This is a genomic window from Ruthenibacterium intestinale (assembly GCF_040096265.1).
Lineage (GTDB): Bacteria > Bacillota > Clostridia > Oscillospirales > Ruminococcaceae > Ruthenibacterium > Ruthenibacterium komagatae.
Genome location: NZ_JBBMFA010000096.1, coordinates 1 through 56,839 on the forward strand (window position 1 = coordinate 1; position 56,839 = coordinate 56,839).

The 56,839-nt window shown below is 54.9% G+C and carries 55 protein-coding genes, 3 tRNA genes, 2 pseudogenes and 1 riboswitch (1 of these 61 cut by a window edge); of the genes and pseudogenes, 47 read left to right on the top strand and 13 right to left on the bottom strand.

From position 1 onward, the window contains the following. The 14 genes and pseudogenes from WMO24_RS15845 to WMO24_RS10115 all read left to right on the top strand — a co-directional run. A pseudogene (locus WMO24_RS15845) lies at positions 1-153 on the top strand (dihydropyrimidine dehydrogenase); the annotation flags it as partial. 126 nt (positions 154-279) lie between these two features. Then, complete coding sequence (locus WMO24_RS10055; protein WP_349216311.1) at positions 280-1,689, top strand: MATE family efflux transporter; 1,410 nt, start codon at positions 280-282, stop codon at positions 1,687-1,689. Positions 1,690-1,713: 24 nt separating this feature from the next. Then, positions 1,714-2,262, top strand: a complete 549-nt coding sequence (gene yfcE / locus WMO24_RS10060) for a phosphodiesterase (protein WP_349216312.1) — start codon at positions 1,714-1,716, stop codon at positions 2,260-2,262. Positions 2,263-2,265: 3 nt separating this feature from the next. Then, a complete protein-coding gene (locus WMO24_RS10065) occupies positions 2,266-3,093 on the top strand; it encodes a tRNA 2-thiocytidine biosynthesis TtcA family protein (protein WP_349216313.1) in 828 nt (275 codons plus the stop codon). 108 nt (positions 3,094-3,201) lie between these two features. Then, a complete protein-coding gene (locus tag WMO24_RS10070) occupies positions 3,202-4,296 on the top strand; it encodes an ATP phosphoribosyltransferase regulatory subunit (RefSeq protein ID WP_349216314.1) in 1,095 nt (364 codons plus the stop codon). 4 nt (positions 4,297-4,300) lie between these two features. Further along, entirely contained in the window at positions 4,301-4,948 is a 648-nt protein-coding gene (hisG, locus tag WMO24_RS10075; protein WP_349216315.1) for an ATP phosphoribosyltransferase, read from the top strand. Further along, positions 4,945-6,222 carry a histidinol dehydrogenase gene (hisD, locus tag WMO24_RS10080; RefSeq protein ID WP_349216316.1) on the top strand — a complete coding sequence of 426 codons (1,278 nt, stop codon included), beginning with the start codon at positions 4,945-4,947 and terminating at the stop codon, positions 6,220-6,222. Before hisG ends, hisD begins: the two co-directional genes overlap by 4 nt. A gap of 13 nt (positions 6,223-6,235) precedes the next feature. Next, positions 6,236-7,300 (top strand): histidinol-phosphate transaminase, encoded by a 1,065-nt coding sequence (hisC, locus tag WMO24_RS10085; RefSeq protein ID WP_349216317.1) that lies wholly within the window; start codon positions 6,236-6,238, stop codon positions 7,298-7,300. A 3-nt stretch (positions 7,301-7,303) separates the two neighbouring features. Continuing rightward, positions 7,304-7,891: an imidazoleglycerol-phosphate dehydratase HisB gene (gene hisB / locus WMO24_RS10090; protein WP_349216318.1), complete on the top strand. Its 588-nt coding sequence runs from the start codon at positions 7,304-7,306 to the stop codon at positions 7,889-7,891. 1 nt (position 7,892) lies between these two features. Then, the gene (gene hisH / locus WMO24_RS10095) at positions 7,893-8,513 is read left to right on the top strand and encodes an imidazole glycerol phosphate synthase subunit HisH (RefSeq protein WP_349216319.1); all 621 of its coding nucleotides are present in this window, start codon (positions 7,893-7,895) and stop codon (positions 8,511-8,513) included. A gap of 5 nt (positions 8,514-8,518) precedes the next feature. After that, positions 8,519-9,238 (top strand): 1-(5-phosphoribosyl)-5-[(5-phosphoribosylamino)methylideneamino]imidazole-4-carboxamide isomerase, encoded by a 720-nt coding sequence (hisA, locus tag WMO24_RS10100; RefSeq protein WP_349216320.1) that lies wholly within the window; start codon positions 8,519-8,521, stop codon positions 9,236-9,238. After that, on the top strand, positions 9,235-9,999 hold the full coding sequence (gene hisF / locus WMO24_RS10105; RefSeq protein ID WP_349216321.1) for an imidazole glycerol phosphate synthase subunit HisF: 765 nt from the start codon (positions 9,235-9,237) through the stop codon (positions 9,997-9,999). Before hisA ends, hisF begins: the two co-directional genes overlap by 4 nt. Positions 10,000-10,013: 14 nt before the next feature. Continuing rightward, entirely contained in the window at positions 10,014-10,661 is a 648-nt protein-coding gene (hisIE, locus tag WMO24_RS10110) for a bifunctional phosphoribosyl-AMP cyclohydrolase/phosphoribosyl-ATP diphosphatase HisIE (protein ID WP_407881840.1), read from the top strand. Then, entirely contained in the window at positions 10,658-11,473 is an 816-nt protein-coding gene (locus WMO24_RS10115; protein ID WP_349216322.1) for a histidinol-phosphatase, read from the top strand. Before hisIE ends, WMO24_RS10115 begins: the two co-directional genes overlap by 4 nt. 39 nt (positions 11,474-11,512) lie before the next feature. Here WMO24_RS10115 and WMO24_RS10120 read toward each other — a convergent pair whose 3' ends face one another. Then, complete coding sequence (locus WMO24_RS10120) at positions 11,513-12,412, bottom strand: PLP-dependent cysteine synthase family protein (RefSeq protein WP_349216323.1); 900 nt, start codon at positions 12,410-12,412, stop codon at positions 11,513-11,515. Positions 12,413-12,640: 228 nt separating this feature from the next. Here WMO24_RS10120 and ylxM point away from each other — a divergent pair, with 228 nt between their 5' ends. The 7 genes from ylxM (at position 12,641) to WMO24_RS10155 (ending at position 17,677) form a co-directional block, all read left to right on the top strand. Beyond that, the gene (gene ylxM / locus WMO24_RS10125) at positions 12,641-13,012 is read left to right on the top strand and encodes a YlxM family DNA-binding protein (RefSeq protein ID WP_349216324.1); all 372 of its coding nucleotides are present in this window, start codon (positions 12,641-12,643) and stop codon (positions 13,010-13,012) included. 20 nt (positions 13,013-13,032) lie between these two features. After that, the gene (ffh, locus tag WMO24_RS10130; protein ID WP_349216325.1) at positions 13,033-14,373 is read left to right on the top strand and encodes a signal recognition particle protein; all 1,341 of its coding nucleotides are present in this window, start codon (positions 13,033-13,035) and stop codon (positions 14,371-14,373) included. An 84-nt stretch (positions 14,374-14,457) separates the two neighbouring features. Next, the gene (gene rpsP, locus WMO24_RS10135; RefSeq protein WP_349216326.1) at positions 14,458-14,700 is read left to right on the top strand and encodes a 30S ribosomal protein S16; all 243 of its coding nucleotides are present in this window, start codon (positions 14,458-14,460) and stop codon (positions 14,698-14,700) included. A 15-nt stretch (positions 14,701-14,715) separates the two neighbouring features. Next, complete coding sequence (locus tag WMO24_RS10140) at positions 14,716-14,949, top strand: KH domain-containing protein (RefSeq protein ID WP_349216327.1); 234 nt, start codon at positions 14,716-14,718, stop codon at positions 14,947-14,949. A 145-nt stretch (positions 14,950-15,094) separates the two neighbouring features. Beyond that, entirely contained in the window at positions 15,095-15,763 is a 669-nt protein-coding gene (locus WMO24_RS10145) for an aspartate/glutamate racemase family protein (protein WP_349216328.1), read from the top strand. Beyond that, the gene (locus tag WMO24_RS10150; protein ID WP_349216329.1) at positions 15,760-17,049 is read left to right on the top strand and encodes a four-carbon acid sugar kinase family protein; all 1,290 of its coding nucleotides are present in this window, start codon (positions 15,760-15,762) and stop codon (positions 17,047-17,049) included. The genes WMO24_RS10145 and WMO24_RS10150 overlap by 4 nt, the downstream gene beginning before the upstream one ends. After that, positions 17,039-17,677 (top strand): class II aldolase/adducin family protein, encoded by a 639-nt coding sequence (locus WMO24_RS10155; protein ID WP_349216330.1) that lies wholly within the window; start codon positions 17,039-17,041, stop codon positions 17,675-17,677. Before WMO24_RS10150 ends, WMO24_RS10155 begins: the two co-directional genes overlap by 11 nt. A 39-nt stretch (positions 17,678-17,716) precedes the next feature. On the opposite strand, the gene WMO24_RS10160 is transcribed toward WMO24_RS10155, so the two are convergent. From WMO24_RS10160 to WMO24_RS10185, 6 genes are all read right to left on the bottom strand, one after another. After that, the gene (locus tag WMO24_RS10160; RefSeq protein ID WP_349216331.1) at positions 17,717-18,397 is read right to left on the bottom strand and encodes an LrgB family protein; all 681 of its coding nucleotides are present in this window, start codon (positions 18,395-18,397) and stop codon (positions 17,717-17,719) included. After that, positions 18,394-18,762 (bottom strand): CidA/LrgA family protein, encoded by a 369-nt coding sequence (locus tag WMO24_RS10165; protein ID WP_349216332.1) that lies wholly within the window; start codon positions 18,760-18,762, stop codon positions 18,394-18,396. Before WMO24_RS10165 ends, WMO24_RS10160 begins: the two co-directional genes overlap by 4 nt. Before the next feature lie 117 nt (positions 18,763-18,879). Next, a complete protein-coding gene (leuB, locus tag WMO24_RS10170) occupies positions 18,880-19,962 on the bottom strand; it encodes a 3-isopropylmalate dehydrogenase (RefSeq protein ID WP_349216333.1) in 1,083 nt (360 codons plus the stop codon). A 21-nt stretch (positions 19,963-19,983) separates the two neighbouring features. After that, positions 19,984-20,460, bottom strand: a complete 477-nt coding sequence (gene leuD, locus WMO24_RS10175) for a 3-isopropylmalate dehydratase small subunit (protein ID WP_349216334.1) — start codon at positions 20,458-20,460, stop codon at positions 19,984-19,986. Beyond that, entirely contained in the window at positions 20,460-21,728 is a 1,269-nt protein-coding gene (leuC, locus tag WMO24_RS10180; RefSeq protein WP_349216335.1) for a 3-isopropylmalate dehydratase large subunit, read from the bottom strand. Before leuC ends, leuD begins: the two co-directional genes overlap by 1 nt. Positions 21,729-21,731: 3 nt before the next feature. After that, the gene (locus tag WMO24_RS10185) at positions 21,732-23,393 is read right to left on the bottom strand and encodes a 2-isopropylmalate synthase (RefSeq protein ID WP_349216387.1); all 1,662 of its coding nucleotides are present in this window, start codon (positions 23,391-23,393) and stop codon (positions 21,732-21,734) included. A gap of 440 nt (positions 23,394-23,833) precedes the next feature. Between WMO24_RS10185 and WMO24_RS10190 the strand changes: the two genes are divergently transcribed. Continuing rightward, positions 23,834-23,910: transfer RNA gene (locus WMO24_RS10190), tRNA-Arg, on the top strand. A gap of 123 nt (positions 23,911-24,033) precedes the next feature. On the opposite strand, the gene WMO24_RS10195 is transcribed toward WMO24_RS10190, so the two are convergent. Together WMO24_RS10195 and WMO24_RS10200 are read right to left on the bottom strand one after the other, a co-directional pair. After that, positions 24,034-24,834 (bottom strand): alpha/beta hydrolase, encoded by an 801-nt coding sequence (locus tag WMO24_RS10195; RefSeq protein WP_349216336.1) that lies wholly within the window; start codon positions 24,832-24,834, stop codon positions 24,034-24,036. 82 nt (positions 24,835-24,916) lie between these two features. Next, a complete protein-coding gene (locus tag WMO24_RS10200; RefSeq protein ID WP_349216337.1) occupies positions 24,917-26,275 on the bottom strand; it encodes an amino acid permease in 1,359 nt (452 codons plus the stop codon). Between the two features lie 241 nt (positions 26,276-26,516). On the opposite strand from WMO24_RS10200, the gene WMO24_RS10205 reads away from it, so the two are divergent. From WMO24_RS10205 to WMO24_RS10220, 5 genes and pseudogenes are all read left to right on the top strand, one after another. Further along, positions 26,517-26,720, top strand: a complete 204-nt coding sequence (locus tag WMO24_RS10205; protein ID WP_349216338.1) for a hypothetical protein — start codon at positions 26,517-26,519, stop codon at positions 26,718-26,720. Positions 26,721-26,858: 138 nt separating this feature from the next. Beyond that, on the top strand, positions 26,859-28,409 hold the full coding sequence (locus WMO24_RS10210) for an amidohydrolase (RefSeq protein WP_349216339.1): 1,551 nt from the start codon (positions 26,859-26,861) through the stop codon (positions 28,407-28,409). Positions 28,410-28,512: 103 nt separating this feature from the next. Next, complete coding sequence (locus WMO24_RS10215) at positions 28,513-30,048, top strand: RecQ family ATP-dependent DNA helicase (RefSeq protein ID WP_349216340.1); 1,536 nt, start codon at positions 28,513-28,515, stop codon at positions 30,046-30,048. Positions 30,049-31,172: 1,124 nt separating this feature from the next. Further along, positions 31,173-31,409 (top strand): annotated as a pseudogene (locus WMO24_RS15805) (LPD23 domain-containing protein); the annotation flags it as partial. Between the two features lie 631 nt (positions 31,410-32,040). Beyond that, positions 32,041-32,214 carry a hypothetical protein gene (locus WMO24_RS10220; RefSeq protein ID WP_349216341.1) on the top strand — a complete coding sequence of 58 codons (174 nt, stop codon included), beginning with the start codon at positions 32,041-32,043 and terminating at the stop codon, positions 32,212-32,214. Positions 32,215-33,048: 834 nt separating this feature from the next. On the opposite strand, the gene WMO24_RS10225 is transcribed toward WMO24_RS10220, so the two are convergent. From WMO24_RS10225 to WMO24_RS10235, 3 genes are all read right to left on the bottom strand, one after another. Beyond that, positions 33,049-33,124, bottom strand: a tRNA-Val gene (locus WMO24_RS10225). A 114-nt stretch (positions 33,125-33,238) separates the two neighbouring features. After that, entirely contained in the window at positions 33,239-33,976 is a 738-nt protein-coding gene (locus tag WMO24_RS10230) for a BtpA/SgcQ family protein (protein WP_349216342.1), read from the bottom strand. Between the two features lie 33 nt (positions 33,977-34,009). Further along, positions 34,010-34,729, bottom strand: coding sequence for a GntR family transcriptional regulator (locus WMO24_RS10235; protein WP_349216343.1), 720 nt, complete (start codon positions 34,727-34,729; stop codon positions 34,010-34,012). 200 nt (positions 34,730-34,929) lie between these two features. On the opposite strand from WMO24_RS10235, the gene WMO24_RS10240 reads away from it, so the two are divergent. The 20 genes from WMO24_RS10240 (at position 34,930) to WMO24_RS10335 (ending at position 55,660) form a co-directional block, all read left to right on the top strand. Then, entirely contained in the window at positions 34,930-36,090 is a 1,161-nt protein-coding gene (locus tag WMO24_RS10240) for a hypothetical protein (protein ID WP_349216344.1), read from the top strand. Position 36,091: 1 nt separating this feature from the next. Then, the gene (locus WMO24_RS10245) at positions 36,092-36,997 is read left to right on the top strand and encodes a carbohydrate kinase family protein (protein ID WP_349216345.1); all 906 of its coding nucleotides are present in this window, start codon (positions 36,092-36,094) and stop codon (positions 36,995-36,997) included. Positions 36,998-37,116: 119 nt separating this feature from the next. After that, positions 37,117-37,638: a crossover junction endodeoxyribonuclease RuvC gene (gene ruvC / locus WMO24_RS10250; protein WP_349216346.1), complete on the top strand. Its 522-nt coding sequence runs from the start codon at positions 37,117-37,119 to the stop codon at positions 37,636-37,638. Between the two features lie 38 nt (positions 37,639-37,676). After that, on the top strand, positions 37,677-38,279 hold the full coding sequence (gene ruvA / locus WMO24_RS10255; RefSeq protein ID WP_349216347.1) for a Holliday junction branch migration protein RuvA: 603 nt from the start codon (positions 37,677-37,679) through the stop codon (positions 38,277-38,279). A gap of 3 nt (positions 38,280-38,282) precedes the next feature. Then, positions 38,283-39,350 (top strand): Holliday junction branch migration DNA helicase RuvB, encoded by a 1,068-nt coding sequence (gene ruvB / locus WMO24_RS10260; protein ID WP_349216348.1) that lies wholly within the window; start codon positions 38,283-38,285, stop codon positions 39,348-39,350. Positions 39,351-39,450: 100 nt separating this feature from the next. After that, positions 39,451-40,809 (top strand): phosphoglucosamine mutase, encoded by a 1,359-nt coding sequence (gene glmM, locus WMO24_RS10265; RefSeq protein WP_349216349.1) that lies wholly within the window; start codon positions 39,451-39,453, stop codon positions 40,807-40,809. 56 nt (positions 40,810-40,865) lie between these two features. Continuing rightward, entirely contained in the window at positions 40,866-41,732 is an 867-nt protein-coding gene (locus tag WMO24_RS10270) for a class I SAM-dependent methyltransferase (RefSeq protein WP_349216350.1), read from the top strand. A gap of 27 nt (positions 41,733-41,759) precedes the next feature. Beyond that, positions 41,760-42,629: an energy-coupling factor transporter ATPase gene (locus tag WMO24_RS10275; protein WP_349216351.1), complete on the top strand. Its 870-nt coding sequence runs from the start codon at positions 41,760-41,762 to the stop codon at positions 42,627-42,629. Further along, positions 42,622-43,479 carry an energy-coupling factor transporter ATPase gene (locus WMO24_RS10280; protein ID WP_349216352.1) on the top strand — a complete coding sequence of 286 codons (858 nt, stop codon included), beginning with the start codon at positions 42,622-42,624 and terminating at the stop codon, positions 43,477-43,479. Before WMO24_RS10275 ends, WMO24_RS10280 begins: the two co-directional genes overlap by 8 nt. Beyond that, complete coding sequence (locus WMO24_RS10285; RefSeq protein WP_349216353.1) at positions 43,480-44,289, top strand: energy-coupling factor transporter transmembrane component T family protein; 810 nt, start codon at positions 43,480-43,482, stop codon at positions 44,287-44,289. It abuts the gene before it with no gap. A gap of 8 nt (positions 44,290-44,297) precedes the next feature. Beyond that, positions 44,298-45,056, top strand: a complete 759-nt coding sequence (gene truA / locus WMO24_RS10290; protein WP_349216354.1) for a tRNA pseudouridine(38-40) synthase TruA — start codon at positions 44,298-44,300, stop codon at positions 45,054-45,056. Continuing rightward, positions 45,053-46,387: a DUF5711 family protein gene (locus tag WMO24_RS10295; RefSeq protein ID WP_349216355.1), complete on the top strand. Its 1,335-nt coding sequence runs from the start codon at positions 45,053-45,055 to the stop codon at positions 46,385-46,387. Before truA ends, WMO24_RS10295 begins: the two co-directional genes overlap by 4 nt. 20 nt (positions 46,388-46,407) lie before the next feature. Further along, positions 46,408-47,094, top strand: coding sequence for a CvpA family protein (locus tag WMO24_RS10300; RefSeq protein ID WP_349216356.1), 687 nt, complete (start codon positions 46,408-46,410; stop codon positions 47,092-47,094). Between the two features lie 25 nt (positions 47,095-47,119). Continuing rightward, a complete protein-coding gene (locus WMO24_RS10305) occupies positions 47,120-49,441 on the top strand; it encodes an ATP-dependent Clp protease ATP-binding subunit (protein ID WP_349216357.1) in 2,322 nt (773 codons plus the stop codon). Positions 49,442-49,496: 55 nt separating this feature from the next. Beyond that, positions 49,497-49,570: transfer RNA gene (locus WMO24_RS10310), tRNA-Gly, on the top strand. A gap of 266 nt (positions 49,571-49,836) precedes the next feature. Continuing rightward, entirely contained in the window at positions 49,837-51,933 is a 2,097-nt protein-coding gene (locus WMO24_RS10315) for a sodium-translocating pyrophosphatase (RefSeq protein ID WP_349216358.1), read from the top strand. Positions 51,934-52,070: 137 nt separating this feature from the next. Then, a complete protein-coding gene (locus WMO24_RS10320; protein ID WP_349216359.1) occupies positions 52,071-52,640 on the top strand; it encodes an SOS response-associated peptidase in 570 nt (189 codons plus the stop codon). 136 nt (positions 52,641-52,776) lie between these two features. Next, positions 52,777-52,947, top strand: a riboswitch (Lysine riboswitch). Positions 52,948-53,084: 137 nt separating this feature from the next. Continuing rightward, a complete protein-coding gene (locus tag WMO24_RS10325; protein ID WP_349216360.1) occupies positions 53,085-53,996 on the top strand; it encodes a transporter substrate-binding domain-containing protein in 912 nt (303 codons plus the stop codon). Positions 53,997-54,017: 21 nt separating this feature from the next. Next, on the top strand, positions 54,018-54,923 hold the full coding sequence (locus tag WMO24_RS10330) for an amino acid ABC transporter permease (protein ID WP_349216361.1): 906 nt from the start codon (positions 54,018-54,020) through the stop codon (positions 54,921-54,923). Continuing rightward, positions 54,920-55,660, top strand: coding sequence for an amino acid ABC transporter ATP-binding protein (locus tag WMO24_RS10335; protein WP_349216362.1), 741 nt, complete (start codon positions 54,920-54,922; stop codon positions 55,658-55,660). Before WMO24_RS10330 ends, WMO24_RS10335 begins: the two co-directional genes overlap by 4 nt. A 72-nt stretch (positions 55,661-55,732) precedes the next feature. Here the strand turns inward: WMO24_RS10335 and WMO24_RS10340 are convergent, their stop codons facing one another. After that, positions 55,733-56,839, bottom strand: partial view of a glycosyltransferase family 2 protein gene (locus WMO24_RS10340; RefSeq protein ID WP_349216363.1) — the 3' portion only. It continues 159 nt past the right edge of the window; the window shows 1,107 of its 1,266 coding nt (coding positions 160-1,266); its start codon lies beyond the right edge, outside the window; it ends in the stop codon at positions 55,733-55,735.

A 56,839-nucleotide genomic window follows, 5' to 3' on the forward strand; every position in this document is an offset into this window, starting at 1 on the left:
ATCATCACCAACGGCGAGGACGGCCTGACCACGCGCAACGCAGTGTATGCGGGCGGTGACGCGGTCACGGGCGCAGCCACGGTGATTCTGGCCATGGGCGCGGGCAAAAGCGCTGCCAAGGCCATTGATGAGTACATCAAGAGCAAAGAATAATATGGATTCCCGGCGCAGGGCCCAAACCGGTTGAATGGTTTGGGTCCTGCGCCATTTTGTGACCGATTGCGCCACCGCAGAAACCGTGTTAAAATAAAAACGTATGACGGGTGAGGAGGCGGCGCAATGAACGCCTTTTTGGCAAAAATTTTTTGTGCACAGCATATCTTGAAGAACACCGCTCCACAGGGGGAACTACCGGATGACGCATCGCTGCTGCGTCGTACGATTCGGGTGGCATGGCCCTCTACACTTGAGTCGCTTTTGGTGGCGCTGGTGGGCATGGTGGACACCATCATGGTATCCCGTTTGGGTGCGTATGCCATTGCGGCAGTCGGATTGACGACCCAGCCCAAATTTATTTGTCTGGCTCTTTTCATGTCTCTGAATATTGCAGTGTCTGCTTTGGTGGCACGCCGCAAGGGCGAGGGAGACCGGGAAGGTGCCAACCGCGTATTGACGCAGGCGATTGTTCTTACGCTGCTGTTCACTGTGGTCATTACCGCGTTGGCTTTTGTGCTTGCCGATCCGATTTTGCGCCTTGCGGGCACCAATGAGGATACCCACGAAAGCGCGGCGATTTATTTCCGCATTATCTCGGCGGGAATGGTGTTCAATGTGGTGAGTATGGTCATCAATGCAGCGCAGCGCGGCGCGGGAAATACCAAAATCGCCATGCGCACCAATCTGGTTTCCAATGGCGTGAACATTGTGTTCAATTACCTGCTCATTGAGGGACGTTTCGGTTTTCCACGCTTGGGCGTGGCCGGAGCGGCGGTGGCTACGGTGATCGGAACAATGGTGGCTCTGGGAATGAGCGTTCTGTCTGTGATGCATCCGGAGGGCTTTTTGCATCTTCAGTTTCAGCGCGCGCGTTTCCGCCTGGAAAAAAGCACACTGGCGACCATTGCCAACATCGGTTCTTCTTCCCTGGCAGAGCAACTGTTTCTTCGTTTTGGATTCCTGACGTATACCATGATCGTCGCGCGGCTGGGGACCACTGCGTTCGCGGCGCATCAGGTGGGCATGAATGTGATCACGATTTCCTTTGCGATCGGCGACGGCCTTTCGGTGGCCTCGGTTGCACTGGTGGGGCAGAGCCTGGGCGAAAGGCGCGGCGATCTGGCGCGGGTGTATCTGGCCTTCTGCCAGCGGGCAGGCTTGTTTTGTTCGCTTTCGGTGGCGCTTTTGTACTCCACGGTAGGGCGCAACATTTTCCGCCTTTTTTCTTCAGAGGAGGAAATTCTGGTCCATGGCGATATGATCATGCGCATGGTTGCCCTAATCGTTGTGATGCAGGTGGCGCAGGTCATTTCCAGCGGCTGCCTGCGCGGCGCGGGCGACACGCGATATGTGGCGGTGGTCTCTCTTGTGAGCGTGGCGTGCATCCGTCCGCTCTCCGGTTATCTGTTCACTTACACCGCCGGGCTGGGGTTGTTTGGCGCATGGCTGGGTCTGGTGCTGGATCAGTTTATGCGTCTGTTCCTCACCACGCTGCGTGTGCGCTCGGGGAAATGGCTCAACATCCGGATTTGATTTTTTAGAAAAGGAACGATGAACATGAAATTGATGTTTGCAAGCGACCTTCACGGTTCGGCTTATTACGCCCGCAAAGTGGCGGAATTGTATCAGAAAGAAAAGGCGGAGAAACTGATCCTGTTGGGGGATCTTTTGTATCACGGCCCCCGCAACGACTTGCCTCGGGATTACGCGCCCAAAGAGGTAATTGCGCTGCTCAATGGCTTGAAAAACGAGATTCTGGCCGTGCGCGGCAACTGCGAGGCGGAAGTGGACCAGATGGTGCTGAAATTTCCGGTTATGGCGGATTATGCAGCTCTCTGGCTGGAAGGGCGCATGGTCTTTCTGACCCATGGCCATTTGTTCAACGAAGAGCATATGCCCTGCCTGCACAAAGGAGATGTGCTGATTCACGGCCACACTCATGTGCGGGTGGCGGCGGACCGGGGCGATTATTTCTTCTTGAACCCCGGCAGTGTCTCCATTCCCAAGGGTGACGGTATTCACAGCTATATGGTGTACGAAGACGGTGTGTTCACCACAAAAGATCTGGACGGCAATGTGCTGGAAACGCTGTCCATCCGGCGGTGAAGCATGGAAAAAAGAGTTGAAATTGAACGCAGCATTATAAAAAAATACAAAAAGCCGATCTGGCATCGTTTCATCGGCGCCTGCAAGGACTATCAGTTGGTGCAGGCGGGAGATGTCATTGCGGTCTGCATTTCCGGCGGTAAGGACAGTTTTTTGCTGGCCAAGTGCATGCAGCATCTGGCCCGCCACTCGGACGTTCCTTTTGAAGTGAAGTTTTTGTGCATGGACCCCGGTTACCGGGCTGAAAATCGGGCGCTGATCGAGGAGAACGCCGAAAAAATGGGGATTCCGCTGCATATTTTCGAGACGGACATCTTTGACAGTGTGGCAAATGTCACTCAGTCGCCCTGTTATTTGTGTGCCCGGATGCGTCGCGGCCATCTGTATAAAAACGCGCAGGCGCTGGGCTGCAATAAAATTGCTCTGGGGCATCATTTTGATGATGTGATCGAGACCGCGCTGATGAGCATGATCTGGGGCGCGGAGCTGAAAACCATGCTGCCCAAGCTTCACAGCACCAATTATCCGGGAATGGAGCTTATCCGGCCGTTGTACCTGGTGCGCGAGGCAGATATCCTGGCCTGGAAACGATACAACGACTTGCGCTTTTTACAGTGTGCCTGCCGCTTTACCGAGCAGGACGAGAGTGAAGCCAGTGCCGGACATGGCGCCCGGGGGCAGACCAAAGAACTGGTACGTCTTTTGCGTCAGATGAATCCCAAAGCGGACATCAATATCTTCCACAGTCTGCACAATGCGAATTTGAACATGCTGCCCGGTTATACGCTGGATGGAAAACTCCACAGCTTTTTGGATGAATACGACAGTTGATCTGAGCACGGTTTTGGAAACAAAACCGTGCTTTTTTCTTGACATTTTTTAAGAGATGCTTTATTATGCTATTATACTAAAGTGATGAAGTGAAAGGCGGGGACTGCAATGGAAACAGGGCTGCGGCTGAAAAAGGAAGAGGTGGTGCTGCGCCTGCGGGAGCTGTACCGCCGTTACGGATATCTTCCCTATAAGATGAGCAAATTTGAAGAGTACGATTTGTATGTGCGAAACAAAAGCTTTTTGGTCAGCGACAACATTCTGACGTTCACGGACATTGATGGAAAGCTGATGGCATTGAAACCGGACGTGACGCTGTCGATTTTGAAAAACTCCCGCCAGGAAGCGGGCCTGCAAAAGGTGTACTACAATGAGAATGTATATCGCACCTCTCCGGGGGCGCATGGCTATCGGGAAATTTTGCAGGCAGGGTTGGAATGCATTGGAGATCTGGACGGTTATGCCGTAGGCGAGGTGGTTATGCTGGCCGCCCGCAGTTTGGAACTTATTTCGCCGGATTATCTGCTGGATCTCAGCCATTTGGGATTTGTGACCGGGTTGTTGGAGCCACTAAAACTGGAAGAAGAGCAGCAGCGCAGTTTGCTGGAGGCAGTGGGACAGAAAAATACCGCTGCATTGGAGGTGTTGGCAGCCCGGTATGCGTTGCCGGAGCAAACACGGGACGTTTTGTGTCGGCTGGCACTTTTGTATGCGCCGCCGGAAGAGGCGCTGCCCCAGCTGGAACAGATGGTGTGCACAGAAGAGATGGCCGCGGCTTTGGACGAACTGCGCCAGCTGTGCGGTCTGATGGAACAGTACGGCCTGGATGACCGCCTGCGCCTGGACTTTTCCGTCGCGGATGATACGCGTTATTACAGCGGTGTCGTATTCCGGGGCTTTTTGCCCGGGTTGGCTGCGGGGGTACTCTCCGGCGGCCGGTACGATCACATGGTTCACAAAATGGGACGACCGGGCGGCGCCATTGGATTTGCAGTTTATCTGGACTTGTTGGAAGGGTATTTTGCCGTGCCAAAGGGCTATGATGTGGATGTGCTTTTGCTGTACGATGAGGGCGTTTCGCCGGCCCGGGTAGCTGCGGCGGCCAATGCGGTGCTGGCCAGCGGAAAGACGGTACGGGTGGAGCGGCAGATTCCGCCGGAACTTCAGTACCGGGAGCTCCGCACGCTGAAGGAGAGAGGGTGAAGGCATGGAATGGGTCAACATTGCCCTGCCCAAAGGGCGGCTGGGCGAAAAAGTCTATCAGATGTTCAAGCAGGCGGGGTATGCCTGCCCCGCCATTGAAGAAGAAAACCGGAAATTGGTGTTTGAAAATCCCGAGGCCGGGGTGCGGTACTTTTGGGTCAAACCCTCGGACGTAGCCATTTATGTGGAACGGGGAGCAGCCGATGTGGGCGTGGCGGGCAAAGACATTCTGCTGGAATACGTCCCGGATGTATACGAACTGGCGGACCTGGGTGTGGGAAAATGCCGCATGTGCGTCGCCGGAAAAAAGGACTTTCGGGATGACCGAAGCCGGACCCTGCGGGTCGCTACCAAATTTCCGCGTATCGCACGCAATTATTACAGTGCGGTCAGCCGTGACATTGATATCATCAAGCTGAACGGTTCCATTGAACTGGCGCCTTTGCTGGGCCTTAGCGATGTGATTGTGGACATTGTGGAAACAGGACGTACGCTGATTGAAAACGGACTGGAACCCAAGGAAACCATTGTGGACATCAGTGCCCGGTTCATTTCCAATAAGGTCAGTTATAAATTTAAAAATGACGCGATCCGGCGCATGGCTCAGTGTTTGGCCGGCCTGCCGGAAACCAACCAAGGAGGCTCCGTATGATTTCCATTTATTCGTATGGCCAGGTGCCCGCAGAGAAAATTTTTGCACGCTCGGATGACGGCGCAGATGTGAGCGTCGCGGTGCGGGACATTGTGGCCAATGTGCAGAAAGACGGTGATGCGGCATTGCGCCGCTATGCACTGCAGTTCGACAAAGCACAGGTGGAGCAGCTGGAAGTAAGCAAAGAGGAACTGGATGCGGCGGTGGCTTCGCTGGAACCGGCGCTGGTGGAACTGTTGCAAGAAGCGGCAGCCCGGATTCGCGCGTTTCACCGCCATCAGGTGCGCGAAGGATTTGTGGTCAGCGAAGAAGAAGGCGTTGTCCTGGGTCAAAAAGTGATTCCGCTGGATCGGGTGGGTCTGTACGTACCCGGCGGCACCGCAGCCTATCCGTCCAGCGTGCTGATGAACTGCATTCCGGCCAAGATCGCAGGCTGCCGGGAGATCGTTATGGTGTCTCCACCCAGCCGGGGCGGAGACATTGCTCCGGTGATTCTGGCGGCAGCCCGCATTGCCGGAGTGGACCGGGTGTTCCGCACGGGCGGTGCCCAGGCCGTAGCGGCTTTGGCCTATGGCACCGAGACCATTCCCAAAGTAGACAAAATTGTTGGTCCGGGCAACGCCTATGTGGCCGAAGCCAAGCGTCAGGTGTTCGGCAAAGTAGCCATCGATATGATCGCAGGCCCCAGTGAAATTCTGGTGGTGGCGGACGGTGCTTCCAATCCGCGCCATCTGGCAGCGGACCTTCTCAGTCAGGCGGAGCACGACAAAATGGCCTCGGCGGTACTGGTGACTGACAGCGCGGAACTGGCCAGGGTGGTGCAGGCAGAGATCGAACGTCAGCTGCCCCAGCTGCCCCGGGCGGCCATTGCCCGGGCGTCTATTGACAACAACGGCAAGATCATCGTGACGGACGATCTTGCCAAAGCCATTGAGATCGCCAACGAAATCGCACCGGAACATCTGGAACTGTGCGTAGACGACCCGTTTGCGCTGCTGTCACAGGTACGCAATGCGGGCTCCGTCTTTTTGGGGCGCAGCTGCCCCGAGGCGCTGGGCGATTATTTTGCCGGGCCGAACCACACACTGCCCACCAGTGGCACCGCCCGCTTTATGAGCCCGCTGTCCGTGGATGATTTTGTCAAGCGTACCCAGTTCACTTATTACACCAAAGAGGCGCTGGAAAAGGTCAGCGGCTCGATTGCGCGCTTTGCCCGTCAGGAGGGACTGGAAGCCCACGCCCGCAGCGCCTTGTCCCGGTCGGAAGAGGAATGAAAGAAGGAACCTTATGAGCAGATACATGAGCGCCCGGTTTGCCGGGCTGAATGCCTACACCCCGGGGGAACAGCCCCGGGATATGGACTATGTGAAGCTGAACACCAATGAGTCTCCCTTTCCGCCCTCGCCACAGGTACTGGCGGCAGTGCGGGGAGAAGAGGCGGAACGGTTGAATCTGTATCCTGACCCGGAATGCACGGCATTGCGTCAGGCTCTGGCACGGCAGTACGGCGTGGAAAAGGAGAATGTGTTCGTAGCCAACGGCTCGGACGAAGTGCTGAACTTCTCCTTTCTGGCCTTTTGCGACAAAGAGAATGGTGTGGCTTTCCCGGACATCAGCTATGGCTTTTACCCGGTGTTCGCCCAGCTCTATCAGATCTCGGCCAAAGTGGTTCCACTGCGGCCGGACTTCCGGCTGGCACCGGAGGATTATAGTAATCTGGGGTGCACCATCGTGTTTGCAAACCCCAACGCACCCACCGGGCTGGCGCTGTCGGCAGCGCAGGTGGAAAGCATGGTGCGCGCCAACCCGGACCATGTGGTCCTGGTGGATGAAGCCTATGTGGATTTCGGCGGCGAGAGCTGTGTGCCGCTTACAAAGCAGTATGACAACCTGCTGGTCTGCATGACCTTTTCCAAATCCCGCTCACTGGCAGGTGCGCGGCTGGGCTTTGCTGTCGGAAATGCTGCACTGATTGAAGATTTGGAAAAAATTCGTTATTCCACCAACCCCTATAACATCAACCGCATGACCATGGCCGCGGGCATCGCCGCCGTGGAGAGCGACACTTATTATAAAGAAAACTGCCGAACCATTCAGGAGAATCGGGCCTACACGGAAGAGCAGCTGGCCCGGCGTGGTTTTTCCACGCTGCCTTCGAAGGCGAATTTTATCTTTACATCCTGCCCGGATATGGATGGAGGCGCTTTGTATCGGGCACTGAAGCAGCGGGGTGTTCTGGTGCGTTACTGGGACAAACCGGCTCTGCGCAATTACGTGCGGGTGACCATCGGTTCCCGGCCGCAGATGGATGCATTTCTGGCGGCGGTGGATGATGCCAGAAAGGAGATTTGAACCATGCGTACAGCACAGATCAATCGAAAAACCGGGGAGACGGACATCTCCCTGATTTTGAATGTAGACGGCACCGGCAAGAGCAAAGTTGCCACGGGCTGCGGCTTTTTGGACCATATGCTGACGCTGTTTGCCCGGCACGGCCGATTTGACTTGACGGTGCAGTGCAAGGGCGACACCTGGGTGGATGACCATCACACCGTGGAGGACGTGGCCATCTGCCTGGGGGACGCCCTGGCGAAGGCGCTGGGGGATTTGCGGGGTGTTACCCGTTACGGCAGCATGCTGCTGCCCATGGACGAAGCGCTGATCCTCACGGCGGTGGACCTGTCCGGGCGGGGAATGCTGTGCTGTGAGATGAATATCCCCACGGAGAAGGTGGGAACCTTTGATACACAGCTGGCACAGGAGTTTTTACTGGCGCTGACCCGCCGCGGCAATTTCACACTGCATGTGCGCCAGCTGGCAGGCTGCAACAGCCATCACATTATTGAAGGAATGTTCAAAAGTCTGGCCCGCAGCCTGCGGCAGGCGGTGGCATTGGACCCGACGGCCGCAGGGGAGATCCCATCCACAAAGGGGGTTCTGTGAGATGATCGCCATTGTGGATTACGGCGTCGGAAACCTGTTTTCCCTTCAATCCTCCTTCGCGGCCATCGGCGCAGAAGCCTGCGTCACGGGCGATGCGGAGAAAATTCTCGCTGCTGACCGGGTGGTTCTGCCGGGCGTAGGTGCTTTTGGAGACGCTGCCGCCCTGTTAAAAAGCACCGGTTTGGATGAGACCGTGCGCGAAGCGGCTCGGGCGGGTAAGCCGCTGCTGGGCATCTGCCTGGGAATGCAGCTGCTTTTGGAGCAGAGCCTGGAATATGGAACGCACGCAGGTCTGGGGCTCGTTCCAGGCACGGTGCGGCCTATTCGGCCGATGATCCCCGCGGAGTATAAGGTCCCGCACATCGGCTGGAATGCACTGTGCTTTTCAGAGGACAAACCGGTCCATCCGCTGTTTTCCCGCATTCGCCCGGGTGACTGTGTGTACTTTGTTCACTCTTACTATGCGGACAGCCCGGATGAAGCGATCATCGCCCGGGCAGAGTACGGCCCGCTGCTGACGGCAGCGGTGGCCCGTGACAACGTGATGGGCGTGCAGTTTCATCCGGAAAAAAGCGGCGCTGTGGGACTCAGCATCCTGCGCGCCTTTTGTGAAATGGAGTAACCGTTATGATTCTTTTTCCCGCAATGGATTTAAAGGACGGGCAGGTGGTCCGTCTGTATAAAGGGGATTTTGCCACTGTGCAGCAGGTGGCGCAGGACCCGGCCGCCACGGCTACGGCGTTTCGTGACGCGGGTGCGGCGTATGTGCACATGGTGGACCTGGACGGAGCCCAAAACGGCCAGCGCAAAAACCGTGATATCGTGCAAACCGTGGTGCAAAGCGGGCTGAAAGTGCAGTTGGGCGGTGGTATTCGCACCCAGGAGGACCTTGCAGCAGTGTTTGACATGGGTGTCTATCGGGCTGTTCTGGGATCTGCCGCTGTGTCCAACCCGCAGCTGGTAGCGGATGCGGTAGTTCGCTGGGGAGCCGAACACATTGCCGTAGGCGTGGATGCCCGGAACGGTAAAGTGTGCACTGCCGGCTGGGTGGAGGATTCCGGCCTGGATTACTGCGAGTTTGCCCGCGAAATGGAAGCACTGGGCGTTTCCACGCTGATTTTTACAGACATCGATACCGACGGAACGCTGCAGGGACCGTCTTTCCACCGCCTTGAGCAGCTGCAGAAAGCTGTGGGCTGCCGCATCGTTGCATCCGGCGGGGTGAGCAGCAACGAGGACCTGCGCAGGTTGAGCGGGATGGGCCTTTATGGCGCCATCATCGGGAAAGCCTGGTATACCGGTGCGGTAGACCTGGCCCGCGCCGTGCGGGAGGAGGGGGCACAATGATTACAAAACGAATCATTCCCTGCCTGGACGTGAAGGACGGCCGGGTGGTGAAGGGCGTCAATTTTCTGGGCCTCAGCGATGTGTCCAGTCCGGTAAAACTGGCGAAGTTTTACAGCGACAGCGGCGCCGATGAGCTGGTATTTTACGACATTACGGCTTCGGTGGAAGGGCGGGCACTGTTTACAGACATTCTCACACAGGTGGCTTCGCAGATTTTCATTCCGCTTACGGTGGGCGGCGGCATTCAGACACTGGATGATTTTGACCGCGTGCTGAAATGCGGCGCGGACAAAGTCAGCGTTAATTCAGGTGCCATCCGGGACCCGTCTTTGATTGGGGCGGCGGCACGACGCTATGGAGATCAGTGCGTGGTGCTCAGCGTGGATGCGAAACGGGTGGACGGTTCGTTCCACGTGTTTGCAAAAGGAGGCCGGGAAGATACCGGCATGGACGCCATTCAGTGGATTCGCCGGGGCGTGGCAGAAGGCGCGGGGGAGATCGTGCTCAACAGCATTGACACCGACGGCGTGAAAAAAGGTTTTGACCTGGAAATGCTGGCTGCAGTGTGCGACGCGGTGAATGTGCCGGTCATTGCCTCAGGTGGTGCCGGATGTGAGCAGGATTTTGTCACCCTGTTCGAGACGCTGCCCAAGGTGGATGCGGGGCTGGCCGCCTCTATTTTTCATTTTGGTGAAGTGTCGATTCCCGAATTGAAACGCACGCTGGCCCGGCGGGGAATCCCCATGCGGGTTTTGGATTAAAGGAGGAAGTTTTCGTGCTGTCTGTTGATGATTTGAAATTTGACGCGCAGGGTCTGATCCCGGCCATCGTTGTGGATGCAGGGTCGGGAAAGGTGCTTACACTTGCTTATATGAACCGGGAGAGCCTTTCCATCAGTCTGGCGGAAGGGCGCACCTGCTTTTGGTCCCGCTCCCGCCAGACACTGTGGCGCAAGGGGGAAACCTCGGGCAATGTGCAGCATATCCGCACCATCACAGCGGATTGTGACCGGGATGCGCTGGTGATCACAGTGGACAAAGAAGGACCTGCCTGCCATTTGGGAACAGACTCCTGCTTCAATGATCCGCTGTACATCTCTCAGTCGGGAGAGCCGTTTTCTGTGGAAGGGCTGTATCAGTTGCTGCAAGGCCGGAAAGAGACCCTTCCGGAAGGCTCTTATACCACGTACCTGTTCCAGAAGGGACTGGATAAAATTCTGAAAAAGGTGGGGGAGGAATCCACCGAGGTGATCATTGCGGGCAAGGCACAGGATAAGGCCGAGACCATCTACGAGATTGCCGACCTGATGTACCACGTGATGGTACTGATGGTGGAGATGGGGATTTCCGTGGAAGATGTGCGCAAGGAACTGGCATCCCGCCATGTGATCGACCACAAGGTCAAACAGGAGAAAATGACATGAGACCGCAGAGCCTGCATACGCACACGGTTTTTTGCGACGGGACAGGAACGCCTGCACAGATGGCGGAAGCTGCCTTCCGAGCAGGTTGCAGCGCCATCGGGTTTTCCGGCCATGCACCTCTGGCGGAGCAGTCCTGGACCATGCGGGAAGAGGAGATCGCAGCTTACCGCAGCCAGGTCCTGGAACAGCGCCGGCGCTGGGCGGGGAAAATGGATGTATATCTGGGCCTGGAACAGGACTTTTTTTCTCCGCCGACTGTCGGAGAATGGGATTACCTTATCGGGTCGGTGCATGGAGTGCCGGCAGAAGGGGCATTGCGTTGGGTGGATGAGAGCGAGGAGGCCTTTCGGCGTCTGCTGTGCCTGTTTGGCGGAGACGCCATGGCGCTGGCGAAAGCGTACTATCGTCTGACAGCACAGGTGGTCCAGCAAACCGGATGTCAGATCGTGGGGCATTTTGATCTTCTGACCAAGTTTAATGAGGAGGACCGTCTGTTTGATACGTCGGCCCGCGCCTATCGCCATGCGGCGCTGGAAGCGCTGGATGCGGTGTTGGAACAGGACGCGATTCTGGAGGTGAATACCGGTGCCGTTTCACGGGGATACCGCACCTTGCCGTACCCGGCTCCGTTCCTGCTTCGCGCCATTGCGCAAAGAGGCGGGCGCATCACACTGACCGCTGACAGTCACAGCCCCGAAACGATTGTATTTGGCTACCGGCAGGCGCTGGAAATCCTTCAGGCCTGCGGCTTTTCCAGCTTGTGGTATCTTTCTCCAGAAGGGTTTCGGGAAGGGCCCTTGCCACAATTATAAAAAAGAAGCCCGGACCATGGTCCGGGCTTCTTTTACTGTTTATTCATACAACTCTTTTCCCGCAAAAATGCACAGGACACGCTGGAGTTCGGGCTTTTCTTCCATCAGTTCCCGGGCGGCTGCCAGTGTTGCGCCCGCACTGGGCGAAGCCGGTACGGCATCGGTACGAAGAACCTCCTGCGCCGTCTGGTTGGCCACATTGGATGCCACGGGCACTACGCCGTCCACAATGTAGGGATTGTAGTTTTCGGGCACAAAGCCGGCCCCCAAGCCGGGAATGTTGTGTTTGCCGACAAATCCGCCGCCGATGGCCTGGCTTTCGTAAGGCTCCACCGCAATGATCTTTACATCCGGGTACCATGCTTTGATGTATTCGCCCACACCGGTAATGGTTCCGCCGGAACCCACGCCCACCACAATGGCATCCAAGGCCCCTTCGGTGGCACGGGCAATGTTGGGGCCTGTCACCCGGCGGTGAAATTCGGCGTTGCAGTCGTTGTCAAAATAGTTCAAGTAATAGCCGCCGGTGCGCTCCACAGCTTCCTGCGCGCGCTTTTCCACACCCCGGCGTCCGTATACGTAATTGGTCAGCGCGATTTTGGCGCCCAGTTTTGCCAGCATGTGCTGGCGTTCTGTGGGAACGGTCGCCGGCATGCACAGTACCAGCGGGTGCCCGCTGCGGGCGCAGGAAATGGCCAATGCCACCGCAAAACTGCCGCTGGATCCTTCCACCACAGTCTGACCGGGTTTCAAAAGCCCTTTTTCAGTGGCAATGGCCAGCATTCCTTCAGCCAGCGCGTCCTTGGCTGAATTGGTGGGGCCACCCGCCGCCAGATACGCATACAGGGAAGCGGGCAGACCGTGCCGCGCGCTGTATCCGGCCAGACGCACTACAGGACGCTGATACAGTGTTTCGTAATAGCTTTGAAAAATCTGCACGGCAAATCCGCCCCCTTTTTGTGGAAAAGTCGAACATTTCTTCTTTTATTATACAATAAACGCCATCAGATGCAACAGGGAAAAGCCCCGAAAAAACGTCTCTTTTTGTCATTTTGACAAAGTGAAAAACCAACGTGTAAACCTATTGACTTTACACGCGCGGTGCGGTATAATAGCGCATGTTGTAAAGTGCTTTGCGTTTACAAGAACGCTGGGAGGAGGAGAGACGTGGCCAAAAATCTGGAGATTTCTTACCTGCTTGATTTTTACGGCGACGTGCTCACCGATAAGCAGCGCGATGTGATGGAGCAGTATTATAACGATGATTTTTCCCTGTCCGAAATTGCGGAAAATTTCGGCATCAGCCGGCAGGGCGTGCGCGACGCGATCAAGCGCGGCGAGACCACCATGCTGGAACTGGAGGAAAAAATCGGGTTTGCAAAGCGTTACCGGGCCATGCAGGAGGGCCTTTCCCGGCTGGATCATCTGACAAGAGAGATCCGTTTTTGCAACGCCAATCGCTATGACATGAGCGAGGAGATTCAAAATTCCTGCAACGAGATGCTGGACATCGTGAAGTCCATCACCGACAATCAGTAACCACACCGAAAGGAACCGATATGGCCTTTGAATCCTTAAGCGACAAACTGTCGTCCGTCTTTAAAAAGCTGCGCGGCAAGGGAAAGCTCACGGAGCAGGACATCAAGGAAGCCATGCGCGAGGTGCGTATGGCACTTCTGGAAGCCGATGTCAACTACAAGGTTGCCAAAGACTTCATTGCGGATGTGACCCAGCGCGCCATGGGCCAGGAGGTCATGGAAAGCCTGACTCCCGCCCAGCAGGTTATCAAAATCGTCAACGAGGAATTGACCCGCTTGATGGGCGGCGATGAAGCGGCCCGCATTCATATCAAGTCGAAACCGCCTACAATCATCATGATGTGCGGCTTACAGGGTGCCGGTAAAACCACGCATTGCGCAAAACTGGCCAAGCGCTTTTTGAAGGAAGGCCATCGGCCGTTGCTGGTCGCTTGCGATATTTACCGCCCGGCGGCTGTGGATCAGCTGTGTGTGGTGGGTGCCCAGGCGGGAGCACCGGTTTTCAAGCTGGATGGCGCAAAACCAGAGGAGATCGCCCGTCGCGCCGTGATGCATGCCAAGGATCACGGAAACGATATTGTGATTCTCGATACCGCCGGTCGTCTCCATGTGGACGAGGAACTGATGGCTGAATTAGGGCGCATCAAGCAGACGGTCCCCGTGGACGAGACGCTGCTGGTCATCGATGCCATGGCAGGTCAGGACGCGGTCAATGTGGCCAAAAGCTTTGGCGAGAGCACCGGCCTGGATGGCGTCATTCTCACGAAGCTGGACGGTGATACCCGAGGCGGTTCCGCACTCAGCGTGCGTGCTGTAACGGGCAAACCTATCAAATTTGCAGGCGTGGGCGAGAAGCTGGACGATTTGGAAGTCTTCCATCCCGCCCGCATGGCCAGCCGCATTCTGGGAATGGGCGATGTGCTGACGCTGATCGAGAAGGCGCAGGACACGGCGGATGCAAAAAAAGCGGAAGAGACCGCCCGGCGCCTGATGGAGAACAAGTTCGACATGAACGATATGCTGGACCAGTTGGCGCAGCTGAAAAAGATGGGCGGCGCGGGTGCGCTGGTCTCCATGCTGCCAGGCTTGGCCGGAAAAGTGGATATGGACGAGATCAACGAGTCCAAGGCTTTTGTTCATATCGAAGCCATTATTCAGAGTATGACTCCCGCCGAGCGGGAAAAACCGTCGATCATTGATCCCAAGCGCAAGCGACGCATTGCCGCGGGCAGCGGGACCAAAGTGGAAGACGTGAACCGCCTGCTGCGCCAGTTTGAGCAGATGAGCAAAATGATGAAGCAGCTGAAAAAGAACCCGAAAAAGTTCGGGCGCGGCGGTTTTGGCCGGTTGTTCGGCATGTAAGCGATGGTTTCGGCCTTTGGTCGATGCTATAAATTCATTGCGGTGCCTTGGGCAGCGCAATACAAAAATACAGGAGGTGACAGCATGGCTGTTAAAATCAGACTGCGCCGCATGGGCGCGAAGAAAGCTCCCTTCTACCGCGTGGTAGTTGCGGACTCCCGTTTCCCCCGCGATGGCCGCTTCATTGAGGAGATCGGTTACTACGATCCCACCAAGGAGCCGGCGGTCGTGAAGATCGATGCGGAGAAAGCGAAAACCTGGATTGCCAACGGCGCCCAGCCCACCGATACGGTGCGTGTTCTGCTGAAGAAGAACGACATTCTGTAATTTGGGGGTAGCGACATGCAGGAGCTTTTGTTGGCAGTCGCAAAGGGCCTTGTGGAAAACAAGGACGCCGTGCAGGTAACGGTAGACGAAGCCAATGAGGAAGGCGTCATTGTGTACCACCTCACGGTTGCGGAAGAAGACATGGGCCGAGTAATCGGCAAGCAGGGCCGTATTGCCAAGGCCATCCGTGTAGTCATGCGCGCCGCCGCGGTGCGGGAAGGCGTAAAAGTCATGGTGGAGATTGGCTAACAGGTCCCCGTCAGCCTAAGAAAATGGCTGTCGCAAGAAACTCGTTTGGGTTTCTTGCGACAGCCATTTTTGTTTTCGGGCATTGAAAATTCCCGGAAAGAATGCTATCGTTTTTAACAGAGATACAGAAAGGACGGAGCAAAGTATGAAAATTGCGGTGATTCACACGACGCCGGCAACGATCGCCAGCCTGGGCGATCTGATTCGCAGCGAGATTCCGAATGCAGAGGTGTTCAACCTTCTGGATGATTCCATTTTGCCGGATATGAACGGGGGATACCGGGTCGATTGGGTGCGGGAACGCTGGCTGGAATATGCCCAAATTGCCCGCAAAAACGGCGCGCAGGCTATCCTCAGCGCCTGTTCCACCGTGGGCGAATTTGCTCAGGAGGCCAATGAAATGCTGGATATTCCGGTGTATCGCATCGACGAGGCAATGGCGTGCGAGGCAGTGCGGCGCGGCGGCGTCATCTGCGTGTTTGCCACGTTGGCAAGCACTCTGGAGCCGACTGCGCGTCTTTTAAAACGGCTGTCGCAAAAGCAAACCCAATTCTGCGAGATTCGCACTGTTCTGGTAGAGGGCGCTTACGATGCATTGATGCAAGGAGACCGTGCGCTGCATGACGAAAAAATCCGCCGGGCGCTGGCAGAGCAGGGGGCACAGGCAAATGTGATCGTACTGGCGCAGGCATCCATGGCCAGTGCAGCTGACGGCCTTCCGGATGAAATCTGTGCCCAAGTGCTTACCAGTCCGCGATTGGGCATTGAAAAATTGAGAGATGATCTGGCCGCATTGGATGGTGAAAAACGATGAAGAGAGTGCTGGTGGCGGCAGACGATATCACTGGTGCGGATGACATTGGACTGATGTATTATAACAGCGGCCATCCGTCGGTTTTATACCCCTTTCCAAGCGCGCAGCAGGCCTGCTTCGGCGATTGTTCCAAGCTGGTTGTGGATACGGATTCGCGCTTTGTAAAGCCTGATGAGGCATACCGGAGAGTGTATGAGGTCGTCCGGAGATTTGCGGGGCAGGCGGACCAGTTTTTTTCCAAACAGTGTTCGGTATTCCGCGGAAACATTGGCGCTGAGTTTGACGCAATGCTGGACGCAACAGGAGAGCCGTTTGCCCCTGTGGTATTGGGGTTCCCCGACAATGGCCGCACCACGTTGGACGGGATCCATTATGTATATGGAGTAAAGCTGGAAGAATCTCAGTTTCGAAACGATCCGGTCAATCCCATGCGAGAGTCTGACCTGGTAAAAATTTTGTCCGCACAAACAAAGCGTCCGGTCTGTTCGGTGAGCTGGCGCGAATACGAGAAAAGCGATGAATCTCTGGTCCGCATTCTGCAGGAGAAAAAGAAGCAGGGCGGATACGCCATTTTTGATGTGCGCAACAACCGGGACCTTGAACGGCTGGCTGCTGTGCTGGAGAATGAGCGTGTGATTTGCGGGAGCTCTGCCATTGCATATTATCTGGGAATGCGGGAGCCGGCGGAAGCAAACACTGAAGGATTGGAAACATGCCGAGCGGGAGAGAAGGTGCTCTGCCTGGCGGGCAGCCTTACGCCGCAGACAGCTGCCCAGATCGCTTTTGCAGAGGCCACAGGCTGTCCGGTTTTGACGTTGGGGACAACGGAACTGTTTGATTCTGCGCGCAGAGAAAAGGAAATGGAACGGCTCCGCGAGGCGTATCGAGAGCACCGGAACAGTGAAATGGTCGTTCTTCGAACCTGCTCTGAACCGGAGCAGATTCGAAGAACAAAGGAACTGGCTGCGGAACGGGGCATCAGCGCACCGGCGGCAGCGACAGCGGTCTCCGATGCGCTGGCCGGGCTGGCCTATGCACTGGCACAGGAAGATGGCGTGCGAAACATCATTGTCTGCGGCGGAGACACTTCCGCTTCCTTTTGTCGCCGCTTTCAGGTGGGCGGTATGCGGGTCGGGCCCCAAATCGAGCCGGGAGTATCCGTATGCACATCTTTGGAACGAAGCGACCTTCGCTTTGTTCTGAAATCGGGCAGCTTTGGGTCAGAAACATTTTTGGAAAAGGCGAAAAACAAGCTTTTACAGGGGGAACACAATCATGCTGTATGAGGCGCAGCGGAAAGAACTGGCGGACTGGTGCCGGCGCATTTATGAGCGCGGCCTGGTCTTTGCAAGTGACGGCAATTTCAGTATGCGTATGCCGGACGGGGCATTTTTGATCACGCCCTCCAAACGGAATAAAGGTTTTTTGCACGCGGAAGACCTGCTGGTGGTGGCGGCAGACGGCCATGTGCTTGAGGGCGGCGTTCCTTCTTCGGAGTTTCCCATGCATCGGCATATTTATGAAACGCGGCCGGAAATCCAGGTGGTGCTTCACTCCCATCCGCCGTTTTCCACGGCCTTCGCCTCGGCGGGCCGGGCTGTTCCGGAAAATTATTTTGTGGAGGCGCCACTGTTTTTGGGAACGGTGCCCGTGACGGAGTTTGCAGTACCCGGCACATCAGAGATGGTTCGGGCAATCGAGCCCTATACCAGGCAGACCAACAATCTTTTGATGAAAAATCATGGCGCGCTGGTCTGGGACAAAAATCTGGAAGCCGCCTATAACCGTCTGGAAGTGTTGGAGGCGGTATGCCGGATGGCATATTATACCGAGGCTCTGGGCGGGGCAGACGTGATTCTGCCCGATCAGATGGAGCGTCTGCGGCAGGCAAAACAAAAGAAAGACAAAACTTAAAAAACGGAGTCGCTTCTCGTGTGAGAGCGACTCCGTTTTTTATAAAAAGATGGTGATCACAACGGAAATCAAACCGCAGACGCCAATGGCGATGCTGCTCATGGCACCTTGAAGCTCGCCCATTTCACGGGCTTTAATGGTTCCAAGCGCATGGCTGCAGGCGCCGGTGGCGAGCCCCTGAGCCACCGGGTCCTGAATGCGGAACCAGCGGGCAAACAAAGGGGCGCACAGAGATCCGGTCAAGCCGGCAATCATCACGCAAGCCGCGGCAATGGCGGCAAGGCCGCCGTGACTTTCCGCAATGCTGACAGCAATCGGAGTGGTGCAGCTTTTGGGCATCATGGCGGCAGTTACCGCATCATCTACGCCGAACAGATGGCACAGCCCCAGCACGCTGAAAATACTGGTCAGGCTGCCGGCGGTGCATCCCAGAAGAACCGGCAGGAAATATTGCTTTAAAACTGCATACTGGTTGTAAATGCCCAGTGCCAGCACAGCGGTCACCGGCCCCAGCATCATGTTGATGATGTCGCCGCCCTTGGAAAAATCTTCGTAGGGAATTTGGAACAGACACAGAACGGCAATGCACAGTGCCGTGGAGATCAAAAGAGGATTGGCCAAAGGAGAACGGGTTTTTATCTGAACCCAGCGCCCCAGAAGAAATGTGGCAATGCACAGAACGATGCCGAACAGTGGAGATGTTGTCATGGCCTGAATCATTCCCGAGGCCCTCCTTTCTTTTGCAAAAGCCGCATGGTCAGCTGAACGACATGGCCGGTGACCAGAAAGACCAGCGGTGTGGTAAAGATGCAAATCAGCAGAATCGGAAGCAGATTCTGCATCAGCGCGTCTTTGTATTTCAAAATGCTGACACAGGCGGGCACAAAAAACAGCGCCATATTGTCCAGCAAAAATTCGGATTTTTCCCGGATGTGATCCGGATGCAACACCTTTGTGGCCAGCAGAACAAACAGAAGAACCATGCTCAGCACACTGGCGGGAAAGGGGAACGGCAAAATTGCCGAAATGCCTTCGGCAGCAAGGCAGATGGCAAATACCACACAAATTTGTTCAATGATCTTCATTTCCAGGCCTCCCTTTTGACAAGCCCTTTTATTATAGCACATTTGAGGCGCTTTGAAGAGCAAAATATATAAAAACGTCCCGGCTTTTAAACCGGGACGTTTGAAAAACACCTTGTTTCAGGTCTGGGCGGAGATCGCTGCGGCAATGGCGTCGCCCATGGCGCGGCATCCCACCAGCGTGCAGCCGTCGGCCATGCTGTCGGCGGTGCGCAATCCCTGATCCAGCACCTGTGCCACAGCGGCTTCCACTGCGTCGGCCTCCCGGCACAGATCAAAGGAGTACCGCAGCATCATGGCAGCGGAGAGAATGGTTCCGATAGGATTGGCTTTGTCCTGTCCCGCAATGTCGGGGGCGGAACCGTGAATCGGCTCGTACAGACCACGGGTGCCGTCACCCAGGCTGGCAGAGGGAATCATACCGATGCTGCCGGTAATCATGCTGGCTTCATCTGTAAGAATGTCTCCAAACATATTTTCCGTGACCATCACGTCAAACTGTGCGGGATTTTTGACGATCTGCATGGCGGCGTTGTCCACCAGCATGTTGGAAAACGCCACATCGGGATGCTCTGCGGCCACCTGACCGGCCACTTTGCGCCAGAGCCGGCTGGTATCCAGTACGTTGGCTTTGTCCACACTGGTGACACAGCTGCGTCTCTTTTTCGCAATTTCCATGGCCACCTGAACAATGCGCCGGATCTCGTGCTCGGCGTAGGGCATAACGTCGGTGGCAACCAATTCGCCGTCGACTTCTTCTGTTTTGTGCTCCCCGAAATACACGCCGCCAATCAGTTCGCGCACCACTACGAAATCAATGCCTTTCTCCACGATTTCTCTGCGCAGCGGGCTTGCATCTGCCAGCTGAGGGAACAGGCGGGCAGGGCGTAAATTGGCATAGAGGCCCATGGCTTTTCGAATGCCCAGCAATCCTTTTTCCGGGCGGATATCGCCGGGCAGACCGTCCCACTTGGGACCGCCCACCGCGCCCAGCAGTACGCTGTCTGCGTCCAGACAGGCGTCGATCGTCTCCTGCGGCAGCGGGGTTCCGTGCTGGTCGATGGCAATGCCGCCAATGTCCATGCACTGATAGGCAAAGTGGTGCCCGTAGGTCTCGGCCACTGCTTCCAGAACTTTCAGCGCCTCATTGACGATTTCCGGGCCGATGCCGTCTCCTTTTAAAACAGTAATGCGTTTGCGCATAACAAACCTCCTGTGGGGCGATTATTTCAGCGAATTCAAAAGTCCGCCTTTGTTTACAATGTTCTGAATGAAGGGGGGAAGGGGCTGCGCCTGATAGGTTTTGCCGGTGGTGATGTTGGTGATCAGGCCGGTATCAAAATCCACGCACACTTCATCGCCGTCGGAAATGCCGTTGCTGGCGGCTTCGCATTCAAAAATGGGAAGACCGATGTTGATGGCATTGCGGTAGAAAATACGGGCATAGGTCTTCGCGATCACGCAGGCAATGCCGCTCTCCTTAATGGCGATGGGGGCGTGTTCCCGGGAAGAGCCGCAGCCAAAGTTCCAGCCGGCCACCATGATATCTCCCGCATGCATTTTTTTGCGGAAGTCAGGATCAATGTCTTCCATGCAATGGGCAGCCAGTTCGGCGTGATTGGCGGTGTTCAGATAACGGGCCGGAATGATGACGTCTGTATCCACGTTGTCCGGGTATTTATGTACGGTTCCCTGTACCATTACATTACCTCCTCAGGATTGGCAATTTTGCCCGCCAGCGCACTGGCGGCCGCGACCGCCGGGCTGGCGAGATAGACCTCGCTGGTGGGATGGCCCATGCGGCCTACAAAGTTGCGGTTGGTGGTGGCGACACAGCGCTCTTCTTCCGCAAGAATTCCCATGTAGCCGCCCAGGCAGGGGCCGCAGGTGGGAGTGGACACGACACAGCCGGCGTCGATGAAGGTGTCAATGTATCCCAGCCGGATGCAGTCTTTGTATACCTGCTGTGTGGCGGGAATCACGATCGCACGGATATTTTTTGCAACTTTCCGGCCCTTCAGAATGGCGGCTGCGGCAGCCATATCGGACAGACGGCCGTTGGTGCAGCTGCCGATGACCACCTGATCGATGGCTACATTCAAAGCAGCTGCCTCGTCAATGGTCTTGGTGTTTTCCGGAAGGTGCGGGAAAGCCACTGTAGGACGAATGGATGACAGATCGATTTCAATGACTTTCTCATATTCTGCATCGGGATCGGGAGCATAGGTGACGCCCGGATGCTGCTCCCGTCCGTTCAGATAAGCACGGGTCACGTCGTCCACTTCAAAAATGCCATTCTTGGCGCCCGCCTCAATGGCCATATTGGCCATGCAAAGCCGGTCGTCCATGCTCAGAGAAGCAAGACCGGGTCCGCCGAATTCCATGCTCTTGTACAGCGCTCCGTCTACACCGATCTGACCGATGATATGCAGGATCACATCTTTTCCGCTGGCGCAGCCCTGCAGGCTTCCGGTCAGCTGAAAGCGAATGGCAGAAGGAACCTTGAACCAGCACTGACCGGTGGCCATGCCTGCTGCCATATCGGTAGAGCCTACCCCGGTGGAAAACGCACCCAGCGCGCCATAGGTGCAGGTGTGGCTGTCCGCACCGATCACGCAGTCGCCGGCAGTGACAAGTCCTTTTTCGGGCAGAAGAGCATGCTCGATTCCCATGTTGCCCACATCGTAGAAATTGAGAATGTCGTATTTGTTGGCAAAGTTACGGCTCTGCTTGGTCTGCTGCGCAGCCTTGATATCCTTGTTGGGCGCGAAATGATCCATTACCAGACTGATTTTGGTTCGGTCAAACACCGAGGAGAAGCCTGCTTTTTCAAACTCATTGATGGCAACCGGGCTGGTGATGTCGTTGCCCAGAACCATGTCCAATTTGGCCATGATCAGCTGTCCCGGCTCCACTTTGTCCAATCCGGCGTGTGCGGCCAGAATTTTCTGCGTCATTGTCATGCCCATGGGTCATGCCTCCTTGTGATTGTTGATGGCGCTGGCCAGAGCTTTCACGCTGGCCATAATAATGTCGGTGTGCTGACCGGCACCCCAGCTGACCGAGCCGTCGGTCCATTCCAGCCCTACGTATGCCACCGCGTGGCTGGTGGAGCCGGTCTCAAGCGCATGCTCTTTGTATGTCAGGATGGAGAAATCGCGGTCGGAGCCATGATGAATCGCATTGGTGACCGCATCCAGACGGCCATTGCCACGGCCGGTGTATTCTACGGTGATGTCGCCCTCTTTCACGCTGACCATGGCGTATACACCCTCTTTTTGGATGTAATGGACATCCGTAATGGCAAAGGGCGCTTCTTTGTTGAGAAATTCGTTTTCGAAAATACCATAGATGTCTTTGGGGGAAAGTTCTTTATGCAGATGATCGGAAACATCTTTGACGGCATATCCCAGGCGTTCCCGCATTTTCGGCGGCAAATCGTAGCCGTAGTTCTGTTCCAGAATGTACACGATACCGCCTTTGCCCGACTGGCTGTTGATGCGGATAACATCTGTCTCGTACTCGCGTCCCACGTCGTGCGGGTCGATGGGCAGATAGGGAACGGTCCACTCGTACAGGTTCTTTTCTTCACGCCATTTCATGCCTTTGGCGATGGCGTCCTGATGACTGCCGGAGAAGGCGGCGAAGACCAGCGCGCCCGCATAGGGGGTGCGGTCGTACACATGCATGCGGGTTACTTTTTCGTATTCCTCCACAATGGCCGGCATGTTGGAAAAGTCCAGCTTCGGGTCTACGCCCAGGCTGTACATGTTCATGGCCACGGTGATAATATCCACATTGCCGGTGCGCTCTCCGTTGCCGAACAGAGTGCCTTCCACGCGGTCAGCTCCGGCCAGAAGGCCCATTTCGGTGTCAGCAACGCCGCAGCCGCGGTCATTGTGCGGGTGCAGAGACAGAATCACATTTTCACGGTACTTCAGGTTGTCGTTCATGTACTCGATCTGGTTGGCATAAATATGGCTCATGCTCATGGCCACTGTCACCGGCAGATTGATGATGACGGGTTTTTCTTTGGTCGGCTCCAATACATCCAGAACGGCGTTGCAAACTTCCAGTGCGTACTCGGGTTCCGTGCCGGTAAAGCTTTCAGGGCTGTACTCAAAGCGGAAATTACCTTCGTATTCGCTGGCCAGCTGTTTGACGAGCTTGGCTCCGTCCGTAGCGATCTTTTTGATCTCTTCTTTGGACTTTTTGAATACCTGTTCCCGCTGTGCCACGCTGGTGGAATTGTAAAAATGAACAATGGCACTGGGGGCGCCTTTCAGTGCGTCAAATGTTTTGCGGATGATGTGGTCGCGGCACTGTGTCAGCACCTGAACGGTCACATCATCGGGAATCAGGTTTTGTTCGATCAATGCCCGCAGAAATTCATATTCGGTTTCGCTGGCTGCGGGGAATCCGACTTCGATTTCTTTGAAACCGAGTTTGACGAGAAACTGGAAAAAGTCCAGTTTCTCCGCAAGCGTCATGGGAACGATCAGGCTTTGGTTTCCATCGCGCAGATCGACACTGCACCAAATCGGTGCTTTTTCAATGTGGTCTTTTTTAGCCCAGCGCATTTCGCAATGGGGCGGGGGATAATACCCGGGATGATACTTTTTTACGTGTTCCATCATAGTACATACACTCCTTTGCTGGATGGGCTGAGAGGTAATAAAAAAAACGCCTCTCAGCCGACGATTCGGCTAAGAGACGGAGACATCACATCTTCGCGGTACCACTCTTATTGCTGCGGGAAGCAGCCACCTTAGTGCCATCAGCCAACGTTGGCGAACAGCCTGACCTGATAACGGCGTCAAACCCGGTGCAGCCTACTGGAAGAAGCCTTCGTTCAGTGCACTGCTCAGGGGCCAGTGGCGACACTCCCGGTACTGCCTTGCACCTTCCGGCAGCTCTCTAAAACGCGGTTTCGTGTGCGGACTCCCCGTCACTGCATTTGAAATATTGTTTATATCATAAACAATAAAGGCCTTTTTGTCAAGCATTTTTCAATCGGACTTGAAATTTTTGCAGGTGCATTTTATAATAGAAAAGCGTTCAAAATGTACAAGATGTTTCCGTAGCTCAGCTGGATAGAGCGACCGCCTCCTAAGCGGTAGGCCGGGTGTTCGAATCACCTCGGGAACACCACTCGCCGAAAGCATTCCATTGGCTTTCGGCGAATTTTTTTGTCCTGCTGTCGCGGTCGCATGATTTCAAAAATAGGGAAGTAGTTGAAAAAAGAGGAGCGGTCAGCCCGCTCCTCTTTCTGGTTTAATAGATGGGACTTTCATTGAGATCCAAGCCGCAGAAGAATTGGAATGCACGCTGAATCGCCACATCCCAGAAAGGCCAGGCATGATCGCCCGCCCATTCCAGATAAGTATGACCGTAACCAGCCTCCCGGGCGGCATCGCGGAAGCGAAGGTTGTCTTCATAGAGAAAATCCTCTGTTCCGCAGATTTGAATCAGGCGGGGGCGATCCGGATTGGTGGCTTCCTGGCGCATCAAATAAAAGAGATCGTCCAGCGGGGCGGGCTCCTGGCCCGCGCCATGCAGCGCATCTACTTCCTGCGGGAGTACATCCGGAAGTTCTTCCGCGCGGGTGCGTTTTACCCATGCGGGATAATCCATTACGCCGGAAAGACTGGCGCAGGCGGCATACTGCTCAGGTCGGCGCAAAGCAATTTTGGTCGCACCGTAGCCGCCCATGCTTTCGCCGGCAATAAAGGTGAATTCGCGCTCAGTTGGCAGGTTGAACCACTGCGCGCAAATCGCGGGCAATTCGTCTGCCACATAGCCGAAATAATCGGGACCGTAAGCTGCGGAGCAGTAAAAACTGCGCTGCACTTCGGGCATGATAATAATAAAATTATACTTTTTGGCGTAGTATTCAATTTTAGAAAAGCGTGTCCACTCTCCAGCGTTGGCAGATAACCCATGCAGAAGATAAAGAACGCGGGGCTTGCCCTCCCAAAGAGGAGTGACATCATTGGAAACATCCGGGAAGATAACGTTCACCTGCGTGGTCATTCGAAGTTTCTGTGAATAAAAGTCACCACGAAAAAGGCCCATGGGAAAACTCTCCTTTACAAAAGAAAATCGCCGCCGCCGTTGCCGGCGGCGGCGATTTTGCTTGTTTTTTTACAAAATGCGCTTATTTAGCGGAGTTTTTGTTCTGGCGCTCCATCAAGTAGTAAGCGGGCAGACCGGTACCGACTGCAACAACCGCAGCGATGATGCTGGGGATAGCAGACCAGATAAAGGTGGAGTAAATCAGGGTGGCAGTCATGGCCATGGCGATCACGGGCATCACATAGCCGCCGGGCATTTTGTAAGTGGGTTTGTAGTGCGCTTTGCGGCGCAGAACGAAGATCGTGCCGAAGGTCAGGAAGTTTTTCAGCAAAGCAATCACAGTGAAGTAACCCAGCAGATCAGACAGGCTGGACGCGAAAATCAGAACGATGGCGACCATGCACTGAACAACAATGGAGAACGCCGGGGTCTGATATTTGGGATGAACCTGACCAAACTGTTTGAAGAACAGGCCGTCACGAGCCATTGCATACTCGATGCGCGGCTGGAACATGATGCAGCTGGACAGAGAACCGATTACAACGATGATAGCCATGATGGCGACCACAACGTCAGCGCCCTGACCAATGACGGGAATTTTGGAAGCCAGCAACGCGATAGGAGCGTCGGAAGCAGCCAGCTCGTCAATGGTCAGCAGGCCGGAAGCGACGAAGGTCAGGCCAACATACAGAGCCAGCACGATCAGAGCAGTCAGAATCAGGCCGCGGGGCATGTTCTTCTCAGGCTCTTTGATCTCACCGGACATGTAGCAGGCAGCGCCCATGCCGTCGAAAGACCAGGTCGTTGCAGAAATACCTGCCAGCAGAGCAGTGATGCCGGTAGCGGAAGCGCCGGCCAGCGGAGTGGAAGACAGCAGAGTGGAGCTATCCATAAAGAACAGACCCACACCGATGATCAAAACAAAGGGCAGAATTTTCAGCGCGGTGATGATCGTCTGGAATTTACCGCCGCCCTCTACGCTGCGCAGATGTACGACCATGAAAATCAGGACGAATACAGTAGCCACGATTTTCAGGACGATGCCGTGCATGGGCAGGAAGTAAGCCAGATAGTTCACGATGGCCAGAGCCATGATGGAGATAGAGGGAGGGTCAGTGGCCCAGAAGCTGACCCAGCCGCACAGGAATGCCAGCGGACGAGATCCGGCTTCACGGAAATAGACGTACTGGCCGCCGTCCTCGGGGAACGCAGAAGCCAATTCAGCATAGCAGAAGTTGGCAGGAACCTGCAGAAGGCCACCGATCAGGAACGCCAGCACCAGGAACAGGCTGCTGCTGGCCGCATTGGCAACTTCCGAAAGAGACGAGAAAATGCCGGAACCAACGGTGGTTCCAACACCCAGAGCAATGACAGCGCCAAGCCCTAATTTACGTCCCAACTCGTTGTTGGCTACGGCAGTGGATTTTTCAGGATTTGACATGATGATTCTCCTTTCCTAACCATTGCAGCTTCACAAATAACTACAATGGCGATCCTTGCTGGAATAAAAATGAGGGAAATACATAACACACCAGGTTTTTTATACCACTTCATGCATATCTTAGCATAGCGCACAAAAATAATCAATCAAAAAAGGCGAATGTAAGAGGTTTTAAAGCATTTTCAGCGTTGTGTCAGAAAACCGGAAAGCAGGTTTGTGGATTGTCCAATAAAAATTGTGCATGAATGGTATAAAAAAAGCTCGTTTGGTAGACCAAATTTTCTTTGGGACGATTGGAAAACAGCCAACTTGTATAACTTGGGTTTTGAAAAATGAGCCACTTTTCGGCATACTGAATCAGGATTTGAAAAAAATCTGTACCATCATCCAAAAAAGAAAAAAACAGTGTTTTTTTATTGCAGAGAACACAAAAAATGTGTTATAGTGTAACAGAATTTCAAGCACGTTGCTTGAAGAAAACATAACACACAGGGTTTCAGCCGCTTTACACAGCCAGGTGATACGGTGCGCCGCCACTTCATTCGACGCGCCGTGCTTCTTAAAAGCAAGGAGTGATGTGAGCATGAGTGAATATGCGCAGATTCTGCTGAAATCCAATAGTATTTTTGATGGTACCGGAGCCGACCCGTTTGCCGGGTACGTAGCTGTTGCCAATGGCAAAGTGCTGCAGGTGGGAAAAGGTGAACCTGCGTCGGAATGGATTGGAGAAGATACCACCGTTTATGAACTGGGCGACAAAACTGTTTGCCCCGGTTTTGCGGACGCACACACATTTTTTACCGGCTGGTCTCTTAATTATGTGGGCGTAGATCTGTCTGCTGCCACAAGCAGCGAGGAAATTGCCCGTGCTGCTTTGGCTTATGCGGATACGCTGTCGGAAGATCGACCTGTTTGGGGCCATGGATGGAATCCCGCTGTGCCCAACGGCGGCCCGGAAGAATTGGACCGCACGTTCCCGCAGCGTCCGGCGGTCTTGTTTGCGCAGGGCGCCGAGACGTTCTGGATGAACAGCGCGGCGATTCAGCGTTATGGCTTTGACAACAGCGCAGACTGCAATGAAGTGTTCTGGAAACTGATGGAAGAGATTCTGGACGATCATGCGTTCAGCGCACCGCTGTTTGATAAGTATATGCAGATGTTGAACAGCCGTGGCATTACTTCTGTCAAGGAGATCGGTTATGATACCTTCAGCTCCTTTACGGATGTTTTAGAGGAAAAGGAAAAATCCGGCAAGATGACGCTCCGCGTGAGTTTTATGAGCCAACCTGTAAAAGAAGGCGCCAATCTGGAATACGGCAAAGCCATGCGCGACCGTTTCAAGGGCCCCTTTGTTCAGTTCTCCGGCTTCAATCGCATGACGGATGGCTCCATCAGCCAGATGAATGGTTTCCTGAAACAACCGTATCTCTGTGCGCCGGATACGGTTTGTGCGCAGGACATTGATTGGGCGCAGATTGAGGACGAGGTGCTTCGCGCAGACCGGGAAGGCTTCCGCTTTTCGCTGAACGCCCAGGGAGATGCTGCTGTGGCACGTGTACTGGATATTTATGATAAGTGCCGCAAAACGGATGACGGAAAAGTGTATAACCGCCACGCGGTGACCGAAGCTGAATTCAGCGACCCGCAGGATCTGGAACGCATGGGCCGCATGGGCGTGATTTGTGAGTTCTATCCGCAGATTCAGGCCATTGCGGACTATGCCGGAAAAGTGGGAATGATCGAGGAGAAGCTGGGCGCAGAGCGCGGAAAAGGCTACTGGAACCGCCGGAAAATGGCGGACAGCGGCGTGCGCTTGTGCTGCGGCACAGATCTGCCTTTGGTCATTGATGACATTCCTCAATCCTTGTATCATAGCGTGACCGGGAAATTCCCCGAGGGCGGCGAACCTTTCCATCCGGAAAACACCTTGACGGTAAAGGAAGTTCTGATGGCGTGGACCAGCGGCGGTGCTTACGATTTTTATCGTGAAAACCAGACAGGAACGCTGGAAGCCGGCAAGCAAGCTGATATTGCTGTGCTGAGCGACAACGTCTTTACCCGTTCCATGGATACGATCCGGGATATGAAGGTTACTTTGACACTGGTAGACGGACGCGTGGTCTACGAGGCGTAAAATGAAAAAGTCCGGGCTTTCAAAGAAAGCCCGGACTTTTTTGTTTACACGGTCAGGTGTTTAGGGTTATACTGGGAGAAGTCTGCGCGTAAGGAGGGATGGCATGGAACCGAAATTGGTACAGAAGAAATATGAAATCCTGCGTCAGGTGTTTGGCTATGACCAGTTTCGTCCGGGACAGGAAGAAGTGGTGGACAGCCTGCTGGAAGGACAGGACGTACTGGCGGTGATGCCCACAGGCGCAGGAAAATCGATTTGTTATCAGCTGCCTGCTCTTTTGCGTCAGGGGGTGGCGGTGGTGGTCTCTCCGCTGATTTCTCTGATGAAGGACCAGGTTCAGTCCCTGCTGCAAATGGGGGTGCGGGCGGCTTACATCAACAGCTCTCTCTCCGAAGCGCAATGCCGCAAGGCACTGGCCAATGCCGCATCCGGAATGTACAAAATTGTGTATGTCGCGCCGGAGCGTTTGCTGACACCGGGCTTTCTTTGGTTTGCCGAACAGGTGCAGATTTCTCTTCTGTGTGTGGACGAAGCGCACTGTGTGTCGCAGTGGGGGCAGGATTTTCGCCCCAGCTATCTGCAAATTCCCGAGTTTTTGCGCCGCCAGCCTGGAAAAATTCCGGTGGGCGCCTTTACAGCCACGGCTACTCAGAAAGTGCGGCAAGATATTTGCCGTATGTTGGAACTGCGGCAGCCTTTGGAATTGACCACCGGGTTCGACAGACCGAATCTCTATTTCGAAGTGCAGGTGTTGGAAGAAAAAGAAAAATATGAAGTGCTTCGTGACTATTTGCGCCGCCACTCAGATACGAGTGGAATCGTTTATTGCTCCACGCGGAAAAAGGTGGATTTGGTCTACAGCCGTTTGGAAGCAGATGGATTTCACCCGGCGCGATATCACGCAGGCCTCGATGCGCAAACACGTCAGGAGGCACAGGATGATTTCCTGTTTGACCGGGTGCGTGTTATGGTGGCGACCAATGCGTTTGGAATGGGAATCGACAAATCCAATGTGGCGTTTGTGATTCATTACAACATGCCACTGGATTTGGAAAGTTATTATCAGGAAGCCGGACGCGCAGGGCGCGATGGCCAGCCGGCAGATTGTATTTTGCTTTACTCTCCGGGCGATGTGCGCACAGGAAACTTTTTGATTGATAACACAGACGAGCCGGTGGCTCCCGGAGAAACGGAAGATAACCACCGGGAACTTCAGCGCGAGCGTTTGCGGAAAATGACTTTTTACTGCCACAGCCGGTTTTGTCTGCGGGGCGAATTGCTGCGCTATTTCGGCCAGCGCACCTGGAAACCTTGCAGCAATTGTTCGGTATGCTGCCCGCAGCAGCAAAAAGCATCCCCCGTGCAGTTGATGGCACGACGCGCGCAACAGCAGACTGTTTGGGGAGAACGGGATCTGGATGCGGCCCTGCTGACCCGTTTGAAGGAAATGTGCCTGACACTGGCCAAGCGGCAGGGAGTTCCTGCATTTGTGGTGTTCACAGATGCCACTCTGCGTGAAATTTGCGCACGCCGCCCCCAGACGGAAGAAGAATTGATGCGTGTGCCGGGAATCGGTGTGCGAAAATGCCAGCAGTACGGCAGAGAAATGCTCAAAGTTTTGTGTGACTGGGCAACTTGAAGGCGATGGCAAAGGTGAACCCCAAGGGCCTGCGGGACGTTGTGCTGAACTTTGGAAAAAGCCTCGCGGTGGAAGGCAGCGAGGAAGCCATGACAGAAGCGGCCAACATTGTGGCGGATGCCATTATTATGGGGGACGTGTCCGATTACAATATCGCCAAAAACGCCTGGATGGAAGCAGGAAGCAGCGAAGACGAGGCCGAAAAACAGGCGCTGAAGGAACTGATCGTGCGTGTGGCCATGGCGGGCGCGGGCGGCATGATTATGGGCGCCGGAACCAGTGGTGCAGGCATGGCGTACAGCGCCGCAAATACGTATAACACCGGTCGCCAAATCAATCAAAGCGGAAATCTGGGAGAATTGATCGGGCAGGGACTGAGCACGGATGCTACCAGCGAGGCTTATACACAGGCGGCGCAGCTGGCCCAAAAGCAGCTGGAAGGTGCACGCATCGGCAATTATGAGACGGGCAGGCTGGCCAACGAACTGGCAATGTGGCGGAATGCAGATGGCGTATTTATGCCGCCGCTGCCGCAAAATGAGGCACAGACACCGGGTGTATTCCATCAGGCGGCGCAGCAGCGCGCCCTGGAAGAGGCGAAGGTGACAGAAGAGGAACTGAGAGCCATTGACCGCATGGCATCGGACAAAGGGCTGAATGTAGAGTATGTGTACGACACGGCAAGCGGTGTGGATGGATTCATACAGGGCAACACCATTACAGTAAACCTTGCCAGCGACAGCGCGAGCTTTGGCACAGCGGTGCATGAGATCGGGCACAGCATGCGGCAGGCGAACGAGGAACAGTATGTAAAATTCCAAAACGCGGTGCTGCGGATGGCCGAGCAGGATGCGGCCCTGAACGACTATGCAAACAAAGTGCGCAGCATGTACACGGCGCAGAGCAGCCCGGCATTGAAAAGTCTTTTGAACGAGGACGGAACGGTGAATAGCGCGGCGCTGGAAGAAGAAGTGACCCTGAAGCTGGCGGAGCAGATCGTGAGTGACCCGCAAAAGCTGACCGAGGCGGTGAGCGGAGACCGCGGGCTGATGGCGACATTTCTTGATTTTGTGCGGGGAATCAAAAACAGCATCGCTATCAAGCTGACAAACAGCCAGAAAGCGATGCTGGACGAAGCGGAGCGGACGCTGGTGAACCTGCTGCGGGGCGAGGCCGGGAACGTTGACGGGACAAGGTACAGTTACATCGGTGAAGGCGCGCAGCTGACAAGCCTGCAGCAAAGCACGCTGGAAACCGCCAAGCAACTGGAACAAAGCGGAGAAGATGCGGAAGCCATCCGCCGGAAAACCGGCTGGTTCCGAAGCATGGACGGTAAGTGGCGCACGGAACTGGACGACAGCACAGCACGGCTGAGCTGGAGCGTGGAAGACGGCGAAGCACGGCTGGGGGATGTGCTGGAGCACCCGGCGCTGTTCCGCGCACATCCGGAACTTGCAGAAGTGCGGCTGCGCACCGGGAATCTGCCGGACCGCGCGAGAGGAAAGTTTGATAGACAGAGCAATACCATCCTTTTGAACGAAAAGCTGGCGGGACAGCCGGAATCTGTTCTGCTGCATGAAATTCAGCATGCGATTCAGAAAAGCGAGGGCTTTGCGAGAGGGAGCAGCACGGAAAACGGCAAATGGCACGTTCTTTTGGATGCGTACCGGCAAGTGAAGGACACGCCGCAGTACCAACAGCTGCAAACGCCGGATGAGCGGCAGGACTATATTGAACGCGTGTTTGATGTGTTGGCGCAGCCGACGCTGGAACAGGCGGGGTTTAGACGATACCGCCGTGCGGCCGGAGAGACCGAGGCGCGGGACACCGCAAACAAAGCGGACTATAGCGCCGCCCAGAGGGCGCTGACCCGGCCGGACTTGCGCGGGGAAGCTAGGTACAGTGAACGGGGCTACCCACAAGCATTTGACATGCTGCGGGAAATGGGCTATTCTGAAAGCAAAATCCAGGAAATGATGAGAGGTTTTCAGAATGGAACAGAAGAAAGCAGAGGAGCAGAAGAATTTGGAAATCTGCGAGGAAGAACAGAAGCAGACGGAAGAATCGGAAGAAGGTATCACTCTGCCGGGGCAAGAGAGAGGGGTAGAGGGATTCAAGAAACTTATCGAACTGTTAGGCATTCCGGATCCCGATTGGGTGGAATAACCCAAGGTGCGGAGCAGGACAGCGGGCAAACATTTGAAAGGGAAAGTCTGAACATCCCCTATAGCCTGCCGGACGGGCGGAGCCTGCGCGAATACCTGAACGAGCAGTACAGGGGCGAGCCGATCACCTGGACGAATGCGACAATGGGAAAGCGGATGCAGATGGTGCAGACGGAAAACGGAGCGGCCTTCCCGCCGACGAACGCAGAAGAGCCTGCGGCGGCTGTGCCCGGAGCGATGACGGAAGAAGCTGCCCGGAGCAAAGCGCCTGACCGTATGCAGAGCACGGAGCAGGAGGATGCCGCGTGGGAGCAATACATGCCGAACGGATGGCAGAACCTGCCCATTGAACAGCAAATCGCGCTGTCGGAGCGGGCGCAAAAACGCGCAGAGCAAGCGGCACAAAGCCGGGCGGTTCGTACCCAAGCCATGGATGCGGCTGAAAAAGAAAACGAGGATATCCATCAAATCCTCTCCAAGCGGCTCCAATTGCCGCAGGCGGTTTCTGACGATACCCTCGTATCTAATGATAGTATACAAAATCAGCAGGAAAATGCAAGTGGGACGGGAGAATCCCCGGCCGACGCTGCGCCTGTAAATCAGGCGGAAAGAGACCCGAGAGAACTCCCGGAAGTAAAAGCTGCATTAAACGATAAAAACTCCCAGCTGTTCGGAATTTCCGGACGGTTGGAAGTTAAATATTTCTATATATGGAAAAATTTTCCCGTGCCACTACTGTGTCATTTCTGTGCCGAAATGTGCCAAAAGATACAAGTTGCTGCAAAGAAAAAACCACGATATACGTACATTCTAAGCGTATATCGTGGTTTTATTTTGGTGGACGGTAAGGAACTCGAATCCCTGACCCCCTGCACGTCAAGCAGGTGCTCTACCAGCTGAGCTAACCGTCCATATGAATCGCAGCTCTGTTATTATAGCAAATGTGTTTTTAAAATGCAAGTGTTTTTTGAAAGATTTTTAAATTTAAAACAGCAGGTGCGAAGAATTTCGCACCTGCTGTTAGATTAATGAGAATTTCGGGCCAGTTGTACAGCGTCCATCAGCTGCTGCACATATTCCGGGCACAAATCCCCGCTGTCTTTGTGGCCCTGTTTGAAATAACTGCCGACCACAGCGCCATCCGCATATTGAAGCTGGCTTGCAATGTTTTCCGGCGTAACGCCTGCGCAGACAAACAGAGGGAAGTCGCCAAGGGTCCGGCGGAAGGTAATGATTTTTTCCAGTGAGGTTTCCTGACCGGTCTTGTCCTGGGTTACGCAAACGCCATCACACCTTGTTGTAGCAATTTGCAGGTCTTCCTCTACTGTGTGTTCGGATAAAACCGGCTGGTATTTAAAACGCACACCGCCCATGACAAACGCTTGACAGCGGGAGCGGTAAAGCCGGAAAAAGGCATCCAGTGTGGGTTCGTCCCTCGGTTTAACGTGTCCGACAACAGAATCCAGCTGCAGAAATGCACAATCGTACTGAATGGCCAGTTCAAACCCCATGGCATCCACGTTCAGACAGTTGACTCCGTAGGGAATGCCAAACTGTGCATTTTTCAGGTATTCCAGCACACGGGCCACTTGCGGGTAGGTGCCGAAATAAGGCTCTACCAGTACGGCGTCTACATGATGCTGACGATAGATGTCAATTTCTTCTTTGGCGCGGCGGAAAACATCTTCGTCATCTGTACCTTTGGTGTGGATCATTCCGATGATCGGTTTCTCAATGTGAAAATATTCCTGAATCTCCTTCAAAGTTCAGCCCTCCTGTTATGTGTGCGGACAGCGTCAGCTTTCCGTCACGTATTTATAAATATCACTTCGAATGAACTGATCGTTCACATAAACCACGCCCAGTTCATCGCTTACCACCTGGCGGACGCCCAGCAGAGGCGTATTGATAGGGCAGTTCAAGCTGCGCGCCTGCTCGCGGTTTGCAAATTGCACTTCAAATGTTTCCACAAAATGCAGGGTGTGCACAGGACGATATTGCCGAAGCACTTCCAGAAGCGGGATATGCTCTACATCCGCTTCCAGCAGATAGGCTGCACCAGCGGAAAAATAATCGATTTCAAAAATCACCGGCGTCTCGTCCACAAGTCGCACCCGCTTGATGCAGAGTACCCCCTGATCGGTCTGCCCGTTCAAAAGCTGAGCAAGGTCCTTTTTCACCTTTTGCACCTTCCTCGATACAAGGTGCGTTCCTGGCTTTTTGCCCATTTCGAGACAGGAAGCGGTAAAGCTGCGGTGTTCCGCACGCTTTTCAACAACCACCGGCGCCGCTACAAATGTCCCTTTTCCATGCCTTTTTACAAGCACGCCCTCTTCGGTCAGCCCCTGCAGGGCTTTGCGAACGGTGACGCGGCTTACGCCAAACTGGCGGCAAAGCTGATTTTCACTGGGGATTTTGGCGCCCGAGAGATACACGCCGTGCTGAATATTTTCCAGCAGCAGTGTGCGAAGCTGTTCGTAATAGGGCGTTTTCACATTGGGGTCCAATTGAGGCATTTCGCGCCCTCCTCTCTATAATACAAGATAATTCATGTTCTACTTTCCGTCAATCCTGATTTTGTAAAAACAAAGGATAACTGTGGCCTGTTACAAAGATTTCGCCTCTTTTTTGTGGAAATGCTGAAAATGGTGAAAGGTGGTTTTAATACAAGGGCATACATGTTAAAATGTCGTTGTAGAAAGGAGCGTGGCGTTTTATGAAACAGTATCTCACCCTGAAACCGGAGCAGATGCCCGAAGATGCACATGCTTTTGCACAGCGTATAAGCGAAGAGTATCATTTGGCAGGGATGGAAGTGTTTTTGGATGATGTGAAGCCCAGAACGCTTCCCCTGTTTTCCGACGAGGCGGGCAAACAGGCGCTTTTGATGCAGATGAAGAATATTTGTGTGGCGCGTCTGCATGCGTCCTATTGGGCTTACCCGACCGCGTTTCTTACGGGAAACCGGTTTGCGGAACTGGTAAACCGCATGGGCGGCGAGGAAAATGTTCATGCATATTATGGGGATTTGACCGGCGACCATATGATGAAACGCTGGGTGCAGGAATATGAACTGGCGGCCGCGCTGAAAGCGGACAGCTATGTGTTCCATCTGATTGATTATGCGCCCATTGACGGAATGTGGGCCTTCCATATGGATAAACAGGCGATTCGGCAGGCAATGGCAGCTATGCTGCAGCGGTTTGTGAACAGCCTGCTGGAGAAAAAGCTTCTGACGGCGGACAGCCCGGTGATTGAACTGGAAAATGCGGGCTGGGGTCTGGAACACGGTGTGCAGACCGCGGAGGATTATGCTTTTGTGCTGGAGCAGATTTACGATCCCTTTGACCGGTTGCGGGTCGGCTGGGAAGTGAATCATCTGCTGCATGCGGTGGGCAAAATGCCGGATGGAAGTGTCCGTTTCTTCCTGCCGGAAGAAGAGTTGACAGAGGACATGCGCCGTCTGGAGCAGGAAGAGGGGAAAGATCCCCGGGCGTTTGCGCACTCGTGGGTGCGCCGCAATCTCCTGCATCCTGCACTTCGGGGGAAAGTGGCAGCCGTGCATTTGTCGGACTGCAAATGGAAGAGCGAGGAATATTTCCGCAACGGTCTGTTGGCAGAACCTTGGCTGTCAGAGATTCAGACTCTGGAGACCTGGGATGAAAAAGAAGAGTACGGCGTGAAAATTGTACTGGGACAGTACGATTCGCATGAAGTGCTGGGGGATGGAGCGCTGAACGGCGGCGATATGGCCGCGATTCTGGCTCAGCTGGAAGAGGAGAACCACGGCCTGATGCTGCTGCATGAATTGAAAAACAGCGTGCCGGTGGAACCTGCACTGCAGCGCCAGCTGGTTGCATTGAGAGGAGAGCATTGAAATGAAATATCTTGTGGCCGGTCCGACCATTGTCAATGACATTTTGCTGGCGGATAAAAGTGAGAAACAGTGTGTGCTGGGCGGCTCCGTGTATTGTGTGGCCGGCATCAAACTGTGGAGCGATGACTGCTTGTATGTTTCCAATGTAGGGCCTGATTTTGAAGATTATTACGGGGCGTGGATGGATGCCAATGCTCTGAAACGGGATGGTTTGTCCGTTGTTTTGCCCCACACATGGTACACTCGCCTGATTTACGGCGAAGCCGGCCTGCACAGCGAGGTGTTCCGCTACGGGGAAGAGGAAGAGGCGCTGCTCAACGAAATGGATGTGCTCAATGCCCGCCAGATTGCGCTCTGCTGCGATGCCGACACCAAAGGCATCTATGTGGAAGCGGTGGAAACCTCGCAGATGTGGGACCAGTTGGATGAGATTCGTGCGCGCTGCAGCGCCAAAATTATGTGGGAGATTCCCACCTCGGCCGCCTTGGACCCGGCGCGGCATGCAGGGGTGCTTCGCACCATTCAGAAGACGGATCTTTTCTCCATCAATCTTCCGGAGGCAAAGGCGCTGTTCGGCGTGCAGACGGAAGAACAGGCCATTGAGCAACTGCTGCGCTTGAAAAAGCCCTGTTTCTTCCGCGTGGGCTCGAAAGGAGCTTATATGCTGCAGGATGGGCAGGCGGCTTTTGCGCCCAGTGTGACCGTGGGCCCGGTGGTGGACCCCACCGGCTGCGGTAATGTGTCTACTGCGGCTGCGCTGTATGGCTGGTGCGAGGGATATGAGCCGAAAAAGATTGCACGCCTGGCCAACATTTCCGCTGCCTACAATCTGCTGCAGTACGGTCCCTGCCCGAAAGTGGACGCGTCCATGCGCTGGCACGCAGAAGAGCTGCTGCAAAACGAGTGAACATGAAAAACCTGTGAAATCCCGGCTGGAACTTGCCACCAGCCGGGATTTTTATTGTCTTGACAGTGATTTTGTGATATACTAAAACAGTTCATATTGTAGAATGGGGGAAAAGCGGTATGCGCATTCTGGGCATTGACCCGGGCTATGCCATTGTGGGATTTGGCGCGGTGGATTACGAGCGGAATCAGTTTACCACTTTGCAGTACGGCGCGATCACCACGCGCTCACATACCGTTTTTGAAGACCGACTGGAAGAAATTTATACGGATATGACGCAGCTTCTGGATACAGTCCGGCCGGATGCGGTGGCCATTGAGACGTTGTTTTACACCACCAACCAGAAAACGGTCATTGCGGTGGCAGAGGCCAGAGGCGTGATCCTTCTGTGCGCGAAGCTGGCGCGCGTGCCGATTTTCGAGTATACGCCGCTGCAGGTGAAACAGAGTGTGTCGGGTTACGGCCGCGCGCCCAAAAAGCAGGTGCAGGAAATGACACGACGGATTCTGCGGCTTCCGGAAGTGCCGAAACCCGACGACACGGCGGACGCATTGGCCATGGCAATCTGTCATGGATACAGTTTCCGCTCCCGGCAGTATGGCATCGCCCAGACACGGCGTCAGCAGATGGGATATTATTAATAGGTATGAGCCGGCTGAACCCGGCCGGGAGGTTTTGTATGATTTATTGTCTGACAGGCAAGCTTTTGGAAAGGACGCCGGACATGGCCGTAGTGGAATGCGGCGGTGTGGGATATCAGGCAGCGATTCCGTCCACGACTGCGGGCGCACTGCCTTCGGTGGGGGAAACCTGCACCCTGTATACCCAGATGAATGTGTCCGAGAACGATGTTTCCCTGTATGGATTTGCCACAAAGGATGCACAGGCAATGTTCCGCATTCTGACAGGGGTATCCGGCGTGGGTCCCAAGGTGGGTCTGGCCATTCTCAGTGTAATGGATCCGGCCCGGATCGCTCTGGCGATTTCAGGCGGAGACCATAAAGCATTTACAGCGGCCAACGGCGTGGGCCCCAAACTGGGTCAGCGCATTGTGCTGGAGCTGAAAGATAAGGTGGGCAAAAACCTGGGAGCAACGCTGGACCTGTCCGCACCTGCTGCGGCTGCAGCCCCGGCGGGGGGAATGGCTGCGGCTGCGGCCGCGCTCACCGGTCTTGGTTATACCGGTGCGGAAGCGGCAGCGGCTCTGTCCGGATTGGACCCGGCGCTTCCCACCGCGGAGTTGATTCGCCTTGCATTGCAGGGCATTGGAAAAAGGAGGTAACCCATGGCTCTGGAAACCGTAGACGTCAATGCGGCTGCCAACCGTTTGGTCAGCCCGCAGGCGGAGCCGGAGGATTTTGACAACGAATCCAGCCTTCGTCCGAAGTCTCTGGATGAATACATCGGACAGGACAAGGCCAAGGAGAATTTGAGCATTTATCTTCAGGCGGCCAAAAAACGCGGCGAGCCTTTGGATCATCTGCTGCTGTACGGCCCGCCGGGCCTTGGAAAAACAACACTGGCCGGAATCGTCGCGCATGAGATGGGCACACAGATCCGCATCACCTCCGGCCCGGCCATCGAGAAGCCCGGCGATCTGGCGGCGCTTTTGACCAATTTGCAGGAAGGCGACGTCCTGTTTATCGATGAGATCCATCGCCTTTCCCGTCAGGTGGAAGAGGTGCTGTATCCGGCACTGGAAGATTATGCGCTGGACATCATGATCGGCAAAGGCCCCTCGGCGCAGTCCATCCGCATCAATCTGCCCCGGTTTACGCTGGTGGGGGCCACTACGCGTGCCGGGCAGATCACCGGCCCTCTGCGGGACCGGTTTGGTGTGTTGCTGAAACTGGAACTGTACAGCCCCAAAGAGCTGGCCAAGATCATTACCCGTTCGGCGGGGATCCTGGGCGTTCCCATTTTGCCGGAAGGCGCGCTGGAAATGGCCAAATGCGCCCGGGGAACTCCCCGTGTGGCCAACCGCCTGCTGAAACGCGCCCGTGACTTTGCCGACGTGATGGGCGACGGTGTGATCGATGCTCCCATCGCACGGGAAGCGCTGCGGCGCATGGGTATTGATGAGATTGGCCTGGATGAGATGGACCGCAGCCTTCTGCGGGCCATTATCGAGATGTACAACGGCGGCCCGGTGGGCCTTGAGACCATTGCTGCGGCGCTGGGAGAAGAGAGTGTCACTCTGGAAGACGTGTGCGAACCCTATCTGATGCAGCTGGGATATTTGACGCGCACCCCCCGCGGGCGCTGTGTTACGCGCCATGCCTATGAACATCTGGGCATGAAGGCGCCCGGCGCACCGGAGCAGAATGGCCAGCAGACGCTGGACGATTATTGAGCGTGAGCATCTGTTCTTTGTGAATAGATTTGTTCATATTTATCCGATAGGATAGAAGGAAAAACGAAAAAATCGGCGATCCAAGAGGAGGAGAATAGAAATGGGGAAATTGTTTGGAACGGACGGCGCACGCGGTGTGGCCGGAAAAGATCTGACACCGGAACTTGCCATGCAGATTGGCCGTGCGGCGGCAGCCGTACTGGCGGGAAAGACGCAGCATCGTCCTCGTTTTATCATCGGCAAGGATACCCGCATCTCCGGTGACATGCTGGAGAACGCTCTGGCGGCCGGCCTGTGCAGCGTGGGCGCAGATGTGGAACTGCTGGGTGTGATTCCCACGCCGGCAGTGGCGTATCTGGTTCGCAAATATGGCGCCGATGCAGGCGTTGTCATCTCCGCTTCGCACAACCCGGTGGAGTTCAACGGAATCAAGCTGTTTGGCGGCGAGGGTTATAAGCTGCCGGATGAAGTAGAAGACGAAATCGAGCATCATGTGTTCAACAATGGCGCGGAGCTGACCCTAGCGACCGGCACGGCCATCGGTGCGGTGAAACGTGTGGACAGCGCCCTGAATGATTATGTGGATTATCTGGCCGATGCCATTGATGCCGATCTTTCGGGCCTGAATATTGCGGTAGACTGCGCCAACGGTGCGTCCAGCGCGCCTGCCAGCCTGCTTTTCCCGCGTCTGGGTGCAACCTGCCATTTTATTGGCAATGAGCCGGACGGCTGCAATATCAACGAGGGCTGCGGTTCTACACACATTGATAAACTGGCCGAATATGTGGTGAAAAACGGTCTGGACTGCGGTGTGGCCTTTGACGGCGACGCCGACCGCTGCCTGGCGGTGGACGAGAAGGGAAAAGAAATCGACGGTGATAAAATCATTGCCATTCTTTCCACGGATATGAAGCGCGAAGGCAAATTGAAACAGGATACTGCCGTAGTCACGGTTATGAGCAACCTGGGCTTTATCGAGTACATGCGCCAGAACGGTATGAAGACGGCCATTACTGCGGTGGGTGACCGCTATGTTCTGGAAGAGATGCGTGACAAGGGATATGTGATCGGCGGCGAGCAGTCCGGCCATATCATTTTGCTGCAGCACTCCACCACGGGCGACGGCGAGCTGACGGCAGGCATGCTGCTGCGCACGCTGGCTGAGAAAAAGTGCAAAATGAGCGAGCTGAACGCATTGTATACGCGGTATCCGCAGGTCACGGTGAACGTAAAGGCCACCAACGAGCAGAAAGCACGCTATAAAGAAGACGAGTACATCGCCGGATTTGTAGAGAGCCAGCAGCAGAGCCTGATGGGCCTGGGCCGTGTGCTGGTGCGTGCCTCCGGTACCGAGCCGCTGATCCGCGTCATGGTGGAAGGCAAAGATGAAGAGGCAATTGCGGCTTCTGCGGACCGCATTGCCGTGAAGATCAACGAACGCATTCACGCAAGAAAGTAAAAAGGCAGAATACCCGGCGGGTTTTCCCGCCGGGCATGCCGTATGGAGGGAACATTTTGCGCGCAGCAGAACACTGGAGCGACTATGAGCTGATCGACGCCACGGACGGCAACCGCCTGGAGCGCTGGAAAGACACTTTGCTGGTCCGGCCGGACCCGCAGGTCATCTGGAAAAATGAACGGACAAGCCCTCTTTGGGACAAGGCAAATGCGGTTTATCACCGCAGCGCCAGTGGCGGCGGAAAGTGGGAATATCGCCGCCGCATGCCCGAACGCTGGCAGATTCGTTATGGGGATTTGAAGCTGATTGTCTCCCCAACGGGCTTTAAGCACACGGGCGTCTTCCCGGAGCAGGCCGTCAACTGGGACGCCTACCGCCGCCTGATCGAGGGCGCGGGACGTCCGGTGAAGGTTCTGAATCTGTTTGGCTATACAGGTGGTGCGACGCTGGCCTGTGCCGCTGCCGGAGCGAGCGTCTGCCACGTGGACGCTTCCAAAGGCATGGTGGCCTGGGGACGCGAAAATGCGGCAGCATCCGGCCTGGCCGATCGTCCTATCCGCTGGATCGTGGATGACTGCGCCAAATTTGTGGCGCGGGAGATTCGCCGCGGCGTGCGGTATGACGGCGTGATCATGGACCCGCCCAGTTATGGCCGCGGACCGGGGGGCGAGGTTTGGAAGCTGGAGGACAGCATCTATGACTTCATCGATCTGTGCACCGACGTGCTCAGCGACGAGCCGTTGTTTGTGGCGGTCAACAGTTATACCACGGGCCTTTCGCCCAGTGTGATGGAGTATATACTGAAAACGCGTGTGGCATCCCGTTGGGGAGGCCGTACGGAATGTGATGAAATCGGCCTGCCGGTAACTGCCACGGGCGGCACGGTGCCCTGCGGAGCAACGGCCTGGTGGCTGGCGAAGTAAGGGCGCAGAGGGATGGAAAGGGATAAAATGAACGAACACGCACAGACCATGCTGGAAGCGAAAGATGTGGTCTTCCGTTATTCTGAAACAGGAAGCAACGCCATCGACGGGCTGTCCATGCAGGTAAAAAAGGGAGAATATGTGGCTGTTTTGGGGGCCAACGGGTGCGGAAAATCCACCTTGGCCAAACATTTTAACGCCATTTTGCTGCCTGCTTCCGGAACCGTGTGGATCGAAGAGATCCCGACGACGGACGAAGACCGGCTGATGGAAATGCGCCAAAAAGTGGGCATGGTGTTTCAGAACCCGGACAACCAGATCGTGGCTACCGTGGTAGAGGAAGACGTGGCGTTTGCCCTGGAGAATCTGGGCGTGCCGCGGGACGAAATGCGCTGCCGCGTGGATGACGCCATGCAGATGGCGGGCATTTACAAATATCGGGAAAAAGCGCCGCACAAGCTTTCGGGCGGACAGAAACAGCGTGTGGCCATTGCGGGTGTGATTGCCATGCGGCCGGATTGCCTGGTTCTGGACGAAGCCACTGCCATGCTGGACCCCATTGGACGGGAGAAGGTCATGCACACGGTGCACAAGCTGAACCGGGATTATGGCATTACGGTGGTGCAGATTACGCATTATATGGAAGAGGCTGCCACGGCAGACCGTGTGGTGGTGATGAGCGCCGGCCGCATTGTGATGGAAGGAACGCCCCGGCAGGTGTTCAGCCAGGTGGAGGCGGTAAAAGCACTGCATTTGGATGTTCCGCAGTCTGCAGAACTGTGCCACGCCTTGACGCAGGCGGGGCTTCCCATGCCGGATGATGTGATCCGGCCGGAGGAGTGCGCCGCGGCCATTTACAAAACCCTTACGGGAAAGGAGCCGCCCCGGGATGTCTGAATTTGTACGAGTAGAACATTTGAGCTATATTTACGGGCAGGGAATGCCTGATGAAACCATTGCGCTGGACGATGTGAGCTTTTCCATTGAGGAAGGACAGTTCGTAGGCATTATGGGAGCGACCGGCTGCGGAAAGTCAACGCTGATCACGCACTTCAATGGTTTGAATCGTCCCACTAAGGGGCATATTTACATCGGCGGCGAGGATCTTTGGGCCGACCCGGGTGATATTCGGCGCTTCCGTTTCCTGGTGGGGCTGGTGTTCCAGTATCCGGAGTACCAGTTGTTTGAGGAGACCGTTTATAAGGACATTGCCTATGGCCCCCGCAACATGGGACTCAGTGAAGCCGAGATCGACCAGCGGGTGCGCCGCGCCGCGGAATTCTGCGGCCTGTCGGAGGCATCTTTGCAGAAAAGTCCCTTCGAACTTTCCGGCGGACAAAAGCGCCGGGTCGCGATTGCGGGTGTGCTGGCCATGGAGCCCAAGCTTCTGGTGTTGGACGAGCCGGCTGCCGGGCTGGACCCGGAAGGCCGTGACACGATCCTGGGCCAGATCAAAGCCTGGCACAAGGAGACGGGCTCCACGACGATTCTGGTCAGCCATTCCATGGAGGACATCGCCAAATATGCCGACCGGGTTCTGGTTTTGAACAGCGGCAAGGTCGCCATGTATGACGAGACGGCCAAGGTGTTTGCGCGTGCACCGGAACTGCTGGAGCTGGGTTTGTCGGTCCCGGAAGTGACCAAAGTGTTTCTGCAGCTTCGTCAATGGGGGCTGGATATCCCCGTGGATGTATACACCGTTCCCTATGCGGTGAAAACCATTCTGGCCGCAAAGGAGGGGATGTAAATGCTGCGTGACATTACCATTGGTCAGCATTTTCCGGGCGATTCGGCGCTGCATAACATGGACCCCCGGGCCAAACTGGTTTTGACGCTGGTGTATATCATCATGTTGTTTGTAGCGTCCAATCCCATTGGGCTGGGTATTTCCATTGTGTTGGTCTTTGGGCTGTACCTGCTGGCAAAGATTCCGCTGCGGCTGATCGGGAAAAGTCTCAAACCGATTATTCCCATCATTCTGTTTACGGCGGTGCTGAATGTCTTTTTTGTCACAGGCGAATCGGAGCCGCTGGTGTCGCTGGGTTTTTTGCACATTTACCGCGAGGGCATCGACTATGCGGCGCTGATCGTGGTACGCATTATCTGCATCATCGTAGGTACCAGCCTTCTGACGTATACCACCAGCCCCATTGTTTTGACGGCGGCCATCGAGCAGCTGCTGCGCCCGTTGTCCAAACTGAAATTCCCGGTGCATGAACTGGCTATGATGATGACCATTGCACTCCGGTTCATTCCGCTGCTGATTGAGGAGACGGATAAGATTATGAACGCGCAGAAGGCACGCGGCGCGCAGCTGGATTCCGGCACGCTGATGCAGCGCGTCAAGGCACTGATTCCGGTGCTGATTCCGCTGTTCATCTCTGCGTTTCGGCGTGCCGATGAGCTGGCCATGGCCATGGAGTGCCGGTGCTATCACGGCGGCGAAGGACGGACCAGACTGAAGGAACTGCGTATGTCCGGCAAGGACGTATGGCTGACAGTTGCGGCAGTTGTGGTGTTTGTGGCAATGGGCTTGAGCAATTTTCTTTGGAAGTAGGCTGCCCCATGAAAGTGTTGATTACTCTCAGCTACATCGGAACGCATTATCACGGGTTTCAGGTGCAGAAAAATGCGCTGACAGTTTGCCAGGTGCTGCAGGATGCGCTGGAACAGCTGTATGGAACGCGGCCGCCGGTCAAGGGATGTTCCCGCACGGATGCGGGGGTTCATGCACTTGGCTACTGCGTCAGTTATACGCAGCCAAAGCCCATTGACCCGTATAAGCTTCCGCTGGCCATCAACCGGTTTCTTCCGCCGGACATTCGTGTGCGCCGTGCCCGGGAAGTGCCGGAGGCTTTTCACGCCCGGTATTCCTCGGTCAGCAAGGAGTACCTGTATTGTCTGCACAACAGTGCAATTGAAGATCCCTTTCAGGCTCCGTATGCCTGGCGGCTTGCAACGCCGCTGGATGCGGATAAGATGGCACAGGCGGCACGGGCGGCGGAGGGCCGTCACGATTTCCGTGCGTTCATGAGTGCGGGAAGCGATATGGAAGATACCGTGCGCACCGTGCACTTTTTTCGGGTGGAACGCACAGGCGAGGACATCCGCTTTCACATTTGTGCCGATGGGTATCTTTACAATATGGTTCGGATTTTGGTGGGTACGCTGGTCGAGGTAGGAGCAGGGCGCATGCGGCCGGAGGAGATGTCCGTGGTCCTGCAAAGCGGTAACCGGAGCCTTGCCGGAGATACGGCGCCTGCCAAAGGTTTGTTTTTGTATAAAGTACACTATCCCGACGAAGGGAAGACGGAGAGCTTATGAGTTTGTTTTCGCGCGGGTCAAAGCGGCGTGCTTCCGATGAGATTCGCGAAGAGGATTTTCAGCGTTTTGAAGATGCGCCCGGAACGGGCGGTAATTTTGAGAATCCGGTCAGTGCAGTGGAGCGGGGCAAACTGGTGCGTCTGGAGCGCATTCAGAAAAAGCGGCGCGCGCGCCGCATTCGTGTCGCGGTGGTATGCACGGTGCTGCTGGCCGGCATTCTGGTCTATTTTACCGGATTGTACGGTGCTTCGCTGGCTCTTTTGGGAGATACGGTGGATTCCATCCGGATTGCGCTCACACCCGGCTCCGGGTTTCCGGTGAAGACGAGCATACCGGGCTATGTGGAAAGTCAGCCGCTGGCCGGCGGCTTTGTGGCGGTGGGCGAGCAGGACTTGGTCATTTATGCGGCCAATGGAAACAAAGTTCGCACGCTGCAGCACGGATTTGCAAATCCGTGTATTACGGCAGGCAATACCCGCGTATGTATCTATGACCGTTCCGGTACACAGCTGCGGGTGGAAAATCGAAGCCAGACGCTGTATGAGAATCAATTTGACCAGTCGATTTTCTTATGCGCCATGAGCCCCAACGGGACGCTGGCCGTATTTTTGGATGGGGGCCTGAAAGTTTACGACCCCATGTTTAACAACATTTTTGAATTTAAAACGGAGGATTTGCCGACGGCCATGGCTTTTTCAGACGACAACCGCAATTTTGCGGTGGCGTGCCCCAAAGAGGGAAACGGTGGATTGGGCAGTGTGATCTATCTGCTGAACACTGGTATGGAAGACTACAGCCAGGCAGTGACCGTGCAGGTCAGTGACGGTATTCCTCTGAAAGTGGAATATCTGGATCGTCAGAGTGTGCTGGTGGTGTATGATCGTTTTGCGGCGATTTACAACGTGTCCGACGGAACGGAAAAAGCGCGGTATGACTTTGGCGCCAATCAGCTGCAAAGCGCGGCTGTGAGCGGAAAGAATACAGTTTTGTTGTTCGGTGACGGCGAGCATACGGAACTGACGCGGTTTGTCGTTTTGGATACAAATCTGGCGGCGGTGGGGCAGGCAGCTGTGCCGGTGCGTGCCAACAGTGTGGCGGCCAGCCGCTCCGGTGTGTATGTGCTCACCAATACCCTGGTATATTGCTACGGCCTGGATGGCAGCGACAACGGCAGCGTGGACCCCGGCGCAAAGCCCTTGGCGGTCATCGACGCGGACCGGCTGCTGTTGCTGACGCAGGAACAGATTCTGGATCTGGATGCGCCGCAGACGGACGCTTCCGCCAGTGCCGTTTCGAGCGAAGCGGTTTCTCAGCCGGCTTCGGCTTCATAGATAGAAAGGAAGAAAAGCCTATGACATTTACACCCGCATTCATTTTGGACATTGTACTGATCGGAGTCATCGTCGCCACAGTGATTCACTACGCCCGCAAGGGATTTGTGGCCGGAATCGTTGACCTGGTGGGGAATCTGGCGGCCATTGCGTTGGCGTGGTTTGTGTCCGGAAAAGTGTCCCCCACTGTTTTTGAAAACTTTTTCAAATCCGGTCTGGTGGATAAGACCACACAGACGCTTCAGCAGGGCTCGTTTAACCTGGAAAGCATCCTTGGCGGACTGGAGGGCCTGATTCCGCAGTCTTTGATGGATGGCATCATGGAAAGTGCGGAAAGCGTTCTGAACAGCCAGGCTCCCAACATGGCTCAGCAGGTGGTGGAACAGATCATCGCGCCTTTGGTGGTGCCTTTAATTACCGTTGTGCTGTTTTTTGCCACGTTTATTCTGTGCCGTGTGGTGCTGGCCTTCCTGGTAACTGTGCTTACCAATCTCAATAAAGTGCCCCTTTTGGGCGGCTTTAATCGCACACTGGGTGTGCTGGTCGGCCTTGTGGGCGGTGTGATCAATGTGCTGCTCCTGCTTTGCCTGATTTGGGCAGTCATTGTAATCACCAGCAACAATCTGCCGGTTTTGAACGATTCGGCCCTTTCGGGCAGTTATTTCTATTCGTTCTTTTCGGCATACAATCCCTTTATGAGCGTCTGAGACGCGGAAAGGAACGATTCGGACTATGCTTTGTGTAAGGTGTAAAAAACGTCCGGCCATCGTTTTCGTTCAGAAAATGGAAGCCGGGCAGGCAAAAGCGGAGGGATATTGCCTCAGCTGTGCCCGTGAACTGGGAATCAAGCCTGTAGATGATTTGATGAAACAATTCGGAATCAGCGATCAGGATTTGGAAAATATGGAAGAACGTTTTGCCGGGATGATGGAAAACGGAGACATGGACCCTGCCGCTATGATGCAGCAGATGATGGGGGCCTCACCGGAGGATATGGACCCGTCTGCCGACGAAGAATCCGACGGAGACGAGGAAAACTTCACGCCGGGGGGCGCAGGAACGTTCCCCTTCGGTATTTTCAGCAATCGTCGGGAAAAGCAGGATGACGGGGAAGGGAAAAAAGATCCGCGCGCCCGGGAAAAGGGCAAAAAGCGCAAATTCCTGGATAATTACTGCGAGAACTTGACCCAGAAAGCCCGCGACGGCAAGGTGGACCGCATCATTGGCCGCGACCGGGAGATCTACCGTACGATTCAAATTCTGTCCCGCCGGCAGAAGAACAACCCTTGTCTGATTGGTGAGGCGGGTGTCGGAAAGACTGCGATTGCGGAGGGGATTGCGCTGCGCATTGCCGAGGGCAATGTGCCGGCCCGTTTGAAGGACAAAGAGGTTTATCTGCTGGATATGACCAGCCTTGTGGCAGGCACGCAGTTCCGCGGACAGTTCGAGAGCCGCGTCAAAGGCCTGATCGGAGAAGTAAAAGCAGCCGGCAATGTGATTTTGTTCATCGATGAAATTCACAATATTACAGGTGCGGGAGATTCCGAGGGCGCAATGAATGCGGCCAACATTCTGAAGCCCGCGCTCAGCCGCGGCGAAATTCAGGTCATCGGTGCCACTACGTTCTCGGAGTATCGCAAATACATCGAGAAGGATCAGGCGCTGGAGCGGCGTTTTCAGCCGGTCAAGGTGGAAGAACCGTCCATTGACGACGCGGTTGCTGTCATTGCAGGCGTGAAAGAATACTATGAAAAGCACCATCATGTCAAAGTGCCGGAGGCCATTGTCCGCACGACGGTCGTTCTGTCGGAACGGTACATCACGGACCGTTTCCTGCCCGATAAGGCCATTGACCTTTTGGACGAATCGTGTGCGTGCTGCAGCCTGCGCCATCCGGAAATCACTGAGTGGGTGGAAGAGGAGAAGCACCTGGCCGAACTGAAAAACCAGGAGCAGGAAGCCGAACAGGGCAAGGAGGGACCGGATTACGAGGCCATTGCCCGTTTGAAGTATGAGATTCAACAGCTGGAGCAGGAATTGCCCGCCAAGCGCGAGGCGGTTGAGAAGATCGAAGTGACCATGGAAGATGTGGCCAAGGTCATCGAGCTGTGGACGGGAATTCCTGCCGCGAAAGTGAAAGAGACAGAATACACCAAACTGGTAAACCTGGAAAACGTGCTGAACGAGAAAATCATCGGGCAGGAAGAAGCGGTCCATCTGGTAGCCAGCGCGGTCAAGCGCAGCCGTGCGGATATTTCTGCACGCCGCCGCCCGGCCAGCTTCATTTTCGTAGGCCCCACCGGCGTTGGAAAAACCGAGCTGGTCAAGCAGCTTGCCATGCAGCTGTTTGATACAGTGGACCCGTTGATCCGGCTGGATATGTCGGAGTTTATGGAAAAACATACGGTGTCCCGTCTGATTGGTTCGCCGCCGGGCTATGTGGGATATGACGAGGCCGGCCAGCTTACCGAAAAAGTGCGGCGCAAACCGTACAGCGTGGTCCTGTTTGATGAAATTGAAAAGGCGCATCCCGACGTCATGAACATCCTTCTCCAAATTTTGGACGAAGGCAAGATCAACGATGCACAGGGCCGCACCGTCAATTTCGAAAATACTGTCATCGCCATGACCTCCAATGCGGGTTCTTCCGACAAGGTAGGAGAAACCGGCTTTAACAAAACAGCGGAGGAAATGAGCAAGAACAAGGCCATGAAAGCGCTGGGCGAGTTCCTTCGTCCGGAGTTCTTGAGCCGTGTGGACGAGATTATTGTGTTCAAACCGCTGGGCCAGACGGAGCTGCGCCGCATTGCCGCGCTGATGCTGGAAGAATACCGTGCGCCCTTGGCAGCAAAAGGAATCGGCCTCTCCTGGACAGACGAGGCGCTGGATGCGCTGTGCCAAAAAGCACAGGGTGGAAAGTTCGGCGCGCGGGATCTGCGTCGGGTAATCCGCAAGGAAGTGGAGGACGGCATCGCGGAAAAACTGATTTCCGGCCAGCTGATTGCCAGCGTCAAGGTGGATGCCGAAGAAGAAAAGATTGTTTTGCGCACTTGACAGATTGCTGACAGAACGTTATAATAATAGAGCCGTCTGATTGGCGGCTCATTTTGCAGATGTAGTTTAGTGGTAGAACTCCAGCCTTCCAAGCTGGTCGTGTGGGTTCGATTCCCATCATCTGCTCCATACGAAAGCCCGGGGAATCCCCGGGCTTTTTCTTATGCCTTTGGCGGCGGCCTGCCCGCAACTGTATGATTCAGCGAAGGCGGAGAAATCAAAACCTGTTTTTGAAAGAAAAACAAGATGACTTCTATTTTTGCAAATTACCGAAGAAAAATGCACAATTTTGTGAATTGCGAATGTTTTCGGAGCCGGGCGCATTGTACTATAATAGAATTAGACCCTTTTGTGAGGATCGGCGCAGAAAAAAGCGAAAGAGGAGGAATTCTGTTATGGAGACAATGTACCTGGTAGGCTTGGGCTCAATTGCTGCGCTGGCGTTTGCGGGAATTATGTTTACACGTGTGCGCAGAGAATCGCCCGGATCGGAGGAGATGAAACGTATTTCCGACGCGGTCAGCCGTGGGGCCGGTGCCTACTTGAAACGGCAATACCGCGGCGTGGGAATTTTCTTCGCAGTGGTGTTCGTAATTCTGCTCTGCATGGCATTTGCGGGTCTGTTGAGTTTCTTTACGCCGTTTGCCTTTTTGACGGGCGGCTTTTTCAGCGGCCTTTCCGGTTTTATCGGCATGCGCACGGCGACTATGGCGAACTGCCGCACGGCGAACGCGGCCAGTCAGAGCCTGAACCGTGGCCTTCGGGTAGCTTTTTCAGCGGGAAGCGTTATGGGCTTTACCGTGGTAGGCTTGGGGCTTTTGGACCTTACGTTCTGGTATTTCCTGCTGCATTTTTGGTATACCAACATTCAGCCGGTGGCAACGGAGGCCGAGCTGATTGGCAACATCACAGCCAATATGCTGACCTTCGGCATGGGTGCTTCTTCCATGGCGCTGTTTGCGCGTGTGGGCGGCGGCATTTTTACGAAGGCGGCTGATGTGGGTGCGGACCTGGTCGGCAAAGTGGAAGCGGGAATTCCGGAGGATGATCCCCGCAACCCGGCTGTCATCGCGGATAATGTAGGCGACAATGTGGGCGATGTGGCCGGCATGGGTGCGGACCTGTACGAATCTTATGTCGGCTCGATTGTATCCACCAGTGCGCTGGCGGTAGCGGCCGGTTTTGGAATGCACGGCATTGGCGTGCCCATGCTGTTGGCTGCCATGGGCGTTTTGTGTTCCATTTTCGGGACGTTCTTTGTGAAGACGAAGGAAGGAGCCAGCCAGAGAAATCTTTTGACGGCCCTGCGGACCGGTACATATATCAGCGCCATTTTGATTGCGGTCCTTTCCTTCTTTGCGGTGCGGATCCTTTTGCCGGAAAATATCGGCGTCTATTTTGCGGTTCTCAGCGGCCTGGTGGCGGGTGTCGCCATTGGCGCATTGACGGAATACTACACTTCAGACAGCTACAAGCCCACACAGCGCCTTTCGGCGGCCAGCGAAACGGGCAGCGCTACGGTGATCATCGGCGGTTTGTCATTGGGGATGCTTTCCACCGTAGCACCGGTGGTCATTGTGGGGGTTTCGGTACTGCTGAGCTATTTTGTCAGCGGCGGCGCGCAGGATTTCAACATGGGACTGTATGGGGTAGGCGTGTCTGCAGTGGGCATGCTGAGCACATTGGGAATTACACTGGCCACGGATGCCTACGGCCCGATTGCGGATAATGCGGGCGGCATTGCTGAAATGACGCATATGCCCGCCGAAGTTCGTCAGCGCACAGACGCGCTGGACAGCCTGGGCAACACCACCGCGGCAACCGGCAAAGGCTTTGCCATTGGCTCGGCGGCGATCACGGCGTTGGCGCTGATTGCCAGTTATATCGACAAAGTGCATCAAATCGATCCCAACCTGCAAATGGATCTGAGCATCACAAATCCCACGGTGTTGATTGGTCTGTTTGTGGGCGGTATGCTTCCGTTCCTGTTTGCTGCATTGACCATGGACGCTGTGGGCAAAGCAGCTCAAAGCATTGTGGTGGAAGTACGCCGTCAGTTCCGGGAAATCACCGGCCTGATGGAGGGGAAAGCAGAACCGGATTATGCGTCCTGCGTGGATATGTGCACAAAGAGCGCACAGAAATTGATGATGGCTCCGGCTTTGATCGCGGTGGCGACCCCCATCATTGTGGGCCTGATTCTGGGAGTGACCGGTGTGGCGGGCCTTTTGGCGGGAACCACCGTCACGGGTTTTGTCCTGGCGGTTATGATGGCGAATGCAGGCGGCGCGTGGGATAATGCCAAAAAGTATATTGAGAGCGGTGCCCATGGCGGCAAGGGAAGCGATTGCCACAAGGCGGCTGTGGTAGGTGATACAGTCGGAGACCCGTTCAAAGATACCAGCGGACCGTCCATCAACATTCTGATCAAGCTGACCAGCATGGTTTCCATTGTTTTTGCGGGGCTGATCGTAGCGGTTCATCTGTTGTGATGAAAATGCGCCTTGAACGTTCAAGGCGCATTTTTTATACATAGTGCAGTGCTTTTTTGTGGTATAATAGATACAGCATTTGGGGCAAAAGAAATCGTTGGGCGCATCCAAACAGCCTTGCGCGGGGAGAAGAAGTTATGTGCAGCAGATATCAGTTTCTACCGGGTTCATCGAATCTTTTGCAGACGATTGCGGCCCGGGCAGGCGGCTGGAGCGGAGGAGAGGTAAGTCCGGGGACTGATGCGCCGGTTTTGGTGGCGGAAGGTGCGAAAATTCGCGTTTGTCTGCAGAATTGGGGAATTCCGGTTATAAACGGGAAGCGTGCAATCAACGCACGCGCAGAAACGGTTTGCGAGCGCCCGCTTTTCCAAGCGAGCATTTTACACCACCGCTGTGTGGTGCCCACAACCGGATTTTATGAATGGGATGGACAGAAGCATCGCTACTTGTTTCGCCTTGCGCAGCAGCCGGCAGTCTACCTTGCCGGTCTTTACACCGAAGAGGGGCAGATACGTCACTTTGCTGTTTTGACAACGGCGCCCAATGCCTCGGTACGGGACATCCATGACCGCATGCCGCTTGTTTTGACGCAGGAACAGGTTCGTCCCTGGTTGATGGATACAGATTTTGCATTGCGTTTCTTGCAGAAAGTGCCGCCTTTGCTGGAGCATACATGCGAGGATGGTCAACTTTCCTTTTGGCTTTGATTTTGGAAAAATATACAAATATGTATGTGGATTGTAACAAATCTTTTTCCGGACGGATGTTGTTTTTTCGGCTGAATGTATAAAGATTCTGTTTTTGGTTGACAACAATCCGGGTGCATGCTATGATACAAAAAAATCAAATGGTTGAGGCGCGGAGGATGAAGAGTACCGCAGCCAACGGTTGGCAAAAACCGTTGCGGGAAAGGCATCAGCCGCCGAAATGAGTTGGCTTTTTGCCGGGCTTTCTCGTTGGACCGTTGTAATAAGATGCAACGGACTGTCACATCTGTGAAGCGCTTCCATTGGTTAGAATAAGGGTATTTGTATTGCTTTTTTTCGACCATGTGGTATCTTTTCACGGATGCCACATGGTTTTTTGTTTATCCGGCGCTGGGATAAAGAGAAAAAGTGTATTTCAAATGATCAAAGAGGAGAGGGATTTTTATGAATCGTAATATGAGAACCATTGTGGCCGGTTTGCTGGCGGCTGCTATGACCGTCGGCCTGACTGCGTGCGGCAGTTCTTCTTCGTCCAGTTCCGCGGCTGCTTCCCAGCCGGAGCAGAGCACTTCCGCTTCTGCCGCGGGTACGAGCGGCCTCGAGGATGGTGTGCTGACCGTTGCAATGGAGTGTGCTTATGCGCCGTATAACTGGACGCAGCCGGATGATTCCAACGGTGCGGTTCCCATCAAAGGCGCCAGTGATTATGCGAACGGCTACGATGTTATTATGGCAAAAAAGATTGCGGAAGAATTGGGCGTGGAATTGGAGATCGTCCGCTCTGACTGGGATTCTCTGGTTCCGGCTGTTCAGTCCAGCACAGTGGATGCGGTCATTGCCGGTCAGTCCATGACACCGGAGCGCAGCGAGCAGGTTGATTTCGCAGGCCCGTACTTCTATGCGACGATTGTTTGCCTGACCAAAGCGGATAGTCCTTATGCGCAGGCTCAGGGATTGGCGGACCTGGCTGGTGCCACCGGAACGGCGCAGATTGCAACCATTTGGTACGATACCTGCCTGCCGCAGATTGAAGGCGCGGAAATCAAAACCGCTGCGGAATCTGCTCCGGCCATGCTGATGGCGCTGGAAACCGGCACGGTGGACTTTGTTTGCACCGATATGCCCACCGCTCAGGGTGCGCTGCAGGCTTATCCCGACATGGTCCTGCTGGACTTTAACGACAGCGACGACAACTTTGTCGTGGATGAGGGCGATATCAACATCGGTATCTCCATGCGCAAAGGAAACACAGAACTGAAGAAAGCCATTGACGGTGTGCTGGCTGGCATGACGGCAGATGACTTCAATGATCTGATGGCACAGGCCATTTCGGTTCAGCCCATTTCCGAAGGCTGATCCTGAGGGGAAGGAACAAGTATGGAAAGAATGGTTCAGCTGGGCAATGATATTGTAAAGCTGTGGAGCACTTACGGCGGCTCCTATCTCAGAGGAATGCTCGATACGCTGCTTCTGGCATTGGTGGCAACGGCCATCGGCTGCCTGATCGGACTTTGCTGCGGTATTTTGAATACGATTCCCTGTGAGCAGGAAGACCCTCTGCTCAAACGCTTCTTCTTGAAGCTGATTCGCGCAGTGGTTCGCATTTATGTGGAAGTTTTCCGCGGTACGCCAATGATTTTGCAAGCGGTGTTTTGCTATTACGGCCTTCCGTATCTGACCGATGGAGCCATGCAGTTCAACAGTGTATGGGCAGCGTCCATTTTGGTCGTTTCGATCAATACCGGCGCTTACATGGCAGAGTCTGTCCGCGGCGGAATCATCTCGGTGAACCCCGGCCAGACCGAAGGCGCCAAAGCCATCGGTATGAACCATTTCCAGACGATGACCAGCGTGATCCTGCCGCAGGCTCTGCGCAACATCATGCCGCAGATCGGCAATAACTTCATTATCAACATCAAAGATACCTCGGTCATGTTCATTATTTCCTTCACAGAGTTTTTCGCGGTTCATCGCGGTGTGACGGGAGCAACGTATCTGTACTTTCCGTCGGCCGTCATTGAGATGCTCGGATATCTTACCATGACGCTGACGGCTTCGGTTCTGCTTCGTGCGCTGGAGAAAATGATGGATGGCCCGGAGAACTTTGATCTGGCTGTGGCCGATCCGCTGGTACCGGGCGAAGGCATGCACCGGTATAAAAAGAACCCGAAAGAACCCAACAGCGATTATCGCATTCAGGAACAACAGGCCGAAGTCAGCGACGTGCTGGCAGGCAAGCGATCGGGCGGTCGCCGTTCCCGTAAAGGAGGACATTCCAAATGAGTCAACCGATCATTGAAGTGAAGCACGTGTCGAAAAATTTCGGTACGCATCAGGTGCTGAAAGACGTGGATTTCAATGTCAACGAAGGGGATGTCACCTGTGTGATCGGCGCATCCGGTTCCGGAAAATCCACTTTGCTGCGTTGCATCAACCTTTTGGAACGGCCCTCAAGCGGTGAAATTTTGTTTCATGGCCGCCCCATTACGGCCCGCGGCAGCAATCCGTGTGAATACCGTTCCAAAGTGGGAATGGTCTTTCAGAGCTTTAACCTTTTCAGCAATATGACGGTTTTGGAAAACTGCATGGCTGGAACGGTAAAGGTGTTAAAAAAGTCCAGGGAAGAGGCGCGGCAGACGGCGGTGTCCTTTTTGGAAAAAGTGGGCATGGAGCAGTACATCCATGCCAAGCCGCACCAGCTTTCCGGCGGACAGAAACAGCGTGTGGCCATTGCGCGTGCACTGGCCATGCAGCCGGAGGTACTTCTGTTTGACGAACCGACCAGCGCACTGGATCCGCAGATGGTGGGAGAAGTGCTGAATGTCATGCGGCAGCTGGCACGGGAAGGGCTGACGATGATTGTGGTTACCCATGAAATGGCATTTGCCCGGGATGTTTCCAGCCATGTGGTGTATATGGCGGACGGTGTGATCTGCGAAGAGGGTACTCCGAAAGACATTTTTGAAAACCCGCGCAATGAAAAAACAAAAGAATTTCTGGCGCGGTTCAGCCGTGGCTGAAAAAACAGCCGGAGCGGGTTGCTCCGGCTGTTTTAAAAAAAGAGAGCCGACTTTGTCGGCTCTCTTTTTGAATCAATGACTTTTTGCGATATCGTCCATTGTTTTTACGCTGGTGTGCGCAATGGGGCGCCAGACATTTTCCTGCTTGACGAAACTCAAAAGTGTCAAAACCATATGGCTCAGCGCGAACATCCAGAAAGCGGCGATGCCCCAGCCCATTCCGTGCAGGTTTTCTTTTTTGAGTAGAACGGTAACGGTGGCGGCGGCGGCCGTGCCAAGGCAGCTCAGCAGCATGCCACCCAGGGTGAGGATCAAAGCGGCAACAACACCGTTGAAGAAGATGCTTCCGATCACAAAGCCTTTGCCCATCAGCAAAAGGATGGTGCCCACCAGACCCAGCACTGCTCCGGCCAGCTGGACGAAGGGGGTCAAAAACGTCAAATACATATCCAGGCAAACGATGCTGCGGCGCAAAATCATTTCCCGGAACAGCGTGCTGCCGTAGGTTTGAAGCCCCTGCAGGCTGCCGGTGGTCCAGCGGCGGCGCTGACGCCAGCTCTGTACGAATGTCAGCGGTTGTTCGTCGTAAATCACAGCATCGGGAACAAAATCCACACGACCGCCGGCAATGGCGCATTGCGCGCTGAACTCATAGTCTTCAGTCATGGTGCAGGTGTGCCATCCGCCCAGTTTTCGCAGCAAGTCGGTGGTGACGGCAAATCCGCTTCCGTTGACCAGAGAGGAAAGCCCCAGTGTGGCGCGGGAACCGTTATAAAAGCGGTTCAGCATCCAGTAGCAGATGGAATAGCATCCCGAAATAGCGCTTTGTTCGGGGTTTTTGGAATCGCGGAATCCCTGAGCTGCCTGTGCGCCGTTGCAAAGCGCGTCATTCATACGCTGCAGGAAATTCTGATCTACCAGATTATCCGCATCAAATACGCACATGGCATCGAAGTTTTCGCGAAGAAGAACGTCATCAACAATCTGGGTCAAAACTTCTCCCTTGCTGCGGATGGTTCCCTGCGCAAGGAAAATGCGCGCTCCGTGCTGCCGGGCAATGGCCTCGGTTTCGTCTGTGCAGTTGTTGGGAGCTACGATTACTTCAAACAGGTCCGCAGGGTAGTTCTGCGCATACAGGCTGTCCACCAGATTTCCAATTACAAGTGCTTCATTGCGCGC

Bases quoted from the DNA above. Each gene is read 5' to 3' on its own strand.
- WMO24_RS10055 (WP_349216311.1), top strand. From the start codon at position 280: ATGAACGCCTTTTTGGCAAAAATTTTTTGTGCACAGCATATCTTGAAG.
- yfcE (WP_349216312.1), top strand. From the start codon at position 1,714: ATGAAATTGATGTTTGCAAGCGACCTTCACGGTTCGGCTTATTACGCC.
- WMO24_RS10065 (WP_349216313.1), top strand. From the start codon at position 2,266: ATGGAAAAAAGAGTTGAAATTGAACGCAGCATTATAAAAAAATACAAA.
- WMO24_RS10070 (WP_349216314.1), top strand. From the start codon at position 3,202: ATGGAAACAGGGCTGCGGCTGAAAAAGGAAGAGGTGGTGCTGCGCCTG.
- hisG (WP_349216315.1), top strand. From the start codon at position 4,301: ATGGAATGGGTCAACATTGCCCTGCCCAAAGGGCGGCTGGGCGAAAAA.
- hisD (WP_349216316.1), top strand. From the start codon at position 4,945: ATGATTTCCATTTATTCGTATGGCCAGGTGCCCGCAGAGAAAATTTTT.
- hisC (WP_349216317.1), top strand. From the start codon at position 6,236: ATGAGCAGATACATGAGCGCCCGGTTTGCCGGGCTGAATGCCTACACC.
- hisB (WP_349216318.1), top strand. From the start codon at position 7,304: ATGCGTACAGCACAGATCAATCGAAAAACCGGGGAGACGGACATCTCC.
- hisH (WP_349216319.1), top strand. From the start codon at position 7,893: ATGATCGCCATTGTGGATTACGGCGTCGGAAACCTGTTTTCCCTTCAA.
- hisA (WP_349216320.1), top strand. From the start codon at position 8,519: ATGATTCTTTTTCCCGCAATGGATTTAAAGGACGGGCAGGTGGTCCGT.
- hisF (WP_349216321.1), top strand. From the start codon at position 9,235: ATGATTACAAAACGAATCATTCCCTGCCTGGACGTGAAGGACGGCCGG.
- WMO24_RS10115 (WP_349216322.1), top strand. From the start codon at position 10,658: ATGAGACCGCAGAGCCTGCATACGCACACGGTTTTTTGCGACGGGACA.
- ffh (WP_349216325.1), top strand. From the start codon at position 13,033: ATGGCCTTTGAATCCTTAAGCGACAAACTGTCGTCCGTCTTTAAAAAG.
- rpsP (WP_349216326.1), top strand. From the start codon at position 14,458: ATGGCTGTTAAAATCAGACTGCGCCGCATGGGCGCGAAGAAAGCTCCC.
- WMO24_RS10140 (WP_349216327.1), top strand. From the start codon at position 14,716: ATGCAGGAGCTTTTGTTGGCAGTCGCAAAGGGCCTTGTGGAAAACAAG.
- WMO24_RS10145 (WP_349216328.1), top strand. From the start codon at position 15,095: ATGAAAATTGCGGTGATTCACACGACGCCGGCAACGATCGCCAGCCTG.
- WMO24_RS10150 (WP_349216329.1), top strand. From the start codon at position 15,760: ATGAAGAGAGTGCTGGTGGCGGCAGACGATATCACTGGTGCGGATGAC.
- WMO24_RS10155 (WP_349216330.1), top strand. From the start codon at position 17,039: ATGCTGTATGAGGCGCAGCGGAAAGAACTGGCGGACTGGTGCCGGCGC.
- WMO24_RS10160 (WP_349216331.1), bottom strand. From the start codon at position 18,397: ATGATTCAGGCCATGACAACATCTCCACTGTTCGGCATCGTTCTGTGC.
- WMO24_RS10165 (WP_349216332.1), bottom strand. From the start codon at position 18,762: ATGAAGATCATTGAACAAATTTGTGTGGTATTTGCCATCTGCCTTGCT.
- leuB (WP_349216333.1), bottom strand. From the start codon at position 19,962: ATGCGCAAACGCATTACTGTTTTAAAAGGAGACGGCATCGGCCCGGAA.
- leuD (WP_349216334.1), bottom strand. From the start codon at position 20,460: ATGGTACAGGGAACCGTACATAAATACCCGGACAACGTGGATACAGAC.
- leuC (WP_349216335.1), bottom strand. From the start codon at position 21,728: ATGGGCATGACAATGACGCAGAAAATTCTGGCCGCACACGCCGGATTG.
- WMO24_RS10185 (WP_349216387.1), bottom strand. From the start codon at position 23,393: ATGGAACACGTAAAAAAGTATCATCCCGGGTATTATCCCCCGCCCCAT.
- WMO24_RS10195 (WP_349216336.1), bottom strand. From the start codon at position 24,834: ATGGGCCTTTTTCGTGGTGACTTTTATTCACAGAAACTTCGAATGACC.
- WMO24_RS10200 (WP_349216337.1), bottom strand. From the start codon at position 26,275: ATGTCAAATCCTGAAAAATCCACTGCCGTAGCCAACAACGAGTTGGGA.
- WMO24_RS10205 (WP_349216338.1), top strand. From the start codon at position 26,517: ATGAATGGTATAAAAAAAGCTCGTTTGGTAGACCAAATTTTCTTTGGG.
- WMO24_RS10210 (WP_349216339.1), top strand. From the start codon at position 26,859: ATGAGTGAATATGCGCAGATTCTGCTGAAATCCAATAGTATTTTTGAT.
- WMO24_RS10215 (WP_349216340.1), top strand. From the start codon at position 28,513: ATGGAACCGAAATTGGTACAGAAGAAATATGAAATCCTGCGTCAGGTG.
- WMO24_RS10220 (WP_349216341.1), top strand. From the start codon at position 32,041: ATGGAACAGAAGAAAGCAGAGGAGCAGAAGAATTTGGAAATCTGCGAG.
- WMO24_RS10235 (WP_349216343.1), bottom strand. From the start codon at position 34,729: ATGCCTCAATTGGACCCCAATGTGAAAACGCCCTATTACGAACAGCTT.
- WMO24_RS10240 (WP_349216344.1), top strand. From the start codon at position 34,930: ATGAAACAGTATCTCACCCTGAAACCGGAGCAGATGCCCGAAGATGCA.
- WMO24_RS10245 (WP_349216345.1), top strand. From the start codon at position 36,092: ATGAAATATCTTGTGGCCGGTCCGACCATTGTCAATGACATTTTGCTG.
- ruvC (WP_349216346.1), top strand. From the start codon at position 37,117: ATGCGCATTCTGGGCATTGACCCGGGCTATGCCATTGTGGGATTTGGC.
- ruvA (WP_349216347.1), top strand. From the start codon at position 37,677: ATGATTTATTGTCTGACAGGCAAGCTTTTGGAAAGGACGCCGGACATG.
- ruvB (WP_349216348.1), top strand. From the start codon at position 38,283: ATGGCTCTGGAAACCGTAGACGTCAATGCGGCTGCCAACCGTTTGGTC.
- glmM (WP_349216349.1), top strand. From the start codon at position 39,451: ATGGGGAAATTGTTTGGAACGGACGGCGCACGCGGTGTGGCCGGAAAA.
- WMO24_RS10275 (WP_349216351.1), top strand. From the start codon at position 41,760: ATGAACGAACACGCACAGACCATGCTGGAAGCGAAAGATGTGGTCTTC.
- WMO24_RS10280 (WP_349216352.1), top strand. From the start codon at position 42,622: ATGTCTGAATTTGTACGAGTAGAACATTTGAGCTATATTTACGGGCAG.
- WMO24_RS10285 (WP_349216353.1), top strand. From the start codon at position 43,480: ATGCTGCGTGACATTACCATTGGTCAGCATTTTCCGGGCGATTCGGCG.
- truA (WP_349216354.1), top strand. From the start codon at position 44,298: ATGAAAGTGTTGATTACTCTCAGCTACATCGGAACGCATTATCACGGG.
- WMO24_RS10295 (WP_349216355.1), top strand. From the start codon at position 45,053: ATGAGTTTGTTTTCGCGCGGGTCAAAGCGGCGTGCTTCCGATGAGATT.
- WMO24_RS10300 (WP_349216356.1), top strand. From the start codon at position 46,408: ATGACATTTACACCCGCATTCATTTTGGACATTGTACTGATCGGAGTC.
- WMO24_RS10305 (WP_349216357.1), top strand. From the start codon at position 47,120: ATGCTTTGTGTAAGGTGTAAAAAACGTCCGGCCATCGTTTTCGTTCAG.
- WMO24_RS10315 (WP_349216358.1), top strand. From the start codon at position 49,837: ATGGAGACAATGTACCTGGTAGGCTTGGGCTCAATTGCTGCGCTGGCG.
- WMO24_RS10320 (WP_349216359.1), top strand. From the start codon at position 52,071: ATGTGCAGCAGATATCAGTTTCTACCGGGTTCATCGAATCTTTTGCAG.
- WMO24_RS10325 (WP_349216360.1), top strand. From the start codon at position 53,085: ATGAATCGTAATATGAGAACCATTGTGGCCGGTTTGCTGGCGGCTGCT.
- WMO24_RS10330 (WP_349216361.1), top strand. From the start codon at position 54,018: ATGGAAAGAATGGTTCAGCTGGGCAATGATATTGTAAAGCTGTGGAGC.
- WMO24_RS10335 (WP_349216362.1), top strand. From the start codon at position 54,920: ATGAGTCAACCGATCATTGAAGTGAAGCACGTGTCGAAAAATTTCGGT.